This window comes from Flavobacterium mesophilum (assembly GCF_039581405.1).
GTDB lineage: Bacteria > Bacteroidota > Bacteroidia > Flavobacteriales > Flavobacteriaceae > Flavobacterium.
This window is the reverse complement of the sequence record NZ_JBCPXZ010000003.1, coordinates 865,069-922,739: the sequence shown is the minus strand read 5'-3', so window position 1 is coordinate 922,739 and position 57,671 is coordinate 865,069. Positions and strand designations below refer to the sequence as shown.

The following is a 57,671-nucleotide window of genomic DNA, read 5'->3' as shown; positions in this document are numbered from 1 at the left end:
CTTTGATTTGCTTCAAAGAAGTTTTGATTCCCTTAATCAAAGACGAACTGAAACCATTGTGTTCCATTTCATTCAAACCAACAATTGTACAACCTTGCGGCGTTGTTACGCGGTCGATTAATTGTTCAGGATGCACTTTTTCATCCAACAACATTTTTGCTGCCCCTTTTACCGTTTGTGCGGCGATTGCCAAAGCGGTATTAGAATCAAATCCGATTTCGATTCCTGCTTGCATCGAAGCACGAATGTATCTTAAAGCATAAGCCGTTCCGCATGCGCCAAGAACAGTCGCTGCGTCCATCAATTTTTCATCGATTACAGGAGCCGTTCCTAAATCTTGAAACAAATCAACAATTGGCATTGCTTTTTCCCTATCTTTTTCTGGGAAAGAAATACAAGTAGCCGATTCTCCAAATTGCGCCGCAATATTTGGCATAATGCGTACAACTGGATATTGATTATTTGTTTTTGTCTGAAGCATCTCCAAAGACAATCCGCTTACTGCCGAAGCAATTGTTTTGTTTTGGATTACGGGTAAAATCTCTGCCAAAACGGTATCAACTTGATACGGTTTTATCGTTAAAATCACAACATCAGCTTCCTGAATGTTATGTTTGTTATCATTAGACACTGTAATTCCGTATTCAGATAAATATTGAATACTGGCAATGTTTCTTCTTGTTACGGTAACTTGGTTATTTTTTGAAAATTTAGCAATTCCCAAGGCAATAGAAACCCCCAGGTTTCCTCCCCCAATAATATGTACATTCATACTGCTTGGTTTTAATTTATTTTTGGCTGATTTACAGCCTATTTTTTCGGCTACAAATTACATAGAATTTAAAGATTTTAAATCACTGTAAGTTGTTAATTTGTGCCAAAAATCTAAAATCCAAGAATCATTTTTGCTACTCCAAAGTAGAGCATAATTCCAAAAACGTCATTTGTTGTTGTGATAAACGGCCCCGTTGCAATTGCGGGATCGATTTTATTTTTATGAAGAAACAAAGGCACAAGAGTTCCTAAAGTAGCCGCAAATAAAATCACGACAATCATAGAAATTGAAATTGCCAATCCAACAGAATATTGCCCGTACATAAGAGAATGATATCCTAAAAGAAGCAAAGAAATGATACTTCCCGAAATCATCGAAACGGTAAGTTCCTTGCTGAAATAACTACGACTGAATTCTTTCAAAGTACCATTAGCCAAACCTTGCACAACAATTGCCGAAGCTTGAACCCCAATATTTCCAGCAGTTGCAGAAAGCAAAGGCACAAAAATGATTAATGTTGAATATTTCTGAAAAGCGCTTTCGTTGTCTTTCAATACAAACGAAGCAACGATTTCAATTACCATTCCAATTAAAAGCCAAGGCAAGCGTGCTTTCGTTAACTCCAAAACACTGTCATTACTTTCAATGTCTTGCGTAATACCGGCAGCTAACTGATAATCTTTATCGGCTTCTTCCTTGATTACGTCTACGATATCGTCAATGGTAATTCTTCCAACTAAACGGCCAAGTTCATCTACAACCGGAATGGCCTCCAAATCGTATTTTTGCATGATACGCGCCACCTCAACATCTTCGGTATCAACATTTACAAAATTTAATTTTCGGATATAAACGTCGCCAATTTGAGTTTTGGTCGAAGAAGTCAATAAATCTTTAAGCGATAATCTTCCTTTTAATCGGTTTTCATCGTCAACCACATAAATAGAATGAACTCTAGAAACATTCTCTGCTTGAATACGCATTTCTTTAACGCAAGTCAAAACATTCCAATTTTCATTGACCTTAACAAGCTCTTTACCCATCAAACCACCCGCTGTGTTTTCATCATAGCGCAATAATTCGACGATATCTTTTGCGTGCTCAACATCGACTAACTCCGAGATAACCTCCGCCTTAATATCTTGCGAAAGCTCAGCGATAATATCGGCAGCATCATTTGTTTCAAGCTCATCAAGCTCTTCTGCAATTTCTTTAGGTGAAAGACGGCTTAAGATATTTTCACGCAGATCTTCTTCTAATTCAAGAAGAATTTCGGCTGTTTTGTCACTATCTAAAACCCTGAAAATATATGTTGCTTCGTCAAAATCTAATTCTTCTAGAATTTCGGCGATATCAGCGTGGTGAAGATCATTAAGTAAAATTTCAAGTTCATTGTCATTTTTCTTAACGATTAGTTCCTCTAATTGGTGGATAAATTCTTTGCTAACTTTGAACTCCATCGGCTTCTATTTTTTGAGTCAAAACAATAAATTCCTCAACGCTAAGCTGTTCGGGACGTTTATCAAAGATAGTGTCTTCTCGCAGATTATCTGATAAATTTAATGTTTTTAAACTGTTACGTAATGTTTTTCGTCTTTGCTGAAAAGCCGTTTTTACAACCGTAAAAAATAACTTTTCACCACACGGAAGGCTATAATCTTCCTTTCGGGTCATTTTCATCACACCCGACTTGACCTTGGGCGGAGGAATAAAAACATTTTCGTTTACAGTAAACAAATACTCAGTATCATAGAAAGCCTGTGACAACACAGACAAGATTCCGTAGGTTTTTGATCCTTTTTTCTCGCAGATTCGCTCCGCAACTTCCTTTTGAAACATTCCAGAAAATTCCGGAATCTGATCTCTAAATTCTAATGTTCTAAAAACAATTTGTGAAGAGATGTTGTATGGGAAGTTACCAATAATGGCGAACTGTTTGTTTTCGTAAACCTGATTTATATTGTATTTCAGGAAGTCTTCTGAAATAATTTTGTCTTTTAACTTTGGGTAATTTGCATCTAAATACGCTACAGATTCGGTATCGATTTCGATTACTCGTGTCGTAATGGGTTTATCAAGCAAGTATTTAGTAAGCACACCCATCCCTGGTCCTATTTCTAAAACCTCATCATATCCTTTTAAGCTCAAAGTATCGGCAATTGCTTTTGCAATACTTTCGTCTTTAAGGAAATGCTGTCCTAAATGTTTTTTGGCTTTTACTTTTTCCATTTTCTTACCTGTTTTGCCACGAGGCTGCAAAAGTATTCTTTTTAAATCAAAGGCACTACGAAAAGCTTTATTTTTTTGCCAAGAAGGCACAAAGACATGACGCTTTATTTTGTTTTGCCACGAATTACGCAAATTTTCAGAAATTTGAAAGCCATTTCAAATACTGAAAATTGTGACTGTGAGTAAAAATTAATGCTCTGAAATAACTTCCAATTCCGTTCTGAATGAAAGCATTTTATCCGCAAATAATTCTAATGCTTCTCTATCAAACTTCGGCTGATCTTCCAGATAATATTTCTCTAGCGTTTCTTTGCTGTCCGTTGTATACTGAACAGAATATGTAATACCACCCATTTCTTCTTCAACCAAAACCTTTACAATTCGTGCCGATGAAAATTTTTGAGTCGCCAGAATTTCTGGAATATGTTTTTCCTGCATCCATTTCAACCATTGGTCGTGAGCGCTTTCGTGTATATTTGTGGTGATGTTGTATATAATCATTTTTTCTAAGGTTCTAAGATGCTAAGCTTCTAAGGTTCTGAGTTTTTTCTTTCGAATCTTAAATCATCATATTGCTAATTCTTTCTCGTTTGGTCCCGATAGCTATTGGGAGGAATTTTCTTTTTGGAATTTAATTCTATAAATTCTTATCTCCTCTTAACTCTCTATATTTTTTTCTCGCATCAACAAAGTAAATACTGTCTTGATGATTGAAAATTACCTTCTCATACAAAGGTTTTGCTTTTTCTGTATCGTGAAGTTCGTCACTGTAAATTTCTGCGGAGAAAAACAATGCTTCATCAACATAAATCCCGTCTCCATGGTGATCTATGATCTGTTGATATTGGCTTAAAGCCGAATTAAAATCTTTCTGGCTTTCGTATATTTTCCCTAAACGCAACATTGTAACCGCTTCAATTTCCTGCCCTTTAAAGGTTTTCAATATATTCTGAAACTGCGTGATGGCTTCTTGCTTTTTATTCTGATAAATTAAAAAATCTCCTTTTGCAAATTGCTTCAATGCGGTTTGCGTAGAATCTGCAACGGTATTGTCGTTTATCAGCAAAAAATATTCAAGAGCGTCATTGGCAATCAATTGTGTGTTTGCTGATTTTAATTCTTTGAACTGTTTTAAAGCCCATTCAAAATCACCTTTATAATAGCTTGTTTTTGCAGCTTTCAAACTTGCTTCATGCGCCATGACATCATTTTTCAAATCCAATTGAATCTGCGAATAATAAATCAGCGCCTGATTGTATTTTTCCTGCAAAAGCAAAATATCAGCCAATTCCATTTTAGCATCTGCTTGCTGATAATCGTTTAAATTAAGTTCCAAAGCACGTTTGACAATCGCAATACCTTCTTCTGCATTTTTTAAATTAAATGCTGCAAAATGCGCCTTAATTAGTTGCAAAGATAAAGTAAAAGGAGTTGTTCCATAAGTTGCTAGCAATTGCTGCAATTCGGCATCGATTGCTGGATAATCCTTGTCTTGCGCTTTATCAATTTTGATTTGCATCAGATAAGCATTTGACTGAATCAATAAATCCTGATCTTTTGTGTTTTGAAGAATAAAATTTAAGATTTCCGAAGCGGTTTCATCATCATCTTCATTCATTGCAAACTGACTCAAATTTACAATACTTGAAAGCGATTCAGGCTCACGTTTGTAAATGGCTTTTTCTTGAATAAAAGCCTTTCCAAATTCTTTCTGCTGTACATAAAACCAGCTCAAGTAATGATTCCAAAACACGTCTTGATCTTTTTGCGTTTTTAAAATCAAAGCTTTTCGCATCGCATCTTTAAAAGCGGTATTATCTGTTTCACCATTCATGAAACGCGATAATTGCGTTTGAATCAAATTTGCATTTTGCGGATTCTTATAGGATTCGGTCAACAAAAGGTCAATCATTTCATCGGTTTTACCCAATTGACCATACAACATTCCAATCTGAAAATTAAAATTATAATTCGGCTGAATCTGCATTGCGGTTTGATATGCTTTCAAGGCATATTCCAACAATACTTTTTTCTCAAACGAATTTCCAATTCCGTAAACATCATTCGGATTTACTTTGATTTTTTCAATTGCTTGATCGTAGTAATTTCGGGCTTTTGAGTCGTTTTTCTGAAGTTGATAATTGTATCCCAATTCCACCAAAAAAACACCTTGTTTGTATCTGCTATATCGATCCAAAATTGCTTTTTCAGCCACAGAAAATTGCTGTAATTGCTGATAGCAGTCAATGGTTCTTAAAAAATATTGGGTATTGGATGGTGCGCTATTCAAAAGCTCTTCATAGCTGACTTTTGCTTTTTCAAAATCGCCTTTATCGTAGTAATATTGAGCCAATTGTTCATTTTGGGCGAATGCAAAACCGGACCACAACAAAACGATATAGATAAAGATGTTTTTCATATTTCAGTTTTTAATGTGGCATTTTAAACAATTAGAAACCTGACGGGTTTTAAAAATCCGTCAGGTTTAACTAAATTACAAAAAATTTAGTTTATAATATCAAATCCACAGTAAGGGCGCAATACTTCTGGAATTACGATTCCTTCTGGAGTTTGGTAATTTTCTAAAATTCCTGCCAAAACTCTAGGCAAAGCCAATGAACTTCCGTTTAATGTGTGAGCCAATTGATTTTTTCCGTCTTTGTCTTTGAAACGCAATTTCAAACGGTTTGCCTGGAAAGTTTCAAAGTTAGAAACAGAACTGATTTCTAACCAACGATCCTGCGCCGTAGAAAATACTTCAAAATCATAAGTCAAAGCTGATGTGAATCCCATATCGCCTCCACAAAGACGTAAAATTCGGTATGGTAATTTTAATTCCTGCAAAATGTTTTTTACGTGCTCAACCATTCCGTCAAGTGCTTCGTATGATTTTTCAGGATGCTCGATGCGCACAATTTCCACTTTGTCAAATTGATGCAAACGATTCAATCCGCGTACATGTGCTCCGTAAGAACCCGCTTCACGACGGAAACATGGTGTATACGCTGTATGCAAAACTGGTAATTCGCTTTCATTCAAAATTACATCGCGGAACAAATTCGTCACTGGAACCTCAGCAGTTGGAATCAAATATAAATCATCAACTGTTGCATGGTACATTTGTCCTTCTTTATCTGGCAATTGTCCTGTTCCGTAACCTGAAGCTTCGTTTACCAAATGCGGCACTTGAACTTCATTATATCCTGCCGCAGTATTTTTATCTAAAAAGTAATTAATTAAAGCACGTTGTAAACGAGCTCCTTTTCCTTTGTAAACAGGAAATCCAGCACCAGTGATTTTTACACCAAGCTCAAAATCAATAATATCATATTTTTTCACCAATTCCCAATGCGGTTGCGCACCTTCATGTAAAACCGGAATATCTCCTTCTTGGAAAACATTCAAATTGTCGTCTGGAGTTTTCCCTTCTGGAACAATATCAGCTGGTAAATTTGGTAACGTATATAATTTATTTGTTAACTCAACAGCAAGTGCTTCGGCTTTTTCTCCAAGTTCTTTGCTTCTTTCTTTTAATGAAACTGTTTTTTCTTTTAAAATCGCCGCTTTAGCTTTTTCACCAGCTTTCATTAATTCACCAATATCTTTGGATAATTTATTAGATTCAGATAAAACATTGTCTAATTCTACTTGCGCAGCACGACGGTTTTCATCTAATTGCACCACCTCTTCAACAACGCTTTTAGCATCGATATTTCGTTTTGCTAAAGCCTTGATTACTTTCTCTTGATTCTCTCTAATAAATGCGATTTGTAACATAGCTTAATTTTTGTAACTATTTTATTTATAACGGAAGCAAATTTAAGGAAATGTTTGTTAACATTAGGACAAACTTTTAGGGTTTGGTTTCTTTTTATTTCCTGAAAATCGAAATCGCTTTAAACTTCTAATGTTTAATTTCTTGAAAATCGAAAAATATACATTTTTAAACTCTTACCCCCTAATTCTATATATTTGTAATTGACCTTATATAATGGCTAAACCTATGAAAAAAACAATACTTTTATTTTTAATTATTTTTTCTTGCGTACTTATAAGCTGTAATCAGCAAACTATTGAAACGTATAACAATACTGTTGTTCATGCGCATGACGAACTATTTTTAATCAATAATAATTTCTATAAGGAAGCTGCAAATTATATTGGAAATCCGAAATCTAAAAAACTGCTAACCAATTTAATTGAAGACACGAAAAGAAAAACAGAAGAAGGAAGAAAATCTGTTGAAGATCTGGTCCCATTTAAAGATCATGGTTTACGAAGAACTATTTTAGAAATGTATGATGCTACTGAAGATGCAATGTATCTTTACGAAGCGAATGCAGCTATGATTACAGCAGACGGCAATAGTGAAAAAGTGGCTAAATTGTTTGAAGAACATATTGTAAAATATAGAGAATTAGATCAACTAATCCGCGAACTTCAAGTTCAGTACGCTTATTATAATAAACTCCAACTGCGATAAAGCAAATTTGAATAATAAAAAAACGGAAACAGCTTTTTAAGGTTGTTTCCGCTTAGCATTAAATTCTTTTTAATTTAGAATCTGAATATTTTATCTCGTGTAAACCGTAATTGCACCACTTGCATCTCTAAGTTTAAGCTCTGTAAATGTTAGGTTTACGATATCCTGCGTTGTAGTTGCTCCGCCAGTAATAGAGATCGTCAAATTGTTATGTGATCTTGAATAAATTCCTGTTGTTGTAGTCAAAGCGCAGGCACTTACGGTTGAATCATAATTTCCATAAGTTGCCGTATTGTCTAATTTAAGTTCTAAATAATCTTTGCTGCAACCACTTGCGTTTTGAGGTGCATCGATTAAAGTTTCAACTCCGCCAACTACAGTTCCTGTTTTACTTAAATCCCATTTTCCTGATAGTGGCACTAATGTTTCTCCTTCATTGTCGTCACTACTGCACGACATCGTAGTTAATCCTATACACAATAATAGCCCGAATAATATACGTTTAGTTTTCATCTTTCTTTTCTTTAAAAATTTATATTGCTAAATTAATTTTAAAGATTTGCAGGTTTGTTACACAAATTGACCAAACGTTTATATAATTTCTAGAAATTCGTAAGTAAATTCATAAAATTATCTAAAGCCTCAAAAGAGTAGAAATCAGCAAAATGAAAAATTATATTAAAAGATAACTTACTAACATAATTCTGATATATTTGTTTTAACAATAATTTATAACGTTTAAGCTTATGAAAAAAATTACTTTCCTTTTCTTATTGTTTGTATCTGTAGTATTTACCGGTTGTGGTGAGCAAACTACTACAAGTTACAACAACCAAATTGTAGAAGCGCACAAAAAGCTTTTTGAAGCAAATGATACCTTTTTGAATAACAGTTTAAATTTTATTGGAAAACCAGAATCAAAAAAAGAATTCCTGAAATTGATTGCTTCAACTAGAAACAAACTTGTTGCCGCACAAAAACCAGTAGATCTATTAGCTCCTATGAATACTGATCATGGTCTTAGAAAAACAATGTTGGACATGTTTGACCTTAGCATTGCCTCAATGGATGGTTTTGAAGCAAACATAGAAGTTTTAACATCTAAAGGCAATGAAGAGAAAGCAGCCACAATGGTGCAAGGCGCTTTTAGCGGATTATTAGACCTTGACGCAGAAATCAAAGCAATTCAAGTAGAATATGCAGATGCAAATAATGCTCAATTAAGGTAAATCTTAATTGGGCATTAGCCTTTTTATACATTTACAATCCTTTATTCTCTGCCAACAATTCTTTTAATTGTTTTGTTTTTAAAAAGGCAGCAAAACGTCCGGAAAGCAACAACATTTCTTTTTCTTCTGGAGTTGTTTTAAGTTTGGTTTCTACATGCGACGCATATTCATAGAGCATTAAAAGTTCGCTTGCGCCAAAATCCTTAAACGTTTCTTTATCTAAACTAGAAAGTTGCAACTCACCATTTTTATCTTTTTTAAAACGATCTTCTCCAAACTTTTCAATTAATTTCGCTTTAAAATCATCATGAAGCTTCAGCCAGCTTGCCGCTTCATCATCTGAATTTTTTAATTGTACGACCAGATCTTCGTAAGCTTGATCTTTTTTCAACGTAAGCAAATAATCCCGTAAAGTCGTGAAACCAATAATCTGATAATTCGAAATTGGGATTTTATATTTATCCAGCGCATTTTCGACATCTTTTTCAAAAGTAATATATCGTGTTTGAACTGTATATAAAGACGCTGTTTCAAGCAATGAAATCAATTTTATTTTCTCATCGTTTATAAAAGGTGCTTTTTTGCCTGGCCCTAAACAATCAATAAACAGGGCTTTTTTATTTTTGTCTTTTACTTTGGTATCACTATGAAGCAGTTCTATCAAGGTTTCGTAACCCATATTATCTGATGCACCGCCATCAATCACACATAAAATTTTATCCTGATTTTTGATTCCGAATTTGGTTTTTGGAAGAACACCCGGAAACGCAGAACTAGCCGTGATAGCATACGTCAGCGGAAAATCGTAACCATCGCTGATTTGATTTCCGTCAAGCGGAAGTGAAGCTTTGTTTGGAGCCAAAGACGAATTGATCTTCAAGCCATGAATGATGTGAGGCATAAACGGTACACGTTCTCCATTGCTATATGCAGTTCCATTGGCCACCATAATTGGAAGTGTTGGACTCAATTTGCTGCCCTTCGGAATAAAAAAATCAGATAAAAGCATTTGCGTTTTAAACTTATTTTCATTCTCAGGATTTGTGCTGTCGTATTGCAAAACTTCCAAATCCAGTCGTTGCGCCATCGAGATTTTTTCACCCTTTTCGTTTCGGCTGTTATTTAAAAGAGAGAAAAGTGTCGCCGATTTGTTTACATCAGACTTAAAAGCATCTGCCTTTGAAAAATAAAATTCATTAAAACTACAATTATCGTATTGCAATTTGTTTTTCAAAATTGTCAGATAATATCCAGCCGAATAACAACCACCTGAAACTGTTGAGAAATAATCGATTTCATTCAGAAAATTTCGACTCGAATCATCTTCCTGAATTTCTTCTAATCCCAACAAAACCCCCATGCTGAAAAACTGCGCACGCGAACCACCTCCAGAAATCCCAACTCCCAAAGCGATATTCGGATTTTGAATTCGCGAATCACGTTCTTGAACCGATTTATAATCCTCTAGCGAAACAGGGGGAATAGAATTGTAATTAATTTCTGAGAAAAGATTGATTTTGTTTTGAGAAAAACCAACCTGCATAAAAAGCAGAAGTAACAGTTGCTGGTATTTAAACATGATTTTCAACTTATTAAATCTAGATCTTTTCGCATTTTATTCTACAACAACACTTTTCGTAGGTGAGGAAGTACAAGATGAGCTTCCGTTTTCAACGGTAACGTCTGCTTTTACTGTATACGTTCCTGCTGCAGTATAGGTATGTGAAGTTGATGTACCCGCAACCGTTTCAGTTGTTCCATCTCCAAAAGTCCATTTGACCGATTTCAAAGTATAAGATCCAGTATATTCAATAGCATAATTGATCTTTTTGGAATTCGAAGCATCGGCAGTATGTGTAAGTTTTATAAAGAAAGATTGTCCCACACAATCAATTCCTTTTTCGATATCATCTTTCCCGCAGGAAAAAAACAATACAAACATTCCAATCATGGCGAAAACTGCAAATTTACTTTTCATAGCTTATAAATTTTTCATGAATATTCAGCATTTATGGCAATTTACACAAATTATGATCAATTTCATATTATCAAATTATTAAAACGACTTCGCTTTTATTCAACATTAAACAATCGCAAAATATATGAAAGTTCATAAACGATAAAAATGAGAGCCAAAATGGTATGAAACACTTTATTATGAATTTTGATTGCGACTAAACAAAGCAAGATATGACTAATAATTCGGACATAATATTCACTTTGATTATACAAAAAGTAGTTGCCTCCTTTTATTGCCGTATCAATCATATCTGCAATAAAACTGATGGCCAACACCGCAAAAAACCAATTTTTCCTTGAATAAAAATAGTCTTCATAACCCGAATAATCTACTAAATCATCAGGATACAAAATCGCACAAAGCAAATAATAGATTAATATGTAGCAGATTATGAAAAAATAATCTGCAAAATACCATTCCTGAATTAATTTCAGATTAAACTCCCACCACCAAAAATGAATCAGAAGCAAAAAAACATAAAACACCCAAAGCGAATGCACAAAATAAATTTTCTTTCGTCCCGGATGTTGAATAAAAATAACTGAGCCTTTGATAAGATGCGTCAAACCCAAACCCAAAATAATTCCGATAACCGATTTGATATGTGTAAGTTCTTCCATAAAACATTCTGATTTTAGAAAGAACTAAAATTAAATCAATTAATTGAAATACAACTACTTGAACTTATAAGTTTTAATCTGTGAACCTTAACCTCTAAATCTAAATTTAAGCTCGCTTGATTTCATGCCCAACAAACTCTTCCAAAACAGCAAACATATCATCAACTGGAAGCGCTTCAAAATCGGGATGTGTTTTTAAGAAATTGGCATTCAGTTCTACCAAATTTTCTTCCAATTCAAAAAATGCATTGTTATTAAAAGAATCACGAATTGGATTTGCACCATCTAATTTTCCTTTCAAAAATTTATCAAGTTTGATGTTGCTCGTAATTCGAACTTTTTTGCTTTGTTCCAAAAACAATTCCAAATGCTTTTCGGCACCAATTAAAGCCAGACCTTCTTCAATCAATTCATTCAAATCTTTATTCCAGCCTGAATTATGCACAAACTGTGCAAAATTTCCCTGAGTATATTGCGACCAGTAATAATCTAAATAATAACTCGTCAATGCATCCTCATGAATAAATTCATCATCAACACCTTCCTCTCGCATTAAATTGATTACCGAAATATTCGAATGAATCACATCCTGCGAATTCTCACTATTATTTGCCGTTTCTGAAACTAGTATTCTGCCAAATTCTTCCATTTCTATATCATTGTTTTGATTTGATTTTGCCACTATTGCTTTCAGACGAAGTTTTTGCGCCTCCTTCTCTTCACGAAGTTTCGCTTTCTTTCGGTTCAGCAATTTGGTGTGCAAAGCCTTATTTTTTGTATTTTTTTCCGGTCCTTTTGCCATGGTCTTTCTTCTTTTATATTTAAATACTCAAGAATCGTTTTGCAAATTTCGGAGAAATATCAATACGTTTCAGAATATTTTTTTGGGCGTTTCCCTTTGGGCCGGGCTATCCGCTTCAAGTCCTCGCACTTCCTTCGTCAGGCTGTGGGCTTTCCACTTCTATCCCTAACGCAACCATTTCGAAAAAACCCCATCTATTTAATTAACAAAGAATTATAAATCATATTAAAAAACCAAAACACCATGAAACAGCTAATTTTATTTTTAAGTATTGCTCTTGCACTAACAAGTTGCAACAACGACGATTCAGATCCATCAAAAGTTGCGTTTAAAACCATTATTCAAGGCGATCATTACGGTGGATCGCCAGGAACAATCCAACAATCCAATTTGGTAATAAAAAATCAAACTGATTGGAATAATTTACAAGCAAAACTGAATTTCATGACACTTGCGGTATACACCTCGCCTGACATGAATGTTGATTTTACGAAACAACAAGTTATTGCGGTTTTTGATCAAGTCCGAAATTCTGGAGGCTATTCAATAGACATTACAAATATTACGCAAAACAACACCGAATTGATTGTTAAGATCGAACAATTAAAAAAAGGAGACTTAACTACAGTGATGTCTCAGCCATTTCATATTGTTAAGATTGCTAAGACCAATAAAACTGTTGTTTTTAAATAAGAAATACTAAATTCTGAAAAGTGAAAAACTCAGTTTCTCGTTAAAATTATTTATACTTTTATAAGATATTTAAAACAAGTAGGTAATTTTCAAAGAGACTAAATGACCCCGACTTTCTTCTCAACCCAAGAACAATTCAGAGCGTGGCTGGAAAAGCATTATCAAAAAGAAACAGAACTTTTGGTTGGTTTCTACAAGGTGAATAGCAAAAAACCATCCATGTCATGGTCAGAATCTGTCGACCAAGCACTTTGTTTTGGTTGGATTGACGGCATTCGAAAATCAATTGACGAAGAAAGTTATACCATCAGATTTACGCCAAGAAAAAAATCGAGTATTTGGAGCGCCATCAACATCAAAAAAATTGAAACGCTCACAAAAGCTGGACTAATGAAAGAAGCCGGACTAAAAGCTTTTGAACACAGATCAGAAGAAAGATCCAAGGTTTATTCGCACGAAAGAGAAGCTTATATTCTTGACCCTATTTTAGAAAAGCAATTTCAAGCCCATAAAACAGCTTGGGAATATTTTAATAATCAAGCACCATCGTACAAAAGAGTAATGATTCATTGGATTATGTCTGCCAAACAGGAAAAAACCAGAATTTCCAGACTTGAAAAAGCAATTAATTTCAGCGCAGAGCAAAAACGAATGTTATAACAATCATATTCAGAAATGGAAATTCTACTAAAAGCGACAACTTTTACAATATTCAGTATCTTATTTGCATTACCAATTGTTCTTTTAACTATTTTATATAAACGGAACTTTAAAAACATTCTTTTTTTCTATACCATAATTTCCATAATCACAACTTTTCTGCTGTTTTTAGTTGCTGCTTGGTGGACATATTATTCCAATAAAATATTAATGTCTTATTATGGATATGATTTTCAATCAATGAATTTTGAGGAAGGATTAAAAAATGTTTCACCTCAAAATATAGCAAAAACTAAAACACTGCATCAAAACACTTTAGGGATTGGATGGCCTCTTAAAGCTTTTATAAGCTTTCCATTATACATACCCTATCTTCTGTTTGTTTATCTCACAACTCTTTTATACCGAAAAGTCAAATTAAAAAGCAAATAATTTCATATAGCTAAAAATAAACCTTCTTGTTTAAATAAGAAGAATAAACCGTAATTTTATTCCGTCTAAAAAAGTTTCAGCTAAAAAAAAGAAAAAATATGGAGGGAAGAACAGCATTAGAATATTACGTTTTAGATGTATTTTCAAATAAAAGCTATCAAGGAAATCCGCTTTCTGTAGTTTTTACAAAGGGCAATCTAAAACTAGAAACCTATCAGGATATTTCTAAAGAATTTCGCTATTCTGAAACCTCTTTCGTTTATTATTCTCCACGAGACAAAGCACTCGTAGTTCGCTCGTTTACGCCAACCGGAATCGAAATCGACGGAGCAGGACATAATTTATTAGGCGCAGTCTGTGGTGCACTATTAAAAGGAATGCCAATTTTTGACGAACAAAACGAAAGCGAACCTTTTGTGGTGATGAAACATTCGGCAATTCCAGTAACTGTAAGTTTTGATCCCGATACTTTATATCCTGTGGTTCAAATGCATCAAAAATCGGCTGTCATTAAGCAGGAAATTCCAACCTATAAAATAGCAGTAGCACTTGGCTTAAAAATTGAAGATTTAGATGTAAGCGCTTTTGTTCCAACAGTAGTAAAAACCGAAGTAGCACATACCATGGTGCCTATAAAAAACAGTTATTTACTCAACAGCTTTGTTCCAGACAACCAACTTTTGATCGAAATCTCAAAAGAATATAATTTTGAAGGATTTTATTGTTTCACCATTGCTGATGAAGGTCAAGAACACATCGTAGAAACAAGATTTTTCAACCCAATAATCGGGATAAACGAAGATCCTGCAACAGGAACCGCAGCGGGGCCTTTAATTGGTTTTTTAACTCAAAAAAAATTCACCAAATCCGACAAGGAATATAAAATTCTTCAAGGGGTAAGGCTAAAACAAGCTTCCATGATTGAAGTGATGAATCGTGAAGAAGATATTTTGGTAGGAGGTTCTTCGATAATTACCATGAAAGGAGAACTTTATATTTAAAAGAATAGTATATTCGTACAAAATATAGTTTTTAAACCCCTAATCATCCAAAACCAAAACCTTAAAAAATGAATAGATTAATTATTATCGCAAGACTTGCTATTGCGATACTGCCGTTTTATGTTGTGAATATTGTGCTCCACATGATTTTCCCTCATATTCCTCGTTTGGTAACGATTCCATTAAATATAATTCTAGTAGTTGCTGCCATCTATTTTATTATTTCAGGCAGAAAACAATATATTATTGACAACGAAGGTGATGATGAAGGAATGCCAGCGTATCTGGAAAAATCAAGTTACTTTTTTATTGTTGTAGGAGCATTTATTGCTTTTTTTCTTGGTTCTGCAGATTACAGAACAACACTTTACGTTGACAACGGAAGAGCCGTTCCTGTAGAAATTAAAATATCTTCTGATCAAACAGAAACCGTACCTGCAAATGGTTTTATCGAAACCTCAGCTCCTGTAGGCGTAAATGAAATTTTAATAGATGGAACGAAAAAAATCATCGATATAAAAGAAAAAGGAGAATGGGTTTATAATATCGACAATATCAACTCGTATATCGAAGCTCCTGTACATTACTTAAATCAAGATATTCGATACAAAAATGGTAGCGAACCAGAAAAACCTGCTGATACAGTCAAAACAACCAACATTATTCACAAAGAATTCTTTAAACTTGAAAGCACTTATTTTTGTGAAGCACCAGAATCAATAACGGTTGATGAAAAAACACAAAGCGGAAAAGTTCAGACTAGAACAGTTTTGTACCGATTACCAAAAGAAATGTCACAAGTGAAATAAAATCATAAAAAAAGCTGCATTTTAATTGCAGCTTTTTTTATATCCTATATTTTAATTCTTGATCTCTTGCTTAATTGGTTTAAGTGGTTCTGGTTGAGGCGGAATTCTCTTCTTCAAAAATAAAATCTGCCCTAAATGACTTGACTGATGTTCCATGACGTGAAACCAGCAATACTGATTACTTATATCGTATTTCATTTGAATTGTTGCAAACCATTCATCATCTCTTTTCTTTAATTCCGAAATGGTCTTTGCTCTTACTTCATTATAAATATCAAGATAATATTGGATATCGTGCCCTTTAAATTCATCTCGCGCACCTTGATCGAGATTCAAAGCGGTCTCCCATTTTTTCTTTTCTTCTTCGTTAAATTCTCTATTTTCAAAAGTAAAAACCTGATAGTATTTTTCAGCTGCAGCCAAATGCATTACAAGTGCCCCAATTCGGTTGGCTTTTTCATCATGCAAGTAATCAATTTCGTATTGATCCATGTTTTTAACTGCATATTCAACACGATCTTTAAGGTCTTCAAGCATCGAAATCATATCAGCAATTTTTGGTGAAGCACCTGGAACATTTCCTATTTTTCCAGTTTCTTTTATTATGATACCTTTTCCTTCAAGTAGTAATGAACGTTTACCATCTACACTTGATTTATCTGAAGAAATGGTATATTCCTTAACCTTAACATTTTTTTGTTTGGGTGTACCTAAACTCCATTTTGGAATATCCGTATTAGTCGCAGGCGTTTCAAAACTTGAATTTAAAATGGTTACTGGTTCAAAAACACCTTTTGCATTTTCGATAAATAATTGAAAATTATCAAAGTAAAACTTTCCGTTAAGCGACGAAAGCCCTCCAAAAACTAATGTCTGACTGTTCTCATCAATTGTTCCCTCAACGGTGTACGATTGCCATTCTTTCGATTTTATTGGTCTATCGTTCATGTTATCAAAAAAACCATCTTCATCATTTTTATTGTAAACTCTTACATAAAGTCCAGACCAGGCTTTTGGTTCGTCTGATTCTACTTTTGCCGAAGCAGTAACTCGAAATTTTTTCTTTATCGGAGTTTGAATATCTATTGTTTGGCGAAAAACCATCCAATCGTTAGAAATTATTCTTTGTGTTTGAGCTTTTGCCGACATTAAACTTAAAAACAGGAACAGTATTATAAATCTTTTCATTTTTTATGTTTTAACATTTTTTTGTAAATATATACTGTTTTTTAAGATTAGAAAACAATTATTTATTCGAAAATTCTTTCAAATAGAAGAAATAAAAAAAGCCGCAATAAATGCAGCTTTTACTATAACAGAAATAGAATTTCTTAGTTCGTTTTCATTGGTGGCAAATCAAATGCTTTTGAATCGTGCTCAAAATTATTTCTGTGCGCACCATCGCAAAATGGTTTGTTTGCAGAATGTCCGCAACGGCAAAGACCTAATGCAGATCTTCCTTGTAAACCATAAAGTGTTCCTTCTGGATCCATGATTTCAAAATCGCCTTCAATTTTGATTGATCCATTTTTATTGATGATTAATTTAGTCTTGCTCATAAATTTGTTTTTTTTCGGCTGCAAAGATTGCGAAATATATTCTCATTTATAAGCTTGAAACGTAGTTTAAACTGGTTCTATTTTATCAGTTTTTCCACTGCTATTGTCAGACTGAGCGAAGTCGAAGTCCGCAAAGATTGTCAAAGATTTTTTATTAGAATTGAAATAATCTCGCAAAGTCGCAGAGTCACAAAGTTTAATTTTAAGACAAAGGCAGGCGTACTGTTTGTCATTTCGACGGAGGAGAAATCCCCGAAAGAAGCTCGACAAAGATTGGCGCTTTTAGGAGCGGAGTTACTCGTGGAGATTTCTCCTCCGTCGAAATGACAAACTAGAACAAAAATCTTCCCGCCTTAACGCCTTAGTGGCAAAAAAACTAAAGCTTCTTATAAACAAAGTTTTTAAATTTCACACTTCCCTTCCCAATAGAACAAAGACCAATTCTCAATCCTAAAAATCCACTCAAAACATTGTGATTATATCCTGAAACTTCTACAGAATTTTCGATTTTCTTCCAATCTTTCCCATCAAGGCTATAGAACATATCAACCGTATTTTTGATGTTTTTTAGTTTCAGAAAAACTTTTCTTGAATGTATACTTTTTTCTGTTGGAAATTGCCATCCTCTTAAATTGGCCAAAATATCGTTTTGATTCGCCAAAATTCCCGAATAATATTTTTTGTCATAAAAAAGCACCAAACCTCCTGTTGCATCACCTTCAATTTCCATTTCTACTTCAGCAGAATAAGAATGCCCACCTGGAACGATAACAAGCGGAGAACTGTTTCCTACTCCATCACCTTTTCCTTCAATTGTTAATGTGTTGTTCGCTACTTTAAATCTTGAAGCTTCTACTCCGCTATAAAATTTCCATTGTGATTTAAGAGCCGAACCGCCAAAATTGTCACTCAAAGAAAATTCAGGAAGCGTTTTTCCTTCTGGTTTTGCAATGGGTTTATCGGTTTCGATTGTATCTGGAATTTTGTACCAGCCGTCTTTAGTCCATTCAACAGGTTGCAATAAAGTCTGGCGTCCTAAATTGTAGTAATCCTTTTCATAACCATGAAAAATCATCCACCATTTTCCGTTTATATCTTCAAAAACGGTGCTATGTCCTTTTGACCACCAAGTTTCAGCACTGCTATTGGTTCTCACAATTGGATTATAAGGCGAGTTTTCCCAAGGTCCAAAAAGCGATTTCGATCTTGCCGAAATGACCATATGACTTGTCGCTGGGCCCGCAGTGCCACCTTCGGCAACAGTCAAATAATAATATTCTCCACGTTTGAACAATTTTGGCCCTTCCATGCAAAAACACTCAATGCTCCATTCACGGGGAATTTTCCAACCATCATAAACATGTGTTAATTCGCTTGTAACCGAAAGTCCGTCTTTTGATAAAGCAACGTAACCACCATTGCTGAAATACAAATAGCGATTTCCTTTATCATCGGTAATATGTCCTGGATCAATATTTCCTATTTTCAAATCTACAGGTTCGCTCCAAGGACCATCTATAGAATCGGCTGTTACAACAAAATTGGTATTGTTAGCAGGAAAATAGATGTAATATTTGTTGTTGTACTTTATCAAATCGGGCGCCCAAACTGCTCCAACATATTTATGAAGTGCATTGGTTACCGGTTCCCAATTCATTAAATCGGTCGAATGCCAGATTAAAAGCCCAGGATAATAATCGAAAGAAGAATGAACAACGTAGTAATCTTTTCCGTCTCTCAAAATACTCGGATCAGGATAATCGCCCGCAAATATTGGATTGGAATATTGGTTTTGTTTTAGACTTTCTACAGATTGCGATTGAGAATAACCGCAAAACGAAAGCAGTACAAAAAAAACTAGATATATCTTTTTCATGTTTTGATATTTTTTTCAAATATAGTCAAAAAGACCATAAGGTTTTTATTGAGGAAAATTTTGTTGACTATTGTTAAAGTACTATTTGTCATTTCGACGAACTCGAAGGAAAAACTTTACGACTTTGCGAGATTAATTTTCACTTCTATAAAAAAGATCTTTGCGAATCTTTTCGCTTTTTCGTTGTGAATCTCTGCGAAATTACCAGCGAATCTCTGCGTAATAACGAAATCTCGATTCTATTGCTTATTTTTGCACTCAATAAAATTGAGTTATGATACAGAATCCAAAGAGATATACAATTACGGCGGCATTGCCTTACACCAACGGACCAATCCATATTGGACATTTGGCGGGGGTTTACGTGCCTGCAGATATCTATTCGAGATACTTGCGTTTGCAAGGAAAAGACGTTGCGTTTATTTGTGGAAGCGATGAACACGGCGTTGCAATTTCTATGAAAGCCAAAAAAGAAGGAATTACACCACAAGAAGTTATTGATAAATATGATGGAATCATTCGCAAATCGTTTTCAGATTTCGGAATTTCATTCAACAATTATTCTAGAACTTCGGCAAAAATTCATCATGATACAGCTTCGGAATTCTTCAGAACAATGTATGATAAAGGAGATTTTATTGAAGAAGTTACAGAACAATTGTATGATGCAAAAGCGAATCAGTTTTTAGCAGACCGTTTTGTTGTAGGAACTTGTCCAAAATGTGGTAATGAAGGAGCTTATGGAGATCAATGTGAAAACTGCGGATCTACTTTGAATGCTACAGATTTGATCAATCCAAAATCGACAATTACCGGAGAAACGCCAGTTTTAAAATCAACCAAACACTGGTTTTTACCTTTGGATCGTTATGATTCCTTTTTACGTGAATGGATTTTAGAAGGTCACAAAAATGACTGGAAAGCAAACGTTTACGGACAAGTAAAATCATGGATTGATGCTGGGTTAGAACCTCGTGCTGTAACACGTGACCTTGATTGGGGAATTGATGTTCCTGTTGAAGGTGCGGAAGGCAAAAAATTATACGTTTGGTTTGATGCGCCTATTGGTTACATTTCTTCTACAAAAGAATGGGCAGCGCGTGAAGGAAAAGACTGGGAACCGTATTGGAAAGATGAAGAAACGAAATTGGTTCACTTTATCGGAAAAGACAATATTGTTTTCCATTGTATCATTTTCCCAGCGATGTTAAAAGCAGAAGGAAGCTATATTTTACCAGACAACGTTCCAGCAAATGAGTTCTTGAATTTAGAAGGGAATAAACTTTCGACTTCTAAAAACTGGGCAGTTTGGTTGCACGAATATTTAGAAGATTTCCCAGAAAAGCAGGATGTTTTGCGTTATGCATTGACATCAAACGCGCCTGAAACAAAAGATAACGATTTTACTTGGAAAGATTTCCAAGCTAGAAATAACAATGAATTAGTTGCCATTTTCGGAAACTTTGTAAATCGTGTGGTGGTGTTAACCAACAAATATTATGATGGTGTTATTCCGGCGCCAAACGAATTTACAGAAATTGACGACGCGACTTTAGCCGAATTAAAAGCATATCCAGCTGTGATTTCAAGTTCAGTTGAGCGTTACAGATTCCGTGAAGCTTTAGGTGAATTGATGAATGTTGCCCGTTTAGGAAATAAATATTTAGCAGACGAAGAGCCTTGGAAAGTGATGAAAGATAATCCAGAGCGTGTAAAAACTCAAATGTATGTAGCGTTGCAAATCGCCGCAGCTTTAAGTGTTTTAGCTGAACCGTTTTTACCGTTTACCGCAGCTAAGTTGTCAAGAATTCTTAAAAATGAAGGAAACTTGAAATGGGCTGACGTTGCTGAAAATTCAGAATTAATTGCATCTGGACACAAAATTGGTGAAGCAGAATTGCTATTCGCTAAAATCGAAGACGAAGAAATACAAAAACAAATAGATAAGCTAGAAGCAACAAAAACAGCAAATCTGGCTGAAAACAAACAAGCAGAGCCTCAAAAAGATTTAATTCAATATGAGGATTTCGCGAAAATGGATATTCGTATCGGAACTATTTTAGAAGCTGAAAAAATGCCAAAAGCGAAAAAGCTTTTAGTGCTAAAAGTAGATACAGGAATCGATGTTCGTACCATTGTTTCGGGAATTGCTGAAAGTTTTTCTCCAGAAGAAGTTATAGGAAGAAGAGTTTCGGTTTTAGTAAACTTAGCGCCAAAAGATTTACGTGGTGTTGACAGTCAAGGAATGATCTTGATGACAACCAATGCAGAAGGAAAATTAGTTTTCGTAAATCCAGATGCTGATGCGCCAAATGGAGCGACTGTAAGTTAAGATATAAATTATGCCAGCCTGAATCAATCCATTCAGGCTATTAATAATCTTAGTTACTGTCTTATTTTTTAATTGTTTGATTCTATATTTTTATGACTACTACAGAAAACATTGAACCTCAAAAAGATCTGATTCAATTTGATGATTTTGCAAAAATGGATATTCGTATCGGAACTATTCTTGAAGCTGAAAAAATGCCAAAAGCAGACAAACTTTTGATTCTTAAAGTTGATACAGAAATTGACGTTCGTACAATTGTTTCAGGAATTGCGGAGAGTTTTTCTCCAGAAGAAATCATTGGAAAACGAGTTTCTGTTTTGGCAAATTTAGCGCCAAGAGCGTTGCGTGGTGTTGAAAGCCAAGGAATGATCTTAATGACAACCAATGCGGAAGGAAAATTAGTTTTCGTAAATCCAGATGCGGATGCGCCGAATGGAGCAACAGTAAACTAAATTTGTAAACCAAACAAAACTGCGTGAATCGATTAATTTTTAATTGATTCGCGCTTTTTTTTGTAAACATTTCGCAAGTCTTCAAAAAATCTGATATTCGCCAAAAATAAACTAATCAAACTACTTCAATGACAAAAAAAATACTATCAATTTTATTATTCTTAAATATTTATATTTCATTCTCTCAAGAAATAGTAAACGAATTTGATTTAAAATTAGAACGAAAAAGAGATTTTTTTCAAGTAACAAACGAACCTAAAAAAGAAGTCGTTCTATTTCTTTATGATAAAGAAAAAGTAACATCTGTACGATTCAATAATAAATTCAACATTAATGACTCTCTAACAGCACAGAGACCAGAAAAATCATATGCTGAAATTTTAGGCTACAGCCAGAAAGAAAATAATTATTCTATTTTTTGGGGTTCTAAAGACCGAAAAAAAATCATTTCACAGTTCTTTAATTTCGATACCAAACAAAGCGGAACGACGGCTTTTGATTTAGACCTCAAGAAAGAAAAAATTGTTAAAGAACTCACTATAAACAACCTTTTTTACTTAATTACAATTGTCAAAAATAGTAGCATTTTAAACTTTTATATTTTTGATTCTAATGGAAATCTAAATACAAAAAAAATTGATCTTTCAACTTTAGATTTTCATAATTCACTTGGTACAAAAGTGCTTTTATATACAGCTTTAACTGAAGAGTTTTCTAATTTTTATGTGCAAAACATTAGCAATGATAATGCACCCTCATTGGCTCTAAGCTCAAAACCTTTTAAAATTTACACATACAGAAACAACGAAATCATTCTTACAATAGACAATAATGCCTATTTTACAGATCTTTTAAAAATTAATCTTACTGATTTTAGTTTTGTTTCAAGAGTTATAGATCAACCATCTATTAGACGTGGCGAGTATGAATCTCTTGAATTTAAATCAAATTCGTTCCTGATTGAGGATAAAATTCTTCAAATAAAAACAAACCCTCAAGTTCTATTTTTTACAGTTAGTGATCTAGATGGCAATAAAATTAATGAGTATAAAGCATTACGAGATGAAGAGATTCCATTTAAAAATTCTGACGTATTTCAGGAAATAGGTAGTTTAAAAAACAAAAAAGTACTTGAAAAACCAAAGCAGTTTATACGCAAAATAAATAACTCAAATCCAAGTATATCGTGCTACAATAAAAATGGTTTATATTATACTGTCATTGGAAGTTCACAAGATATTTCACATGCTGGTGCGCCAATGGCTGGTGGTTTTGGAGGTGGTTTTGGAGCACCTACTGTTACTTTTGGAAGTAACTACACCATCGAAAATTTAATTTCATACAGAGATAAAAATGTTGTATACGTTAATTGTTTATTTGATTCAAATTTTAATCATCTAAATGATAAAATCGAAACTTCTGCGTTTGAAAAAGCAAGAACATTTCTGGAAGAAAGCGAAGATCTTAAAGAAACGCCGTCAATATTTGGAACTGAACTTTATAAGGACTTAATTCTTTTTAAATTTGATGCTTCTTTATATCTCGGAAATTATAATAAAGAGAATAAGAAATATCAGATTTTCAAGTTTAGTGAATAATATCACAAACAATAAAAACAAATAATTAAATAAAAATGAAACTCACAAAACCAAGATTAGCCCTAATCTGCGGTATACTTTGCATTTCGATTTTTCCGATATTGGTAAAATTGCGTTTAACTCCAGGATTAATTTCGGCTTTTTACCGAATGTTTTTTGCTGTGACTTTGCTTTTGCCTTATGTTATATTTAGCAAAAATTTCAAGCTTCCAAGTCTAAAATTTACTCTTTTGGCAGCACTTTGTGGTATTTTATTTGCCTCAGATGTTGCGGTTTGGAATATTGCCATTCAGGATTCAAGCGCAACGCAAGCTTCGCTTTTGACGAATCTATCTCCGGTTTGGGTTGGCGTTGGTTCATTTTTATTCTTAAAATCAAAACCGGCAACAAATTTCTGGATAGGTACATTAGTCGCTTTATTGGGGATGGTTACTTTGGTTGGCTTTGAGTTTTTTATCGATTTAAACTTCGATCAGGCATTTCTTTTCGCAGTTTTGTCTGGAATCTTATATTCGATTTATCTTTTGGTTAGCAAAAATGTACTTTCTACTGTTGATGTGCTTTCGTTTATGACCATCAGCTTAATGGCTTCAAGTATTTATTTGGGAATTCTTTGTTATTCATTAAATCAACCTTTTAGAGGATTTTCAAATGCTGGCTGGTTTGTTTTGATTTTGCAAGCCGTAATTTGTCAATTGTGCGCTTGGCTTTCGATAAGTTATGCAACACAACATATGCGTGCAACCAGAGTTTCATTGAGTTTATTGAGTCAAGCCGTAATTACCTCTATTTTGGCTTGGTTGTTTTTGGAAGAAAAAATAACTTTACAAATGGTTTTCGGTGGCATCATTCTGTTATTCGGAATCCGAATTACTTTTTACGATAAAACTATTTCTTTGAAAAGGTTATTTTCTAAGAGCTAATTAAGGTTTCTCGCTCCCGATAGCTATCGGGATGGCAGATTTGGCAGATTATTTTTAGAAAATTCTCCAAATCATTTTAATCTGTGACGAAAACTTGAAACAAAGAAAACCTGAAACTTAAAACAAAAAACACCATGTTACATAAAACTAAAATACCAAACTTAAAAGTAATCGCATTTGATGCCGATGATACTTTGTTTGTAAACGAACCTTACTTTCAAGAAACCGAACATAAATTTTGTGCCTTGATGGAAGACTATCTTTCACATCAAGGCATTTCGCAAGAATTATTCAAAATCGAAATTGCCAATCTGCCTCTTTATGGCTACGGAATCAAAGGCTACATTCTTTCAATGATTGAAGCTGCGATGAACATTTCGAACAACACCATTCCAGTTGCTGTAATTGAAAAAATAATTCAATACGGAAAAGAATTGTTAGAAAAACCAATCGAACTTTTAGACGGAATTGAAGAAACGCTTGAAGCCTTAAAAGGCAAATACAAATTGGTTGTTGCCACAAAAGGCGATTTAAAAGATCAGCACAGCAAATTGCATCGTTCTGGCTTGGGTCATTATTTTCATCATATTGAAGTAATGTCAGACAAACAGGAAATCGATTATCAAAAACTTTTAGGCCGTTTAGATATTCAAGCACATGAATTTTTAATGATCGGAAACTCGTTAAAATCAGATGTTCTTCCTGTTTTAGGAATTGGAGGTTATGCCGTTCATATTCCGTTTCACACCACTTGGGAACACGAAAAAATCAATCATACTATCGAACACGAGCATTTTAGTTCATTTGAAACTATTGCCGAAGTTGTTCCGAATTTATTATAATGAAAACACTTTTAGACTTAGAAAATTGGAATAGAAAAGAGCATTTCGCCCATTTCAAACAAATGGAAGAACCTTTTTTTGGCGCCACTGTAGAAATTGATTGTACCAAAGCTTATCAATCGGCTAAAGCGCTGAAAACTTCATTTTTCATCTATTATCTCCATAAAACATTGGTGGCTGTAAATGCTATTGAAAATTTCAAATATAGAATTTCAGACGACAAAATATACATCAATGATCGTATCGATGCATCGGCAACAATCGGACGTGAAGATGGAACTTTTGGATTTTCTTTAATTGAATACAATCCGGATTTTAGAATTTTCGAAAAAAATGCTCTAGCAGAAATTGAACGTATTCAAAACACAACCGGACTCTTCACAAGGGAATTTAATGATGACAATTTGATTCATTTTTCGGCAATTCCGTGGTTGAATTTCACCTCGCTCACGCATGCGCGAAGCTTTACTTTTCCTGACAGCTGCCCTAAAGTTTCTTTTGGAAAAATGATGGTTGCTGAAACTGGAAAAAGAACAATTGCAATGGCAGTGTATGTCCATCATGGTTTAATGGATGGTTTACATATGGGGCAATTTGTAGATTTCTTTCAGGAATTGATGAACTCATAAAAATAAAAAAATGGAATAGTTTTTGTACGTAAAAACGTATGAAGCAAATTTACCTTTTACTTACTGTATTTAGCCATACTGTTTTACTAAGTCAAACCGTATTAACTTCTTACCCCTTAAATTTAGGTTCAAAACCAGAATCTTCAATGGTTTTGACGGCTAAAAACGATGCAACTAATGAAGTCTTTGTCTTTGCAAAAACCGAGAAGGATTTTGAGATTTTAAGATATAATAGTGCTCTGTTTTTAACTAAGCAATTTATCAGTTCTAACACCTATACAGAAAACAGAACTTTAACGGGATATAGTTTCAGCGAAGACGGAAATCCTACTTTATATTGGAGCACATCTGACGGCAATAATATTGTTATTATTAAATATTATTTTGAAAACAACACATCAAAAGCAATTCAATTTATGTTTCCTGCTTCAACACATATTATTAGAGCAGAATATCAAAGCGACAATGCTTTTCATATACTTGGTGAAAGCAAATCAGAAGCAAAATTTACTCTTTTTGTTTTTAAAAATGGATTAGTTGAACAAAAAGAACTTGATTTTAGTCCGTTTATTTTTCAAAATAACAATATGACACGCAAAAGCTTTCGTCAGCTTCTAGCGGAAAACCCTATTGAAAAAATGGAATTGAATGAATATAATTCCATTTATAAAGCAAATTCAAAGATTAAGTTCTATCAAGAAAAAAACCGAATAGTTTTAACGCTTGATCACAACATTAAAAACACACAATTGTTTGATATCGATTTAAATACTCTTGAGATAAAAGAAAAAAACTTTGCCCAGCCGCTTGGTAAAAAAAAACCAAAAACATCAAACTCTTTTTTCTACAACAATAAGTTATATCAAATAAATGCAAATGATGAAGAGTTTCTTTTTGAAATAAAAGATTCTGACTCTGACCAAATTGTTAAAAATTTTGAGGTCGCTAAAAACGACAGCATACATTTTAAAAACTCCCCAATTCAAATTCAAAAAGGCAATAAGAGAACTAAAGAACTAAAAAACACAGCTAAATTTTTAAAAGAATTAGCTGCCGCAAATGCCGTTTTATCTGTCTTTAGCAACAATCAAAATCTTTATATTACTTTAGGAGGCATATTAAAACAAGATTACCAACAACCTCTTGAAGAGTTTTTACCGGAATTTCTTTTTATAAAAGTAAACGAAACTCCTAATTATTACACAACAACAGTATTTTTTGAAAGTATTTTGGACAGCAATTTCAACCCGACGTCCTTGCAACAAGAACCTCTCGCAACAGATAAAATCTACTATTTTATTGACAACAATTCAAAAACCAGAATGCATTCCATTCTTAAATTCAAAGATTATTTCATTTTGGGTTATTATGACCTAAAAACTAAACAATATACACTGCGAAAATTCACAGATGATAACAATGAATCTGAATTTTATCAGAGTGCAAACCGATAAACCATCTAAGCCTATTCTGTTATAAATATAACTTATAGCGGAAGATTATTCTTACAATAAATTGTTTTTTTGGGCAAAATTTAAAATCTCAAATAACAATGAAAAAAATTGTAATTACGCTCGCATTTGCTTTAAGTATTATGCATGTAAGTGCACAAACAGAGACGAAAACTGCAGATAATTTTAACAAATGGTCTGTAGAACTTAATGGTGGTTTAAACAAAGCGCAACGCCCATTTTCATCAAGCAATTATTACAGCCCAAGAATTAGCCCTTTTACTGCTGATTTGGGTGTACGATACATGCTGAATAACAAGTTTGGTTTAAAAGCTGATTTTGGATACAATAGTTTAACAGAGCAAAAAAACAGCTCTCTTCCTTTTGATTCAAAATATTACAGAATTGATCTGCAAGGTGTGGCTAACTTGGGACGCATCATGAATTTTGAAACATGGACAAATACATTTGGTTTATTAGCACATGCAGGTTTTGGTGTTGCTCAATTAGAAAACAAAGACTATCATGTTAGAGACAGAATTGGAAATGCAATTGCTGGATTAACAGGTCAAGTTAGGCTAACGGATAGAATAGCTTTGACAGCCGATGCAAGCACAATTTTAAATGCTTATCAAGATCATACTTTTGATGGTGCAGCCTTGACAGGAAACAGAGGTTTTTCTGGATTGATGTTTAATGGAACTATCGGTGTGCAGGTATATTTAGGCAAAAATGCTAAACATGCAGACTGGGTTGTAGTTTCAGACAACGCTGATATTGCGGCTTTAGAAAATAAAGTAGCAGGACTTGAGCAACAAATCAAAAATGCACCTGAAAAACAAGTAATTGTAGAAAAACCAATTAACAATACTGTAGTTTCAGATAAAGATGTTGTTAAAGACATGATCAATGATAAATATTATAGCGTTTATTTTGATTTCAACAAGTCTACTCCTATTGAAAGCTCAACAGCTGCAATTGATGTTATTTTAGCTTATTTAAGAAAAAATCCATCAGCAGCAATTAATGTTGTTGGACACGCAGACCAAGTAGGTAGTTCTGAATACAACAATAAATTGGCAAATTTGAGAGCAACAAATGTGAAAACCATTTTAGAAAAAGCTGGTATTTCATCTTCAAGATTAAATGTTGTTTCTGAAGGAGCTGATACCTCTATCCAAAAAGACTCTGAAGAAGCTAGAAGATTAGCTAGAAGAGTTACTTTTAGAGTAAAATAATTTCTATTCTATTTCAAATAATTAAGCCTCAAAGAAATTTCTTTGGGGCTTTTTTTATGATTCAAAAAAAAGAAACTGCCTCAAACTTGTATGAATTTTACTTCGCAAAAAATCATTTTATTTCATTAATTTTGAAAATATATCCCACCAAATCCTAATGAAAAAATTACTGCTTTTATGTCTTTTGCTTTCACAATCTATATTGTTAAGCCAAACTATATTAAATTCTGCTGTTCTGAATTTGAATAAACCCACAGAGAATGGCCAGCTTATAAACGCCGAAGATGTAAAAACACATGAAGTTTATGTTTTTGCAACAGATAATAAAACCATCAATATTTTAAAATATAACAAATCAATGTTCCTTGTAAATCAATTCAAGGATACACTTCGTGCTGAACAAAAAAGAGTTTTAATAGGCTACAGCATTGGCGAAGATGGCAATCCGACGCTGTATTGGGGTTCAGATAATCATAAAAACATCCGAATTATAAAATACAATCTAGAAACCAAAACATCAAATCCGCTAAGTTTTGATTTTCCAGCAAATACAGGAAACACTATAACTTCTTTCCAAAAAAACAATACTTTTTACGTGGTTTCCAAAGAAAAAGATCAGGAACATTTGCTGTTATTTGAATTCCGAAATGAAAAATGCGAAATAAAAATGTTCAATTTCGCTCCTTTTTCTTTTAAAAATGAAAAAGGGCAAGGCGTTTCTTTTAGTGCACTTATTCAATATCATTATCCGATTGAAAAAATTGAATCTGATGATTTTTCTTCCTTGGATAAAAGCGAAAATAAAAGCAAAATGTATGTCAATGATGATGGCATTGTCCTCACCTTTGATTACAATACAAAACGTACTCAGGCATTTAATCTAAATTTTCAAACGAATGAAGTAACCGAAAAAATCTTTGATACGCCAGTTACGCAAACCCCATCAACAACAAATTCATTTTATTTGGAAAACAAATTATATCAAATTAGTGCAAACAGTGATCAAATGTTATTTAGCATAAAAGATTTTGATTCAGGAAAAAGCATTAAAAACATTTCTATTTCCAAAAACGACAGCATCACTTTTAAAAATTCGCCAATGTTTTTGCAAATAAATGGTGAGAGGCCTCAAAAGTTAAAAACAACGAGCAAATTTCTAAAACAGTTATCTACAGTAAATTCGGCACTTTCTGCTTTCAAAAGCAAACAATATACTTATGTCACTTTTGGTGGATTTGCAGCTTATCAAACACTTGGCTTAAGCTACAATAACATGGATTTTAATAATGTACAAAATGCCAGCAAAATGGTTTTCTTTGATACAGCTTTAAATTCTGATTTTGAGTTTATAAACAACGATCACTTAGAACCTTTGGCAATTGACAATCTCAATTATTTTTTGAGCACAAGTAAAACTATTTCTTTAGTAAGTATCCTTAAAGTTCCAGATTTTTATATTTTAGGTTATTATGATATTGCTACAAAAAGCTATGTAATGCGCAAGTTCACGGATGGTTTCATGGATCAAAACCCAGGAAATCCTATTATGAATAAAGCGATGTTTACAAAATCTTTGCCTTCAAGCAGAAATTAATTTTAAGGAAAATTAATCCAGATCTCTAATGTTTTAGCTGTTTCCCAAAAACGGAACGGATTATTTTTGTTAATTTTACAAAAAAGACATCATTATGCTATCAAAAAATATTGAAACAGCTTTAAACAAGCAAATTCGCATAGAAGCAGAATCTTCGCAAACTTATCTATCTATGGCTTGTTGGGCTGAAGTACACGGATTAGAGGGAATCGCTCAATTTATGTACACACAGTCAGATGAAGAGCGTGCACACATGCTTAAATTAGTTAAGTATGTAAACGAACGCGGAGGACACGCTCACGTTACCGATCTAAAAGCACCTAAAACTAGCTATTCTACTTTTAAAGAAATGTTTGAGGAGCTTTACAATCATGAACTTTTTGTTTCAAAATCTATCAATGAATTAGTGCATATTACTTTTGAAGAAAAAGATTATGCAACACATAATTTCTTACAATGGTATGTTTCTGAACAAATCGAAGAAGAAGCTACAGCTAAATCTATTTTGGATAAAATCAACTTAATTGGCGACGATAAAGGCGGACTATACTTGTTTGATCGTGATATTCAGCAATTAACAGTTACGAGCTCTATTGCCATCAATCCAAAATAAAAAAAGTTAAAGTTTATTTAGAACATTTAAAAATAACTTTTTTGGTTTATATTTGCTCTGTTTTTAATAATACAGAGGGAAATTTTGAGCAAGAAAGAAAAAGACAAGGACAAGAAAAAGGATAAAAAGAAAAAGAAAAACGCTGTTATCCTTGATAAGATTAAGAAGATTGAAAACTGTAAATCTTCTTGCTGTGAGAAATATAAAAAAAGCGAAAAGAAGCGTTGCTCACGCTGTCCTATGTTTGATCTATTTAAAAAAACGGCTTAACGATATAAACAAAACCCATCAGATTTTTCTGGTGGGTTTTTTAGTTTTAAATTGCAGTCTCTTTTGATTTTAAATTCAATTATGGAAAACATCATCACCATCCCGAAATCAAGTCTTGATTTTTTGGTTCAGCTTAAAGAAAACAACAACAAACCTTGGTTTGAAGCCAATAAAGCACAATATTTAATCGAACTCAATCATATTGAAACTTTTGCAGGCGCTTTGCTTAAAGAATTGTCTAAAACTGATGTTTTAGAAAACACCTCAGGAAAAAAAAGTGTCTATCGCATTTATCGTGATATCCGTTTTTCTAAAGATAAAACTCCTTTTAAACACTATTGGGGAGGAAGCTATACGCGCGCAACTGCGGCACGTCGCGGTGGCTATTATTTTCATTTGGAAAAAGGAAATAGCTTTTTCGCAGGCGGATTCTGGGGACCAAATGCTGCAGATTTAAAAAGAATACGAGCAGAATTTGCCCTAGATCCTGAGACTTTCCAGAAAATATTAAATTCTAAATCTTTTGTGAGCAACTTCGGAACCTTACAAGGCGAACAACTCAAAACAAAGCCAAAAGGTTTCGACGTAGATCATCCCGCTATTGATTTGCTTCGTTTCAAACAATTTTTGGTTATAAAGCGATTTTCAGATGAAGAAGTTTTGAGTTCAAATTTTTTAGAATTGGCTTTAGATGCTTTTAAAAATATGCGTCCATTTTTTGATTATATGAGTGAGGTACTTACAACAGACACCAATGGCGTATCAATTCTTTAATAACTATTTTTAAAAATAACAAACCCGACAGGTTTTGAAAACCTGTCGGGTTTAACATCTAAACAAAATACTATTATTTGCTTAACAACAAAATATCGTTTACAACGACTTCAGTAATATATCTTTTCTCGCCGTTTTTATCATCATAACTTCTGTGCGTTAGTTTTCCTTCAACAGCGACTTCTTTTCCTTTTACTACATATTTTTCAATAATTTCGGCGACTTTTCCCCATGCCGTTACACGATGCCACTCCGTTTGCTGTACTCTTTCACCTTTCTCATTCTTGTAATAATCATTTGTTGCAATAGTTAAATGCGCAAGTTTTTTACCCGTTTCTAATGTTTTAATCTCTGGTTCGTTTCCCACATTTCCAATCAATTGTACTCTGTTTTTCATTTCATTCATGGCGTATAGTATTTTAAATTTTTTATAAATGAATCTGTTTCTCAAATTCAACAATGCAAAAGTGAGCTGACTTTCAAAAATTATTCGGTTGCAAACTATTTACTTTCGATTGTAACTAATTGTAACCGTTTGTAAATGGAAATATTTTTGTATATTTGAGAGTAATCTCTGACTTTAATACGGATGCACTTACAAAATAAAAGAAAGTCTATCATACGATTTTTGGCAATTATAAGTTTGCTGATTTTCTTTATGCCTTTTTTTCAAACGTGTTCAGATAAAAACATCAGAGAATCCAGATTTATAAAAAGCTATTCGGTCGCTAAAACAGAAACGGAAAAAGAAATCGCTTTCCAAAAAGCGAAGGAAAATTTTTCAATAAGCGGTTATGAGCTAGCAATGTCGTTCGAACCTGTTTTTTCAGGCTTTACGATCATTATGCTTCTAAATATAACAATTGCAGTTTGTGTTTTTCGCAGACATTACAACCTGCTTTTATTAAGTTTTATAAACGTATTTACGATTATATTTTCTTTAGTGGCTCTCGGATTAACATTACCAGGATTGTCACAAATAAGATACGGTATGATTCTTTGCTTAGTCAATAGCATATTTCTTTTTTATTTTATTTATAGGGAAGGAGAAATAAAATACCACACCTAACATTTAACATAACAATCAATTAGCTTTTGTGCTTCGACTTTTGGTCGTGCTCAAATTCAAAACGAGTTTAAAATATATGCAGGCAAAAATCAAAAAAGTTGAGCTTCGTAATTTGGAAATCGAAGATTACAAACAGTTAAAAAACTCGATGATTCAATCTTATCCCGAAATGGCAAACTCCTATTGGGAATCTAAAGAGATTGAAAAATTGCTAGGAATTTTTCCAGAAGGACAATTGGTAATTTTAGTTGATGGCAAGGTTGTAGGATCAGCTTTATCGATTATTGTCGATGAAAAACTTGTGGACAAAAAACACAACTACAGCCAGATTCTCGGCGATTACACCTTTTCAACTCACAATTATGACGGCGATATTTTATACGGAATCGATGTTTTCATCCACCCAAATTATCGTGGTCTCCGATTGGGACGCCGTTTGTATGACGCGCGCAAGGAGCTTTGCGAACAATTGAATCTGAAAGCTATTGTATTTGCTGGAAGAATTCCGAATTATGCGCAACATTCTAAAAAATTAACTCCAAAAAATTATATCGAAAAAGTAAAACACAAAGAACTTTATGACCCAGTGCTTTCTTTTCAGTTAAGCAATGATTTTCACGTTTTACGAATTATCAAAAATTATCTAGAAGGTGACGAAGAATCTAAAGAATTTGCTGTTTTACTGGAGTGGAATAATATTTATTATGAAGAAAATCCAAAACTGATCAATCTTGAAAAAAGCGTGATTCGTCTTGGCTTGATTCAATGGCAAATGCGTCAACTGAATAATCTGGAAGAATTTTTTGAGCAAGCTGAGTTTTTTATTGATGTCGTTTCGGGTTACGGAAGCGATTTTGCTTTGTTTCCAGAACTTTTCATTGCGCCATTAATGGCCGATTATAATCATTTATCAGAAGCAGAAGCCATTCGAGAACTTGCACGATATTCAGAACCTGTCAGAAAGCGTTTTCAGGAACTTTCGATTTCATACAACATAAACATAATAACAGGAAGTATGCCGTACATGGAAAACGGAAATTTATATAATGTCGGTTTTTTATGCAAAAGAGATGGAACTTCAGAAATGTATACCAAAATTCATATCACTCCGAATGAGGTGGTACATTGGGGAATGAAAGGCGGATCAGAATTCAAAACTTTTGATACTGATTGTGGTAAAATTGGAATTTTGATTTGCTACGATGTTGAGTTCCCAGAACTCTCAAGACTTTTGGCCGATGAAGGAATGAACATCCTTTTTGTTCCGTTTTTGACCGACACTCAAAATGGTTATACTCGTGTAAAACATTGTTCACAAGCGCGTGCCATCGAAAATGAATGTTATGTTGCCATTGCCGGTTGCGTTGGAAATCTTCCGAAAGTCAATAATATGGATATTCAATATGCGCAGGCATCTGTTTTCACACCATCAGATTTTGCTTTTCCAAGTAACGGAATCAAAGCCGAAGCTACACCGAATACTGAAATGACATTGATTGTCGATGTCGATTTAAATTTATTAAAAGAGCTTCACGAACACGGAAGCGTCCATACTCTAAAAGACAGAAGAACAGATTTATATGAAATAAAAAAATTGAATACATGAAAACATGCCTCGAATGCTCCGAAAAAATTGTTGGAAGAGAAGACAAAAAATTCTGTTCTGATAGCTGCCGAAATGCCTACAACAACAAAATAAACAAAGACAGCACAAATTTTATGCGTAATGTCAACAACAAATTACGCAAAAATTACCGTATTTTGGCTGAGTTAAATACAGACGGAAAATCTAAAGCAACGAGGGAAAAAATGATAAATAAAGGTTTTGATTTTGATTTCTTTACCAATATCTTGCAGACCAAAACAGGGAACACCTACTATTTCCTGTATGACCAAGGATACCGTTCCTTAGACAACGATTATTTTATGCTAGTTAAAAAAGAAATATAGACAATTCATCATGAAAAAAAACCCCACCTCAATTCTTGGATTTCTTTGTGTATTAGGCATTTTGGGCATAATTTATGCCACGATGATGCCACAATATATCTCTCGGGAAGAAGAAGCGCTCGCAGAATTCTCGACGGAAAGAGCCTTGAATCAGGTAGAAATTATTGCACAAAAACCGCATTATGTAGGGTCGACTAATCATGAACTTGTTGCTAATTATTTAATACTCGAACTCAACCGAATAGGACTAGAAACTTCAATCCAAGAAGGTTTTACACTTAACGACAGAGGGCTTTTAGTAAAATCAAAAAATATTTTAGCCCGCATAAAAGGTTCCAATAACTCCAAAGCACTTTTATTGCTTTCACACTATGACAGTGCGCCACATTCTTTTTCAAAAGGCGCAAGTGATGATGCCTCCGGAGTTGCCACCATTTTAGAAGGTATTCGTGCTTTTTTATACGCAAAACAACCGCACAAAAACGACATTATAATTCTGTTTTCTGATGCTGAAGAATTAGGATTAAATGGAGCTGCACTTTTTGTCAACAAACATCCTTGGGCAAAAGATGTTGGTCTAGTACTTAATTTCGAAGCTAGAGGTTCTTCTGGTCCGAGTTATATGCTGATGGAAACCAACCAAGGAAACAAGGCGCTTGTAAAAGAATTTGCAAATGCAAAAGCGGCTTATCCCGTTTCAAATTCATTGATGTACAGCATTTACAAAATGCTTCCAAATGATACCGATTTGACTGTTTTTAGAGAGCAAGGCAAAATTCAAGGTTTCAACTTTGCTTTTATTGACGGGCATTACAATTACCACACCCAACAAGATGACGTACAGCATTTAAACAAAACAACTCTTGCACATCAAGGTTCCTATTTGATGCCTTTGTTGAAATATTTCTCAAATGCCGATTTGAATGCAACAGATTCTACAGAAGATGATGTTTACTTCAATATTCCGTTTTCATTCATCAGCTATCCATTTTCTTGGGTAATGCCAATGACATTCATTGCTCTTGGATTATTGATTCTTTTTATTTTCATCGGAAAAGCTAAACATATTGTCAATTTCAGAGAGATCTTCAAAGGTTTTGTACCGCTTATCGGCGCTGTTTTGATTGCCGGCTTAGTGACTTTCTTGGGATGGAAAATTGTTTTAGAAGTTTATCCTCAATATTCTGATTTATTAAACGGATTCACTTATAATGGCCATGCTTATATTGGTGCATTTGTAACTTTAAGTATTGCAATTTGTTTCGCATTCTATCATCATTTTTCTGAGACAAAAGCAACAATGAATCATTTTGTTTCGGCTTTGCTCCTATGGATAATTATAAATGGATTTATTGCCAATAGCTTAGTTGGAGCCGGTTTCTTGATTGTTCCAGTTTACTTTGGCGTAATTTTATTCGGAATTTATGTTCTTACAGGGCATAATAGTTTGGGAATGAATTTACTTTTCTCTATTCCGGCTTTAGTTATCGTTGCGCCATTTATTGTAATGTTTCCAGTAGGTTTAGGATTGAAAATTCTTTTTGGAAGTGCTATTCTAACGGTTCTTGCTTTCGGATTATTGCTTCCAATTTTTGGTGCATTCATCAAAAAAGGCGTTTGGACAATGTTGTTCTTTGCCATTTCAATAGGTTTTTTCATCTACGCAGGGTATCATTCTGGATATGAACCTGGAAAAGCAAAATCAAATAGTTTGCTTTATGTTTATAATGCCAATAACAATTCTGCCGTTTGGACTACTTACGACTTAAATTTAGACGATTGGACCAAATCATATTTAGGCGAAAAAAACCAAAAAGCAGTAGGATTAAATAGCCTTCCGCTTGCAAGCAAATACAATTCTGGATTTACTTATAGCTCAATTGCCCCTGTTGTTGATGTTCCAAAACCAACAATTTCATTCATGAAAGACAGCGTTGTGGGCAATAACAGATATATAAAAATCAAAATCACACCTAATAGAAAAGTAAACCGATACGACATTTTTGCAAACCCAAAAATGACATTTTTCAACTTTAAAGCCAATGGCGTTTCGGCTTCAAACCAAAAAGGAAATCGCTTGGAACGTGACGGCATGAAAGTTCTATGCTATTATGTTGTAGGCAACGAGCCATTAACAATGGAGTTCTATATCAATAAATCCTCAATTTTCGACATGGATTTAATCGAAAGTTCATTTGATTTGATGACGAATCCTTTACTTAAGGTTAAACCAAGAAGCGATTGGATGATGCCAACTCCTTTTGTGTTGAATGATGCCGTTTTGATTCAGCAAAAAATAAAAAGATATGTGGCGCCAGTTCCACAAGTACCTGTCGCTCCTGTTACAGATAGTTTAACGGTAGCAAAAGACAGTATAAAACCTATTGTTCAACCACAATAACAAAATTAGATGGCAACAAATATTTCTACAATCATTTTGAATGCCCCAGTCGAAAAAGTTTGGAACGCATTAACACAACCAGAATTAGTCAAACAATGGCAATACGGAAGTGATTTGCTTACAGATTGGAAAACGGGAAGCGAAATCAGATTTAGAAATGAATGGGAAGGCCAAATTTTTGAACAATGGGGAACAGTTTTAGAAGTTGTTCCAAATCAGAAAATTAAATATTCTTTGTTTTTTCCAAGACCAGGGTTAGAAGATAAACCGGAGAATTATTTCATAATGAATTATGTTTTGACTGAAGAAAATCGGAAAACAAAACTCGAAATAATCCAAGAAGATAATCGTCCGGGCGCTGTCCAAGAAGAACCGCAAGGTGAGGATAATCCAATTCTTCAAGGTTTGAAAGCTTTAATTGAGTCTTAAAATTAGGTTCAAAGTGACAAAGGTACAAAGTGACAAAGGTTTCTCTACTTATCGAAAAAACTAAAGCACTATTTTCATAGTGCTTTTTTAATCTTTGCACCTTTGTCACTTTGTACCTTTGCCTAAATAATCAACAAGCGCATTCGATTTTTAAACCTTGCTTCTCACCTTTTGTGCCTTCGGTTGCATAGCCGTCGATTTTCCACCATTCCAATCCGCCAATTAGCTCTTTTACTTTAAAACCTAATTTCGTCATATTCAAAGCTCCCTTTGTTGAAGCGTTGCATCCAATTCCCGTGCAATATGTCACATACAAAATATCTTTGTCTAAATGCTGTGTGGTTTCTAAATTCATTTCGCGATGCGGAATGTTAATCGCATTCGGAATATGTTCTTCATCATAACCAAAAGCTCTTCTAGCATCGATTACGATTATTTTTTCGCCGTTATTTAACGCTTCAAATAAATCTGATGGATCCATTTCAAAAGCTAATTTGTTTTCATAATGTTTAATTTGTGCTTCCATGTTGTTTCGATTTTAATGTTTTACTTTTCCAAAATTAGCCGAACACCAAACACCAGAAAAACGAAAAGAATTCATCAAGAGCATTACTTTTTTTCATACAAAAGCCACTCTAAAATTTTGTTACTTTGTAGAAATACCTCTCAAAATGGAAATACGCCACTTAAAATTGATAAAAGCAATCGTCGAAGAAGGAAGCATCACCAAAGCGATTGACAAACTTCATTTGACACAATCGGCTTTGAGTCATCAGCTCAAAGAAGCCGAATATCAATTGGGAACCGCTATTTTTTTAAGAACGAATAAAAAACTGGTATTGACAAAAGCGGGCGAAAAAATCTACGAACTTGCCAATGAAATCCTAAACAAATTGGCTGAAACCGAAACTCAAATCAAACAAATGGTTTTTGGCGAACATGGCGAAATCAGAATCAGTACCGAATGTTTTTCGAGTTACCATTGGTTGCCATCAGTTTTAAAGCAATTCCATCTTTTATATCCGAATGTTGAATTGAAAATTGTAGCCGAAGCCACTCATATTCCGCTGCAAAAATTGCTGGAAAACACCATTGATATTGCCATTGTAAGCGATCAGATAAAAGACGTCAACATCAAATATCAAGAACTTTTTCAGGATGAAATGGTTATGGTTGTTTCGGAGAATCATGTTTGGGCCGATAAAAAATATGTTCTAGCCGAAGATTTCATTAACGAACATTTGATTATTCATTCGCTTCCGTTGGAAACCGTAACTATTCATCAATTTCTTTTGGCTCCAGCCAAAGTAAGCCCAAAGAAAATAACACCAATGCCCTTAACTGAAGCTTCTCTCGAAATGGTAAAAGCCGATATGGGAGTAATGTCGATGGCAAAATGGGCTTTTACTCCCTATTCAAAGACAACTTCTTTACGAGCAGTTAAAGTTGGAAAAAATGGTTTGAAAAGGAAACATTTCATCGCTACTCGTGCAAATGAAAATTATCCTGATTATTTTCATCATTTTATCAGCTTTTTACAAAACGAAATTAACTTACAATGGAATATTCAATAAGAAACTGTGAAATCACAGATTTGCCCAAACTACTAATTTTACTTCAAAAACATGCCGAATTTGAAAAAGCTGAATTTTCTCCCGAAGGAAAAGAAGAAGGCTTAAAAAACGCTTTATTTGGCCAAAATCCGAAGTTATTCTGCTTGGTTGTAGCTTCAAAAGAAACTATTGTTGGTTACACCTCTTATACTTTTGATTTTTCAACCTGGAACGCACAAAACTTTCTTTACATGGATTGTCTGTTTTTGGAAGAAGAAACAAGAGGTTTTGGAATTGGCGAAATCTTAATCGAGAAATTAAAAGAAATCGGAAAACAAAACAATTGCGTTAATATTCAGTGGCAAACGCCAGAATTCAATACAAGAGCGATTAAATTTTATAACAGAATGGGTGCAACAGGAAAAGACAAAGTACGATTTACTTTAACTTTGTGAAAAATTTAATCTCGCGAAGTCTTTTTATTTCACGCAGATTTTAAAAAGATTTAAGCAGATATACGCAGATAATTATTTCAAATAAGTTCTGTAAAAATCTGCCAAGTCTGCGTGAAACAAAACCTTTGAACCTCTGACCCTTTGTTCCTTTGACCCTCAAAAATAAAAAAATGACAAAAATAAGCATACTTGGCTGTGGCTGGCTCGGATTTCCTTTAGCAAAAACATTAATTACAAAAGGCAATTCAATAAACGGCTCAACAACTTCAGAAAATAAACTTTCAATTTTAAAAGATGCTGGAATAAATCCGTTTTTAGTGACGCTTGAAAGTGAAGGAATTTCTGAAAACATCGCTGATTTTTTAGCCGAAAGCGAAATTCTTATTATTGATATTCCACCAAAATTAAGAACAGCTGATTCTAATGCTGAGAAAAAAGCTTTTGTAGAAAAAATCAAAAACTTAATTCCGTTTATAGAAAAATCATTGGTTAAGAAAGTACTTTTTGTGAGTTCCACATCGGTTTATGGTGATGATAACGATTTGATTACAGAAGAAACCATCCCAAATCCGGAAACAGAAAGTGGCAAACAATTAGTTTTAGCCGAAAATCTTCTTCGAGAAAATCAAAACTTTGAAACCACAATTCTCCGTTTCGGTGGATTGATTGGCGAAGATCGCCATCCAGTAAAACATTTAGCTGGAAAAGAAAATCTAGAAAACCCAGATGCTCCAATCAATTTAATTCATTTAAATGATTGCATCGGAGTAATTGAAGAAATCATAAATAAGTCCAAATGGAATGCCATTTTTAACGCCGTTGCACCATTTCATCCAACAAGAGAGGCGTTTTATTCCCAAAAGGCGATTAAAATGAATTTACCAGAACCCAAATTCAGTTCTGTAAAATCAAATATCAAAAAGGTGATTTCGAGTGAAAAAATTGAAACTATTTTAAGATACAAGTTTAAACTCGACGAATATTAAACCATATAAATCATATAAGAAATTTAAGTTTAGACGTTTTGATTAAATGAACTTATATAACTTATATGGTTCAAAAAAATTCGCGAACTTTGTTTTTAAACCCAAAATTATGGAAATCGTTTACATCAATTCACCTCTCGGAATCACCAAAATTATTGGAGATGAAAATGGTATTTCGGTAATTTCTGTTTCTGATGTTGGCACAAATGAAGTTTCAGAAATCATTCCTGAAGTTTTACAAGATGCCGTTTTACAGTTAAACGAATATTTTGAAGGCAAAAGAACCGATTTTGATCTCAAACTAAATCCGCAAGGAACCGAATTTCAGCAGAAAGTTTGGAAAGCTCTATTGGAAATTCCGTACGGAAAAACCGTTAGTTATATGGATCAGACCAAAAAATTGGGGGATGTAAAAGCAATTCGTGCTGTAGCATCTGCAAATGGTAAAAATCCGCTTTGGATTGTGGTTCCGTGTCACCGTGTTATTGGCACAAACGGATCTTTAACCGGATACGCTGGCGGACTTTCTCGCAAAAAATGGCTTTTAGAACATGAATCGCCATCTCAACAACAGAGCCTGTTTTAATCGAAATTTATCAGTTTACTTAAAAAAATTATGGCAAAAGTAGTTTTGGAAGGTTGGCGAGAAGGCATAAAAGCAGTCTCATTTGTAAAGCTACAAAATGAAATATTAGGAATTGGTTTAAAAGAAAGTAAAGCTAATTTTGATAATCTGTTGGACGATATTCAAATAACTCTCGAAATTGATAATGAAAATTTAGCTCAATATTTTTTGAAAGAAGCTGACAAAATTGGGGTCATTTGTCGATTTATAAAATAAAACCCAATAATAGTAAGAATTTTACGCATATTTGTAAAACATAAATTTAAAAATCTAATATCTAAGAACTCTAAAATATGATTGAAAAAATAAACCTCAATAACATTTTATTTCTGGATATAGAAACCGTTCCTGAAGAAGAGAACTTCAATTCGCTTGACGCGGAAATGCAGTCACTTTGGGATTTAAAAACGCAATATCAGCGAAAAGATGAATTTTCTCCAGAAGAATTTTATGAACGCGCCGGAATTTGGGCTGAATTTGGAAAGATAATATGCATTTCGGTTGGTTTTTTTACCATCAAAGGAGATATTCGAAATTTTAGAGTGACTTCATTTTTTGGTGAAGAAAAGAAAATCTTAAAAGATTTTTCGAACTTGATCAACAATCATTTTAATCAGCCACAGCATTTAATGTGCGGCCATAATTCAAAAGAATTCGATATTCCGTTTATTGCTCGAAGAATGATCATCAATCAAATGCCAATTCCTGAAAAGCTGAATTTATTCGGAAAAAAACCTTGGGAGATTCCGCATTTAGACACTTTGGAATTATGGAAATTTGGCGATTATAAACATTTCACTTCTTTAAAACTGCTCACCAAGATTTTAGGAGTACCATCGCCAAAAGGCGATATTGATGGAAGCCAAGTTGCTCATGTTTTTTATGTAGAAAAAGATATAGACCGAATCATTACGTATTGCGAAAAAGATACGATTGCTGTCGCTCAGATTTTCTTGCGCTTGCGAAGAGAAGATTTGTTAATTGATGAGGAAATTATTCATGTATAATTTTGAGATGCTAAGGTGCTAAGGTTCTGAGATACTAAGTTTTTTAGCCTTAATTTTTAAATGAACTTATATCACTTATATGGTTTAAAATGACACACGAGGAAATTTCACATTACCGTTTGGTTTCGCAAAAGCTTTATAAAACAAGTTCTTGTTCTCCACAAGAAATTGTGAAGCATTTTGGTGCTATGCAGGCTCAGGATTATGCAATGGCAAAATGGGCAATTGGTTCACGTTGTAATTCCTCAGAAAAAGAGATTGAAGAAGCTATAAATTCAGGCAAAATTATCCGAACCCATATTTTGCGTCCGACTTGGCATTTTGTTTCGCCTGATGATATTTATTGGATGTTGGATCTATCGGCTCCACAAGTGAAAAGATTTACAATTTCTGCCGCTAAGAAATATGGTTTTGATGAAAAGAAATTAAATGATGCAAATTCCTTCATCGAAAAACTATTGGCAGGAAATAATCATTTGACACGCGACGAAATTATGCAGGAACTCGGCATTAAGAGAAGTTCAAGTGCCGATTTCTTAAGCGCTGCTATCATGATGAATGCTGAATTGGATGGTTTGGTTTGCAATGGAAAAATGAAAGGCAAACAAATTACGTATGCCTTGCTCGAAGAAAGAGTTTCTAAACCAAATTCTAAACTACCCAAAGAAGAAGCTTTAGCAAAACTCGCTTTGCGTTATTTTGAAAGTCACGGTCCAGCAACAGTTCTAGATTTTTCGTGGTGGTCGGGTTTTGCGCCAACAATTTGCCAAAAAGCAATTAATGCAATAGAGTTGCAATTAAACAGAACAACCATTGATAATCAGCAATATTGGTTTAAAAAAGATTTAAAAGATCAGAATAACTTCCGCGAAAGCGTGCATTTTCTACCAGCTTTTGATGAGATACTAATTTCGTATAAAACTCGTGAAGCCTCTTTTCAAACAGACCATCAAACAAAAGTTTTTACCAATAATGGCATCTTCAAACCCATAATTTTAGAAAACGGAAAAGTGATTGGAATTTGGAAAAGAACCATCAAAAAAGATCACGCGAAAATCGAAACGGAATTTTTTAAAGACTTTGAAACAGATAAAAAACAGGTTTTATTTGAAGGAATTAAATCTTTTGAAACCTATTTGGAAACCAAAGTTGTTATCGAATAGGTCAATTTTCAATTATATAATTGCTTTTAATACCAAGAATAAATGGTTTCACGTATAATCTTTATGCTTATTATTGCTAAATAATTACATTTACAAAAAAATACAATTATGGTTTTAAGCAGATTTTGGTTAGCGATTTTCATTTCTTCGATTCTTTTTATTGCAGTTAGCTTGTTCACTGCCAATACTTATACGATTGATTCTGTATTGAATGGAAAAAAAGATGACCCAATTTTGGTTTCTGAAAAATACATTGAAGAACTTCCTGCTTTCATCAAAGACAGCATTTCAAAAGCTAAAGATCAAACCATGATTATCAATCGTGACACGCTAAATGCTGACACGACATACGTTTACAAAAACAAAACTGTAAAAATCTACAGCGGTCTTCAAAAATCTGACGGCTTATTGCCAACTTGTAAAACCACTTTAGTTGATTTGATTCTGCCACTTATCGCATATTTAGCTTTTTTCTGCGGTATAATGGAACTCCTAATCATTTCTGGCGCTTCTGGAAAATTAGCTAAAGTTTTGAGTCCAGTTTTTGTGAAAGTATTTCCAAGTATTCCTAAAAATCACGCATCGATATCCTACATGACGTTAAACTTTGCTGCCAATTTTTTGGGATTAGATTCGGCCGCAACGCCTTTTGGACTAAAAGCAATGGAAAGTTTGCAAGAAATAAATCCCGAAAAAGACAAAGCGAGTGATGCACAAATTATGTTTATGTGTCTACACGCATCAGGCTTAACTTTGATCGCAACTTCGATTATTGGATATCGCGCTGCGGCAAATGCTACAAATCCAGCCGATGTAATTCTTCCTTGTGTTATTACTTCGTTTATTGGAACAATTGCAGCTTTCTTGATTGTAGGAATCAAACAAAAAATCAATTTTAAAAGTGCTTCGCTTCTAATCGGTTTAATTACCATGATTGCGGCAATTGTTGGTTTATTGATGTATGTAAATCATTTGGATTTAATTGGAAAAAATTACTTTACTTCTAATCTTTCAGGATTAATATTACTTACAATCGTTGTCTTTACGTTGATTTTCTCTTTCATGCACGAAAAGAAATTCTCAGATGCCAATACCACTGTTTTCGACACTTTTGTAGTTGGAGCAAATAATGGAGTTAAAACGGGAGTTACAATTTTCCCTTATGTCCTAGGAATGTTGGTTGCAATTTCATTATTCCGAAACAGTGGATTATTCGAAATTATTAGCGACGGAATTGCTTTTGTATTTTCAAATCTTGGCGTAAGCAAAGAAATCACAAACGCATTGCCTGTTGCTATGCTTCGTCCATTTAGCTCTGCAGGTTCAAGAGGATTTTTGATTGACTCAATGAACACTTTTGGCGCCGATTCTTTAACCGCAAGATTGAGCAGTATTTTTCAATGTAGTGCCGAGAGTACTTTTTATGTTATCGCGGTTTATTTTGGATCTGTAAACATCAAAAACACGCGTTATGCATTGGGAACAATGCTTTTAGTTGATTTGATTTGCGTGATTACAGCGATTTTTGTGGCGACCTGGTTTTTTTAGGATTGCAATGTAAGGTATATATCTGAAAATCTAATTTAAACACTTTATGAAGCTAGCCCCTTTCTTTTTTGCATTGCTCTTGACTGGATGTCAAAAAACAAAACCTACAAATACACCTTCAATTACAAAAAACGACAAATCGGTAGAAACATTGGCCGTTTCAAATGATGAAAAGATCATCAAAACAGATACAATTTCCATTGATGCAAAGGAAGTTGGGTCTTCAGATTATATTTTAGCAAATTTGGTGGATCAGCAATTAGACAAAGACAGTATTGCAACAGCAACTTTTAGACTTGATTTTTATCAGAATAAATCCAAAACCGCAACATCAAAAATTGTGATAAAAGGTTTTCAAAAAGGTTCTGAATGGATGGCTTCGTATGGATTAACGTCAGACAATTCTAAAAACTCTCCCTTTATACAAATCGCAGTTGGCTATCCTGCCTGTGGTTATGCCCAAGAAAATTATTTGTATTACTTAAAAAACAAAGAATTACAACAGATTCACCAATGGGTTTCAATGACTGACAGTGGATGGGGAAGTTGGGTTGAAATTCTAAACTCTTCAACTGAGCCTGACACAAAAACCTTTAACTTTTATTGCAAAACGGTTTCTTTCGAACCCGACGACAATGGCCCTGAAGATTCGGGAATCTTAAAATATTCCGACTCTACTTCATTTTCATTAGAGGGAAATCACTGGAAAAAGAAACTATTATCAGTAAAAGACAAAAGTTATTTTGAAAAAAAGATGACTTTTGATGAGTATCAAAATCAATAAGAAACTCTTTAAAGCGGCCTAATTCAAATTCTTTCTTAGGTAAATAATTTCTAACTTTGTAAAAAAACAAAACAATGATTGATTTTATATACCAAGATCCTTATCCAATCTTAAAGGATGAGACACAATACCGCAAAATCACTTCTGATTTTGTAAAAGTTGAAAAATTTGGAGAACGCGAAATTTTGACTGTTGATCCAAAAGGATTAGAATTATTAGCTGAAGAAGCACTTACAGATGTTTCGTTCATGTTGAGAACGACACATTTACAAAAATTAAGAAACATTCTTGACGATCCAGAAGCGACAGACAATGATCGTTTTGTAGCTTATAATTTATTGCAAAATGCATCTGTTGCGGCCGAAGGTCAATTGCCAAGTTGCCAAGACACAGGAACTGCAATTGTAATGGCTAAAAAAGGTGAAAGCATTTTCACAGGAGTTGATGATGCAGAATGGTTGAGCAAAGGAATTTTCAACACTTACCAAAAACGTAATCTACGTTATTCTCAGATTGTTCCGATTTCGATGTTTGAAGAGAAAAACTCAGGTTCAAATCTTCCAGCACAAATTGATATTTATGCTAAAAAAGGAGCTTCTTACGAGTTCTTGTTTATGGCAAAAGGTGGAGGATCTGCGAATAAAACGTATTTATACCAGCAAACAAAATCATTACTGAATGACAAATCTTTGGACGCATTTATCCGTGCAAAAATCAAAGATTTAGGAACTTCGGCTTGTCCTCCTTACCACTTGGCTTTAGTTATTGGTGGAACTTCTGCGGAAGCGAACTTAAGCGCTGTTAAAAAAGCATCTGCAGGTTATTATGATCATCTTCCAACTTCAGGAAATATGGCTGGTCAGGCGTTTCGTGATTTAGAATGGGAAGAACGCGTTCAAAAAATCTGTCAAGAAAGCGAAATTGGAGCTCAGTTTGGCGGAAAATATTTCACGCATGATGTTCGTGTTATTCGTTTGCCTCGTCACGCGGCTTCTTGTCCAGTTGGATTAGGAGTTTCATGTTCGGCAGATAGAAATATCAAAGGAAAAATTACTAAAGACGGAATCTTTGTTGAGCAATTAGAAGTAAATCCGAAGCAATTTTTACCAGAAACTGCTCCACATTTAGAAGCTCCGGTTGAAGTTGATTTAGATCAGCCTATGGCGGATATTTTGGCTAAATTGTCTCAATACCCAATCAAAACGCGTTTGAAATTAAACGGAACTGTTATTGTTGCCAGAGATATTGCGCACGCAAAAATCAAAGAATTACTAGACGCCGGAAAACCAATGCCGGAATATTTCAAAAATCACCCAGTTTACTATGCTGGTCCAGCAAAAACACCAGAAGGAATGCCTTCAGGAAGTTTTGGTCCAACAACTGCCGGACGTATGGACGTTTATGTGGATGAATTCCAAAAGAATGGCGGAAGCATGGTAATGTTAGCAAAAGGAAACCGTACCAAACAAGTTACGGATGCCTGCAATAAATACGGTGGCTTTTACTTGGGTTCTATTGGAGGTCCTGCTGCGATTTTGGCACAAGACAATATCTTGAAAGTTGAAGTTGTTGATTTTGAAGAATTAGGAATGGAAGCTGTTCGTAAAATCACTGTAAAAGATTTCCCGGCATTTATTATTACAGACGACAAAGGAAATGATTTCTTTGAAAATTTATAGTTTTTTAGGGGCTAAGGTACTGAGTTGCTAAGGTTCTAAGATAAATAAAAACCGTCCAGAGGGACGGTTTTATTTTTTATATACTTTGTCTTTAGTTTTTATGATTAAGCGCTTAATGCATTTTTCTCGAAAGCGATAAAATGGGAAACTTCGCCTTTAAAATTATAAACGGGAAAACCGCTGATATGGCAACTATAAACCTTTCCATTTTTTTTATAGTTTTCGATTGTTTTCTCAAAGGAAGTTTTAAGCTGAATCGCTTCTCTGATTTCTCGTAAAGCAGTTGGGCAAGTTTCTGGGCCCTGAAACATTTTAGGTGTATTCCCTAAAACTTCAGCTTCGGTATAACCCGTCATTCTTTTGATTTTACTGGAAGCAAAAACGATTTTTAAATTCAAATCGGTAATTACAATTACTTCGTTTTTAATGCGTTCTTCGATTTTCAAGCCTTTTTCATTCCATGAAAATTGGGCAGAAATTTGATGTACTTTTTTCAAATCAGAAGCCATGGCTTTCAATTCGTTTATATATTCATAATGAAAATCCCATGCCAAAATGGGAACTGAATATCGATAAGAAGGATCTTCAAGGTCAGCGTTTTTCATTTGGAGTAATTTAAATGAGACATCTTTTCTCTCAAAGGTAAAGCGAAAACTCCAGTTTCTATTACGGGAAACCGTATTTTTTCATATTATAACAAATCAAAAAGAAAATTTTAACTGAACAACAACAGCCTTCTTTTCCTCTGTATTTAAGTTACTTAGCGAAATTCCGAGCAATCTCACAGAATCTTTCATTCGTTCTTGGTAAAGCAATTCCTCGACAACTTCTAAAATCAAACTTTTATCAGAAATAAAATACGGAAGCGTCTTACTCCGAGTTTGTTGCGTAAAATCACTATACTTAATTTTCAGCGTAACGGTTTTACCCGAAATCTTGTGCTTTTTCAAGCGCTTTTCAAGCGATCCTGCAATTTTTTCAAGCTGTTCAAGCATGAATATCTCAGACGATAAATTAATATCGAAAGTATGTTCTGCTGCAACTGATTTTGTTATTCTATGCGGTTTTACTTCGCTATTGTGTATGCCACGCACCACTTTATAATAAAAAGCACCAGATTTTCCGAAATGCTTTTCCAAGAATTCTTCGGTTTTGCTTTTTAAATCGGCTCCTGTAAAAATTCCGAGCTGATACATTTTTTCGGTCGTCACTTTTCCGACACCATAAAACTTTCGGATTGGCAATTCTTCTAAAAAAGCTAAAATTTCATCTGGATTAACCGTTTTTTGGCCATTTGGCTTATTGACATCACTCGCAATTTTAGCCACAAATTTATTGACAGAAATTCCTGCAGATGCTGTAAGTCCGACTTCATTCAGGATTCGGAGGCGAATTTCTTGCGCCAATAAACTCGCACTTGGATTTCCTTTTTTATTATTTGTTACGTCCAGATAGGCTTCGTCAAGCGAAAGCGGTTCCACCAGATCAGTGTATTCATGAAAAATTTTATGAATTTTGGAAGATATTTCTCTGTAGCGATCAAATCTCGGACGAACAAAAATAATTTCAGGACAGTATTTTTTAGCCAAGACTCCGCTGATTGCACTTCGAACACCAAATTTTCTAGCCTCATAACTCGCTGCCGAAACTACCCCTCTATTCTCTGAACCACCAACTGCAACAGGTTTTCCGCGTAAAGCAGGATTATCCATTTGCTCTACAGAAGCATAAAAAGCATCCATGTCAATATGGATAATTTTTCGATATGTAGGCGTTTCAGACATGCTACAAATTTAAATAGGAAAGCCTGAAAATAGATACTAAAAAATCATAAAAAAAGCTGCAGTAACAAACTGCAGCTTATCACCTTTTTCAGTAAAACTTTTAAAATTCTACTCTAAAACCAATTTGGTTTGTACTAGCAACTAACGTCGTTTTTGGCGCTGGCTTATAATTAGAAGCCAAACCAGCATTGTATTTTTCAAGTGCTGCTTTGATTTTTTTTGGATATCCAATTTTTATTGGAATAGACGCGACAAGCATAGCACCTCCAATAATCGCTGCTGTCATATTTGACTTTTCAGATGGATTTGGATTATAACCTCCTGACGAAGAATTAATGTCTGTATTTGATGCGATAATCAGATTCGTAGCAACAAGTCCAAGGCCACCATAAAAAAGAACATTTCCCCATGTTTTTTTATTTCTTCCAGAATTATAAAGCGCCAAAGCTTCGGCATTTTCATTCATCAGTGCTCGAACTAAATCTGTTCTTACTTTTTCGCCTTCAGCATTGTAAACGGTACCACCACTTCCATAAGTAAGTTTTCCTTGAGCAAAACCTGCAAGCGTAAGCATTAAAAATAAAATAGTTAAATTTCTTTTCATAAATTGATTTTTGATTTTGGGTTATGTTAGTTGTTATTTGCTGAAAAAATTATCAGGTTCGCAAAGATTAACAACTAAATGATTCCAAACAAATCATTTTCTCTATTTTTGTACTCCTTACTCGAAATTTTTAAAAAATGCGAACATTTGTTATAGGCGACATACACGGAGGATTACGCGCACTTGAGCAAGTGTTGAGTAAAGCCAAAGTTACTACTGAAGATACTCTTATTTTTTTAGGCGATTATGTAGACGGCTGGAGCCAATCTGCCGAGGTAATCGATTTTTTAATTGATCTTAAAAGCAAACAGAAATGCATTTGCATCAGAGGAAATCATGATCAATTGGCCTTGGATTGGCTTGAAAACAGACATGAAGATTTTGATGAAGAAATGTGGTACAAACATGGCGGAAAAGCAACTGTTGAAGGATATTCTAAACTTTCAGAAGAAAAAAAGAAAACCCATATTGCCTTTTTAGAATCGTTAAAAGATTATTATCTGGATGATGAAAACCGTCTTTTTGTTCACGCCGGATTTACCAATTTGAATGGTGTAGTCTGGGAATATTTTCCAAAATTATTTTATTGGGACAGAACACTTTGGGAATCGGCACTAGCTTTGAACCCCGAATTAAAACCTGATGATTTATATTATCCAAAACGTTTTACCGTCTATAAAGAAATTTATATTGGACATACGCCTGTAACACGAATTGGCCAAACCGTTCCAATAAACAAAGCTTGTGTTTGGAATGTTGATACCGGCGCCGCGTTCAAAGGTCCATTGACCATCTTAAACGTGGACACCAAGGAATTCTGGCAAAGCGAACCATTAAACGAATTATATCCTGAGGAAAAAGGTAGGAATTAAAATATTAAATATACATTTGCACCGCAAAATAATTAATATTTAAGTTTTATGAAAAAAGTTATTACACTCTTGTTTTTAGTGTCATTCGGATTTGTTAATGCGCAACAAGCTTTTAAGGGCAAAGGCGATATCAAAGTAAATGTTGGTGCTAATCTACAAGATGGTGGTTCTGGAATTCAAGGTTCTGTTGATTTTGGTTTAGGAGAAAATTTCTCTTTTGGTTTTGTTTCAAATTATTTACTTGGCGTAAACAATTTCAACGGTATTTATGGTGATCACCCAACGCCATACAATGATTACAAACCAGAGTTCAAAGATCGTTTTGATGCAAAAGCAAGAATTAATGCTAACTTAAGCAGTGTTATTGGAATAGAGCAATTAGATGTTTACCCAGGTTTAAGTTTAGGTTTGAAAAATTTTGGAGGACACATTGGAGGACGCTATTTCTTCACTGAAGGATTTGGTGTTTTTACAGAAATCGGTTTCCCAATTGCAAAATACAGTGCAAATAATGATGTTTTTGATCATTTGAATAATCAAGCTACTTTTAGTTTAGGAGCTTCTTTCAACCTATAATAAATTTTAGGGACTGAGATGCTAAGGCACTAAGGTTCTAAGTTTAAAAATAAAAAACCGCCTCAATAGGCGGTTTTTCTTTTTTACTATTTCTTTTAATCACTGTGTACCTTTGGGCCTTTGTGACTTTGTCGCTCAATTAAATAACCATTTCAGGAATTTCGCCTTCAATTATCAAATCAGCTTCAGTTGAAGCGATGATGTGCTCGACCGAAACACCTGGCGCGCGTTCTAAGAGCTTAAAACCTTTTTCAGTTACTTCGAGAACCGCAAGCTCAGTTACGACCTTTTTAACGCATCCTACGCCTGTTAATGGCAAAGTACATCTTTTCAAAATTTTTGACTCTCCAGCTTTGTTTACGTGCATCATTGCCACGATGATATTTTCGGCGGAAGCCACCAAATCCATTGCGCCTCCCATTCCTTTTACCATTTTGCCTGGAATTTTCCAATTGGCAATATCTCCATTTTCAGAAACTTCCATTGCGCCCAAAATAGTTAAATCAACTTTTTGACTGCGAATCATTCCGAAACTGAAAGCCGAATCAAAGAAACTTGCTCCCGGAAGTGTCGTGATGGTTTGTTTTCCCGCATTGATAATATCGGCATCTTCTTCTCCTTCAAAAGGAAAAGGTCCCATGCCGAGAACTCCATTTTCACTTTGGAATTCAACCGCTATATCTTCTCGAACATAATTCGCAACTAAAGTCGGAATACCGATTCCAAGATTTACGAAATAACGATCTTTTACTTCTTTTGCAATTCGCTTTGCTATATCTTCTTTTGTCAACATATTTTTTAATGTGTCATTTTTTTTAATGTGCCAATTAGTCAATTTGATAATTTAGATAATTGTTTTAAAATTATCTAATTGCCCCATTTTCTAATTATCTAATTCCTTGCACGCAGGGTGCGTTGCTCAATTCTTTTCTCAAATTTTTCACCTTGAAAAATACGTTGTACCATAATTCCTGGTATATGAATTTGATTTGGATCTAAAGTTCCAACCGGAACCAGTTCTTCAACCTCAGCAATTGTTATTTTTCCCGCTCCGGCCATGCATGCATTGAAGTTTCTCGCAGTTCCTTTAAAAATTAGATTTCCAGCTTCATCGCCTTTCCATGCTTTTACAATTGCAAATTCGGCTTTGAACGCTTCTTCCATTATGTGCATTTTTCCATTGAATTCGCGGGCCTCTTTCCCTTCGGCAACTTCAGTTCCATAACCTGCTGGTGTAAAAAAGGCTGGAATTCCGGCTTGAGCTGCACGACATCTTTCTGCTAAAGTTCCTTGTGGCGTCAACTCCACTTCTAGTTCTCCAGAAAGCATTTGACGCTCGAATTCTGCATTCTCTCCCACATAAGATGAAATCATTTTTTTGATTTGCTTCTTTTGCAAAAGCAATCCTAAACCAAAATCATCTACACCTGCATTATTTGAAATGCAAGTCAAATTTGAGATTGACGTATTAACTAATGCCGCAATTGTATTTTCAGGAATTCCACATAATCCGAAACCGCCAAACATAATTGTCATACCGCTTTCGATTCCTTGGATTGCCTCCTGAACATTATTTACTTTTTTTGTTATCATAACAAAGTATCTTTATTACTGTATATTTTTGATAAAAATAAGATTTTTAGATTGAATTATATCGATTTCGTAAAAAATAAAAATTTAGCATAAAAAAAATATCCTTTTGTCCACTTCCAAGTTTAAGAAGATTCCAAAAGGATACTTTTATTTTTAGGTCGAATAAAAATTACAATTCAAATTCGTCTGTATTTTGTTCTGTTTCTGTAGTATCTTTTACAACTGCAGGTCTTTGGTAACAATCTACTTTAATAGAAAGATTAGCCGGACGTTCAAATTCTGATTTAGAAACTTGAAGTGCTTCATCAGCATAACATTTCTTCATAAAATAAGCCCAAACTGGCAATGCTGCAGTAGCTCCTTGTCCGTAAGTCAAACTTTTGAAACGAGCTGAACGATCTTCGCAACCAACCCAAACTCCTGTTACTAAGTTCGGAACCATACCCATAAACCAACCATCTGATTGGTTTTGTGTTGTTCCTGTTTTACCTGCAATCGGATTTTTGAACATATATGGATATCCTGTCCAACGATTATCTCCGCTTCCTCCACCTTGCGTTCGTAAACGCGCACCAGAACCGGTTTCGGTAACACCTTCTAATAATTTGATTACTGCAAAAGCAATATCTTTATTTAAAACATCATGAGATTCCGGAATTGGCTCATAAATAACCTCTCCACTTTTATTCTCAATACGGCTTAAAAACTGTGGTTTTACATAAACTCCTTGATTTGCGAATGTACTGTAAGCCGCAACCATATCTTCAACCGTAATATCAACCGCTCCAAGCGCAATTGAAGGCTGAACTGGAATTTCAGTTTTTACTCCTAATTTCTTTGTCAATTCAACAACTGCTTCTGGCCCTGTTCTGTCGATCAATTTAGCCGAAACTGTGTTGATTGAGTTTGCCAAACCTTGTTTTAAAGTCACCATTCCACGGTATCTGTTGTCAGAGTTTCTTGGTTCCCAATCTTCTGTTACATGGTGACGTCCTTTGTGAATCATAAAAGGACCATCTAAAATTGAATCACAAGGAGACATGTTTAATTGCTCAATTGCAGTCGCATAAACAAATGGTTTGAAAGTAGAACCCACTTGTCTCGCTCCTTGGCCTACGTGATCGTATTGGAAATATTTGTAATTGATTCCTCCCACCCAAGCTTTAATGTTACCAGTTTGTGGCTCCATTGCCATTAAACCTGATTGCAAAAAGTGTTTGTAGTAACGAATAGAATCAAGCGGTGTCATTACTGTATCGCGTTCACCTTTCCAAGTAAATACGCGCATTTTTGTTTTTACTTTGAAAGATGCAATGATATCATCTTCGCTTTTTTCCATGTCTTTCATAATTGCCCAACGATCAGAGTTTTTCATCGCCTGCATCATGATTCTATCAGTTTCTGCTTGAGTGATATTTACGAACGGCGCATTTTTATTGGTTTTCATTTCAATAAAAAACTGCTGTTGCAAGTTTTTCATGTGTTCAGAAACCGCTTCTTCTGCATAAAGTTGCATTCTTGAATCGATAGTCGTATAAATTTTCAAACCATCTTTGTAGATATCATAATCTGAACCGTCTGGCTTTTTGTTTTCAGTTACCCATTTTTTCATGTAATCACGAAGGTATTCTCTGAAATAAGTTGCCATACCTTCACGGTGGCTTTCCAATTTGAATTTTAGCGTAATTGGCAAAGCTTGTAATCTTAACTTTTCAGCAGTTGTGATCATTTTTGCTTTTTCCATCTGCGAAAGCACCACATTACGACGGTTTTTCACACCTTGCGGATTACGAACTGGATTATATAAACCTGAGTTTTTGAACATTCCTACTAAAATAGCCGATTCATCCATTGTCAAATCTTTTGGATCTTTCGAAAAATAAGTCTGCGCTGCAGAACTCACTCCAACCGAATAATTTCCGAAATCGTAGACATTGCAATACATTGCTATAATTTCATTTTTGGTATATTGTCTTTCCAAACGAATAGCAATAATCCATTCTTTTATTTTCTGAACAATCCTGAAAGGAAGAAATTTAGACCCTTCACCATGAAACAATTGTTTTGCAAGCTGTTGTGTCAAGGTACTCGCTCCTCCATTTGTTCCCAAAGTGAAAATTGCTCTTAAAGTTCCGCGACCGTCAATTCCTGAGTGTTCGTAAAAACGTGCATCTTCAGTAGCAACTAAAGCTTCCACAAGACTTTTTGGTAAATCTGAATATTTAAGCTGTGATCTGTTGGTTTTGAAATATTTACCAATTACTACTCCATCTGAAGAAATAATTTCGGTAGCTAAATTCGAATCGGGATTTTCAAGATCTTCAAAAGAAGGCATTGAGCCGAATAATCCCCAAGAGGCAAATAAAAAGAAAGCCAAAATACCCAGTAAAGTATAGGCAAAAATTCGCCAGAATTTCTTTTTATAGTAATTAATATCTTTAACGCTATTTGATTGGTTGTTTTTTTTGGCTGCCATAACTATTTCTAATCTTTTTGTTCTATTCTAAAACCTACGTCTGTAATACCTTCTAAAGCTTCAACACCAGGAATTTTGCCTGATTCTCTTACAGCTTGTTTAATGTGAACTTTATATTTTCCTTTAAATTTTACATCTTCTTTGTAATACAGCTTACTTTCTTTGATGTCTGTAAAGCCATTTCCTAATAAAGTTCCGTCTGGATTTGCCATTTGATATTCTAACGTATCGACTTTGGTAAAACCACTTGGTGTTTCAAGAGCAACAATCAAGAACAAATTATTGAAAGGGTAATTGTTGTTGTCTCTCAAATTTACAAATAAATTGTATTTTTTGGTAGAATCTAAAACTGGCAAATCAAAAGTCACCACACTGTCTTTATGCCAGGCACTTCCAACTGATTTGTATTCATCAAATACCCTTTTCTTATCACAAGAGAAAAGAAGTATTGCAGCCAACAAAAGAATTCCGCTATTTTTTATTCTCATTTTTAGTAATAATTATTGGTTTTCTAGGCTCAGCAGATTTGTTATCATTCTGTTTATTATCGTTTTGCTTGTTTTTATTCGAATGATTTTGCTTGTTGTGAGGCTTGTTCGATTTATTCGGATTTCCGCCACCTTGCTTATTATTATTGTTGTTGTTTGCTTGCTGTGGCTTATTTTGTGCTGGCGCCGCAACAGTTGCATTTTCTGCATTTTGCTTGCGTTTGCGATTTGGTTTTTTCTTTCTTTTTGGTTGGTCAAAACGAGTTAAGCTCTCTTGACCCATTGCATTATTAAAGTCTTTTTCAGGCTCTGAAGTCACTTCGATTGCAAAATCCTCTAACGAAGAAACTTTGTTTTTCTGTTTATTTTCGGCAATAATTTCTTTTACCTGATCAATTTTTAAAACATGCCAATTTGCAAAGTTGTTTGTATATGCAAACCACATTAATCCCTTAAAAATATCTTGTTTTTGGCAAACAGCATCACCCTTTTCTGTGATTAGTTTGGTATCGTAATCTGGAAAATCTTTTAAAGCATCCATGTAAGTGTCTAACTCATAGTTCAGACAGCATTTTAATTTACCACACTGTCCTGCTAATTTCTGTGGATTCAATGATAATTGCTGATAACGAGCTGCTGAAGTATTAACACTTCTAAAATCAGTCAACCAAGTAGAACAGCAAAGCTCACGTCCGCAAGAACCGACTCCACCTAAACGAGCCGCTTCCTGACGGAAACCAACTTGTTTCATTTCTACTCTAGTACTGAATTCTTTTGCAAAATCTTTAATCAACATTCTAAAATCGACACGGTCATTTGCTGTGTAATAAAATGTCGCCTTCGATCCGTCGCCTTGAAATTCAATATCAGAAATTTTCATTTCCAATTTATGCTGAATCGCCAATTCACGTGCGCGAACTTTCATTGGTTCTTCACGATCACGCGCCACAGACCAAATATCAATATCTTTTTGCGATGCTTTTCTGTAAATTTTTGGAACCTCATTACTTTCATAATTCACTCCTTTTTTCTTCATTTGAATTTTAACCAATTCTCCTGTAAGAGTCACAATTCCAATATCATGTCCTGGTGAAGCAACAGTTGCTACAATATCGCCAATACTTAAAGTTAGTTTTTCTGAATTTCTAAAAAATTCCTTACGTCCGTTTTTAAAACGAACCTCAACACAATCAAAAATAGCCTCTCCATTAGACGGGCTCATGTTTGAAAGCCAGTCAAAAACCGTCAATTTATTGCAGCTATCGGTGCCGCAAGTCCCATTATTTTTACAACCCTTTGGTGCGCCACCATCTGAGGTTGAACAACTTGTACATGCCATAATTATATATGTAGTGTTGCAAAAGCAACTTAAGTTCATAAACGTTTAATCGGTAAAGATAGTATTTTTTTTATTTTGCTCTATATGGATTAAAACTAATGGTTTGTTAAATAAAAAAAGAAATTTTCTATCTCAAAATAATTCCAAAAGGAAACTAAATTTTGTTAAGTTTACTTGTACAAAAAAACCTAACAAACCCAAAAAACGAAACTTAACCAATAATGAGCACTGAAATTTTACTAGAAGACAAAAAAAAAGAAGCAAACTATTTTAAAAATTTTAATTTTTTAAAGTTCAAAAAGATTCTATTGCCTTTGGCTATTATTATCTTACTTCTTGTCATCAAACAATTTATCATAAACAATTTCAATATTACAAAATCAGGA

The 57,671-nt window shown here is 34.2% G+C and carries 59 protein-coding genes and 1 pseudogene (2 of these 60 only partly in view); 36 read left to right on the top strand and 24 right to left on the bottom strand.

Annotated features, from left to right (window positions below):
• The 6 genes from proC to serS all read right to left on the bottom strand — a co-directional run.
• Positions 1–772 carry the 5' portion of a pyrroline-5-carboxylate reductase gene (gene proC, locus AAYQ19_RS12945; RefSeq protein ID WP_343536774.1) on the bottom strand. The gene continues 14 nt to the left of window position 1, outside the view, so the window shows 772 of its 786 coding nt (coding positions 1–772); its start codon is at positions 770–772; its stop codon lies beyond the left edge, outside the window.
• 113 nt (positions 773–885) lie between these two features.
• A complete protein-coding gene (gene mgtE / locus AAYQ19_RS12940; protein WP_343536772.1) occupies positions 886–2,235 on the bottom strand; it encodes a magnesium transporter in 1,350 nt (449 codons plus the stop codon).
• Positions 2,219–3,004, bottom strand: coding sequence for a 16S rRNA (adenine(1518)-N(6)/adenine(1519)-N(6))-dimethyltransferase RsmA (gene rsmA, locus AAYQ19_RS12935; protein ID WP_132987813.1), 786 nt, complete (start codon positions 3,002–3,004; stop codon positions 2,219–2,221). The genes mgtE and rsmA overlap by 17 nt, the downstream gene beginning before the upstream one ends.
• Positions 3,005–3,193: 189 nt before the next feature.
• Positions 3,194–3,505 carry a DUF4286 family protein gene (locus AAYQ19_RS12930; RefSeq protein ID WP_132987814.1) on the bottom strand — a complete coding sequence of 104 codons (312 nt, stop codon included), beginning with the start codon at positions 3,503–3,505 and terminating at the stop codon, positions 3,194–3,196.
• 136 nt (positions 3,506–3,641) lie between these two features.
• Positions 3,642–5,423 (bottom strand): tetratricopeptide repeat protein, encoded by a 1,782-nt coding sequence (locus AAYQ19_RS12925; protein WP_343536771.1) that lies wholly within the window; start codon positions 5,421–5,423, stop codon positions 3,642–3,644.
• 86 nt (positions 5,424–5,509) lie between these two features.
• Complete coding sequence (gene serS / locus AAYQ19_RS12920; protein WP_343536770.1) at positions 5,510–6,781, bottom strand: serine--tRNA ligase; 1,272 nt, start codon at positions 6,779–6,781, stop codon at positions 5,510–5,512.
• A 226-nt stretch (positions 6,782–7,007) separates the two neighbouring features.
• Here serS and AAYQ19_RS12915 point away from each other — a divergent pair, with 226 nt between their 5' ends.
• A complete protein-coding gene (locus AAYQ19_RS12915) occupies positions 7,008–7,487 on the top strand; it encodes a hypothetical protein (RefSeq protein ID WP_343536768.1) in 480 nt (159 codons plus the stop codon).
• A 90-nt stretch (positions 7,488–7,577) separates the two neighbouring features.
• On the opposite strand, the gene AAYQ19_RS12910 is transcribed toward AAYQ19_RS12915, so the two are convergent.
• Positions 7,578–8,000 (bottom strand): lipocalin-like domain-containing protein, encoded by a 423-nt coding sequence (locus tag AAYQ19_RS12910; RefSeq protein ID WP_343536767.1) that lies wholly within the window; start codon positions 7,998–8,000, stop codon positions 7,578–7,580.
• Positions 8,001–8,233: 233 nt separating this feature from the next.
• Between AAYQ19_RS12910 and AAYQ19_RS12905 the strand changes: the two genes are divergently transcribed.
• A complete protein-coding gene (locus AAYQ19_RS12905; RefSeq protein ID WP_343536766.1) occupies positions 8,234–8,716 on the top strand; it encodes a hypothetical protein in 483 nt (160 codons plus the stop codon).
• A gap of 31 nt (positions 8,717–8,747) precedes the next feature.
• On the opposite strand, the gene AAYQ19_RS12900 is transcribed toward AAYQ19_RS12905, so the two are convergent.
• The 4 genes from AAYQ19_RS12900 to AAYQ19_RS12885 all read right to left on the bottom strand — a co-directional run bounded on the left by AAYQ19_RS12900 (position 8,748) and on the right by AAYQ19_RS12885 (position 12,158).
• Entirely contained in the window at positions 8,748–10,295 is a 1,548-nt protein-coding gene (locus tag AAYQ19_RS12900; protein WP_343536765.1) for a patatin-like phospholipase family protein, read from the bottom strand.
• A 36-nt stretch (positions 10,296–10,331) separates the two neighbouring features.
• Positions 10,332–10,694 (bottom strand): PKD domain-containing protein, encoded by a 363-nt coding sequence (locus AAYQ19_RS12895; RefSeq protein ID WP_343536764.1) that lies wholly within the window; start codon positions 10,692–10,694, stop codon positions 10,332–10,334.
• Positions 10,695–10,789: 95 nt separating this feature from the next.
• Entirely contained in the window at positions 10,790–11,356 is a 567-nt protein-coding gene (locus AAYQ19_RS12890; RefSeq protein ID WP_343536763.1) for a hypothetical protein, read from the bottom strand.
• Positions 11,357–11,462: 106 nt separating this feature from the next.
• The gene (locus AAYQ19_RS12885) at positions 11,463–12,158 is read right to left on the bottom strand and encodes a DMP19 family protein (protein WP_343536824.1); all 696 of its coding nucleotides are present in this window, start codon (positions 12,156–12,158) and stop codon (positions 11,463–11,465) included.
• Positions 12,159–12,401: 243 nt separating this feature from the next.
• Between AAYQ19_RS12885 and AAYQ19_RS12880 the strand changes: the two genes are divergently transcribed.
• The 5 genes from AAYQ19_RS12880 (at position 12,402) to AAYQ19_RS12860 (ending at position 15,753) form a co-directional block, all read left to right on the top strand.
• Positions 12,402–12,851 carry a protease complex subunit PrcB family protein gene (locus tag AAYQ19_RS12880; RefSeq protein WP_343536762.1) on the top strand — a complete coding sequence of 150 codons (450 nt, stop codon included), beginning with the start codon at positions 12,402–12,404 and terminating at the stop codon, positions 12,849–12,851.
• Between the two features lie 102 nt (positions 12,852–12,953).
• Positions 12,954–13,511, top strand: coding sequence for a YdeI/OmpD-associated family protein (locus tag AAYQ19_RS12875; RefSeq protein WP_343536761.1), 558 nt, complete (start codon positions 12,954–12,956; stop codon positions 13,509–13,511).
• A 15-nt stretch (positions 13,512–13,526) separates the two neighbouring features.
• Positions 13,527–13,943 (top strand): hypothetical protein, encoded by a 417-nt coding sequence (locus AAYQ19_RS12870; protein WP_343536760.1) that lies wholly within the window; start codon positions 13,527–13,529, stop codon positions 13,941–13,943.
• Positions 13,944–14,041: 98 nt separating this feature from the next.
• Positions 14,042–14,944: a PhzF family protein gene (locus tag AAYQ19_RS12865; RefSeq protein WP_343536759.1), complete on the top strand. Its 903-nt coding sequence runs from the start codon at positions 14,042–14,044 to the stop codon at positions 14,942–14,944.
• A 68-nt stretch (positions 14,945–15,012) separates the two neighbouring features.
• On the top strand, positions 15,013–15,753 hold the full coding sequence (locus AAYQ19_RS12860; protein ID WP_343536758.1) for a TMEM165/GDT1 family protein: 741 nt from the start codon (positions 15,013–15,015) through the stop codon (positions 15,751–15,753).
• Positions 15,754–15,804: 51 nt separating this feature from the next.
• On the opposite strand, the gene AAYQ19_RS12855 is transcribed toward AAYQ19_RS12860, so the two are convergent.
• The 3 genes from AAYQ19_RS12855 to AAYQ19_RS12845 form a co-directional block, all read right to left on the bottom strand.
• Positions 15,805–16,941, bottom strand: coding sequence for a DinB family protein (locus tag AAYQ19_RS12855; protein WP_343536757.1), 1,137 nt, complete (start codon positions 16,939–16,941; stop codon positions 15,805–15,807).
• A gap of 143 nt (positions 16,942–17,084) precedes the next feature.
• Entirely contained in the window at positions 17,085–17,312 is a 228-nt protein-coding gene (locus tag AAYQ19_RS12850) for a CDGSH iron-sulfur domain-containing protein (RefSeq protein WP_290963233.1), read from the bottom strand.
• A gap of 376 nt (positions 17,313–17,688) precedes the next feature.
• Positions 17,689–19,188 (bottom strand): family 43 glycosylhydrolase, encoded by a 1,500-nt coding sequence (locus tag AAYQ19_RS12845; RefSeq protein WP_343536756.1) that lies wholly within the window; start codon positions 19,186–19,188, stop codon positions 17,689–17,691.
• Positions 19,189–19,462: 274 nt separating this feature from the next.
• On the opposite strand from AAYQ19_RS12845, the gene metG (AAYQ19_RS12840) reads away from it, so the two are divergent.
• The 12 genes and pseudogenes from metG (AAYQ19_RS12840) (at position 19,463) to AAYQ19_RS12785 (ending at position 31,904) form a co-directional block, all read left to right on the top strand.
• On the top strand, positions 19,463–21,520 hold the full coding sequence (gene metG, locus AAYQ19_RS12840) for a methionine--tRNA ligase (protein WP_343536754.1): 2,058 nt from the start codon (positions 19,463–19,465) through the stop codon (positions 21,518–21,520).
• A 110-nt stretch (positions 21,521–21,630) separates the two neighbouring features.
• Positions 21,631–21,972: pseudogene (metG, locus tag AAYQ19_RS12835) on the top strand (methionine--tRNA ligase subunit beta); the annotation flags it as partial.
• A 128-nt stretch (positions 21,973–22,100) separates the two neighbouring features.
• Entirely contained in the window at positions 22,101–23,570 is a 1,470-nt protein-coding gene (locus tag AAYQ19_RS12830) for a hypothetical protein (RefSeq protein WP_343536753.1), read from the top strand.
• A gap of 35 nt (positions 23,571–23,605) precedes the next feature.
• Positions 23,606–24,493 (top strand): DMT family transporter, encoded by an 888-nt coding sequence (locus AAYQ19_RS12825; protein ID WP_343536752.1) that lies wholly within the window; start codon positions 23,606–23,608, stop codon positions 24,491–24,493.
• Between the two features lie 134 nt (positions 24,494–24,627).
• Positions 24,628–25,335, top strand: a complete 708-nt coding sequence (locus AAYQ19_RS12820) for an HAD family hydrolase (RefSeq protein ID WP_026727447.1) — start codon at positions 24,628–24,630, stop codon at positions 25,333–25,335.
• Complete coding sequence (locus AAYQ19_RS12815; RefSeq protein ID WP_343536751.1) at positions 25,335–25,964, top strand: CatA-like O-acetyltransferase; 630 nt, start codon at positions 25,335–25,337, stop codon at positions 25,962–25,964. Before AAYQ19_RS12820 ends, AAYQ19_RS12815 begins: the two co-directional genes overlap by 1 nt.
• A gap of 38 nt (positions 25,965–26,002) precedes the next feature.
• Positions 26,003–27,418, top strand: a complete 1,416-nt coding sequence (locus AAYQ19_RS12810) for a hypothetical protein (RefSeq protein WP_343536750.1) — start codon at positions 26,003–26,005, stop codon at positions 27,416–27,418.
• Between the two features lie 98 nt (positions 27,419–27,516).
• Entirely contained in the window at positions 27,517–28,653 is a 1,137-nt protein-coding gene (locus AAYQ19_RS12805; RefSeq protein ID WP_343536749.1) for an OmpA family protein, read from the top strand.
• A 157-nt stretch (positions 28,654–28,810) separates the two neighbouring features.
• Complete coding sequence (locus AAYQ19_RS12800) at positions 28,811–30,247, top strand: hypothetical protein (RefSeq protein ID WP_343536747.1); 1,437 nt, start codon at positions 28,811–28,813, stop codon at positions 30,245–30,247.
• Between the two features lie 94 nt (positions 30,248–30,341).
• Complete coding sequence (locus AAYQ19_RS12795) at positions 30,342–30,860, top strand: ferritin (protein WP_026727442.1); 519 nt, start codon at positions 30,342–30,344, stop codon at positions 30,858–30,860.
• Positions 30,861–30,944: 84 nt separating this feature from the next.
• On the top strand, positions 30,945–31,130 hold the full coding sequence (locus AAYQ19_RS12790; protein ID WP_026727441.1) for a hypothetical protein: 186 nt from the start codon (positions 30,945–30,947) through the stop codon (positions 31,128–31,130).
• 81 nt (positions 31,131–31,211) lie between these two features.
• Positions 31,212–31,904 (top strand): DUF2461 domain-containing protein, encoded by a 693-nt coding sequence (locus AAYQ19_RS12785; RefSeq protein ID WP_343536745.1) that lies wholly within the window; start codon positions 31,212–31,214, stop codon positions 31,902–31,904.
• A 73-nt stretch (positions 31,905–31,977) separates the two neighbouring features.
• Here AAYQ19_RS12785 and AAYQ19_RS12780 read toward each other — a convergent pair whose 3' ends face one another.
• Positions 31,978–32,301, bottom strand: a complete 324-nt coding sequence (locus AAYQ19_RS12780; protein WP_445709695.1) for a single-stranded DNA-binding protein — start codon at positions 32,299–32,301, stop codon at positions 31,978–31,980.
• 748 nt (positions 32,302–33,049) lie between these two features.
• Between AAYQ19_RS12780 and AAYQ19_RS12775 the strand changes: the two genes are divergently transcribed.
• The 4 genes from AAYQ19_RS12775 to AAYQ19_RS12760 are packed head-to-tail and all read left to right on the top strand — an operon-like array spanning position 33,050 to position 37,753.
• A complete protein-coding gene (locus AAYQ19_RS12775) occupies positions 33,050–34,579 on the top strand; it encodes a GNAT family N-acetyltransferase (RefSeq protein WP_343536742.1) in 1,530 nt (509 codons plus the stop codon).
• Positions 34,576–34,923, top strand: a complete 348-nt coding sequence (locus AAYQ19_RS12770; protein ID WP_132987834.1) for a hypothetical protein — start codon at positions 34,576–34,578, stop codon at positions 34,921–34,923. Before AAYQ19_RS12775 ends, AAYQ19_RS12770 begins: the two co-directional genes overlap by 4 nt.
• Before the next feature lie 10 nt (positions 34,924–34,933).
• Positions 34,934–37,324 carry a M28 family peptidase gene (locus AAYQ19_RS12765; RefSeq protein ID WP_343536741.1) on the top strand — a complete coding sequence of 797 codons (2,391 nt, stop codon included), beginning with the start codon at positions 34,934–34,936 and terminating at the stop codon, positions 37,322–37,324.
• Positions 37,325–37,333: 9 nt separating this feature from the next.
• Positions 37,334–37,753, top strand: coding sequence for an SRPBCC family protein (locus AAYQ19_RS12760; protein WP_343536739.1), 420 nt, complete (start codon positions 37,334–37,336; stop codon positions 37,751–37,753).
• Between the two features lie 130 nt (positions 37,754–37,883).
• Here AAYQ19_RS12760 and AAYQ19_RS12755 read toward each other — a convergent pair whose 3' ends face one another.
• Positions 37,884–38,279: a rhodanese-like domain-containing protein gene (locus AAYQ19_RS12755; RefSeq protein ID WP_320569224.1), complete on the bottom strand. Its 396-nt coding sequence runs from the start codon at positions 38,277–38,279 to the stop codon at positions 37,884–37,886.
• A 145-nt stretch (positions 38,280–38,424) separates the two neighbouring features.
• Here AAYQ19_RS12755 and AAYQ19_RS12750 point away from each other — a divergent pair, with 145 nt between their 5' ends.
• From AAYQ19_RS12750 to AAYQ19_RS12705, 10 genes are all read left to right on the top strand, one after another.
• Entirely contained in the window at positions 38,425–39,327 is a 903-nt protein-coding gene (locus tag AAYQ19_RS12750; protein ID WP_343536737.1) for a LysR family transcriptional regulator, read from the top strand.
• Positions 39,312–39,761: a GNAT family N-acetyltransferase gene (locus AAYQ19_RS12745; protein WP_343536736.1), complete on the top strand. Its 450-nt coding sequence runs from the start codon at positions 39,312–39,314 to the stop codon at positions 39,759–39,761. The genes AAYQ19_RS12750 and AAYQ19_RS12745 overlap by 16 nt, the downstream gene beginning before the upstream one ends.
• A gap of 170 nt (positions 39,762–39,931) precedes the next feature.
• Entirely contained in the window at positions 39,932–40,747 is an 816-nt protein-coding gene (locus AAYQ19_RS12740) for a Rossmann-fold NAD(P)-binding domain-containing protein (RefSeq protein ID WP_343536735.1), read from the top strand.
• Between the two features lie 109 nt (positions 40,748–40,856).
• Positions 40,857–41,333, top strand: a complete 477-nt coding sequence (locus AAYQ19_RS12735; protein WP_343536734.1) for a methylated-DNA--[protein]-cysteine S-methyltransferase — start codon at positions 40,857–40,859, stop codon at positions 41,331–41,333.
• Positions 41,334–41,363: 30 nt separating this feature from the next.
• Positions 41,364–41,588, top strand: coding sequence for a hypothetical protein (locus tag AAYQ19_RS12730; RefSeq protein ID WP_343536733.1), 225 nt, complete (start codon positions 41,364–41,366; stop codon positions 41,586–41,588).
• Between the two features lie 77 nt (positions 41,589–41,665).
• Positions 41,666–42,379: a 3'-5' exonuclease gene (locus tag AAYQ19_RS12725; protein WP_343536732.1), complete on the top strand. Its 714-nt coding sequence runs from the start codon at positions 41,666–41,668 to the stop codon at positions 42,377–42,379.
• Positions 42,380–42,468: 89 nt separating this feature from the next.
• Complete coding sequence (locus AAYQ19_RS12720) at positions 42,469–43,542, top strand: winged helix DNA-binding domain-containing protein (protein WP_343536731.1); 1,074 nt, start codon at positions 42,469–42,471, stop codon at positions 43,540–43,542.
• A 108-nt stretch (positions 43,543–43,650) separates the two neighbouring features.
• Complete coding sequence (locus AAYQ19_RS12715; protein WP_343536730.1) at positions 43,651–45,090, top strand: spore maturation protein; 1,440 nt, start codon at positions 43,651–43,653, stop codon at positions 45,088–45,090.
• Positions 45,091–45,136: 46 nt separating this feature from the next.
• The gene (locus AAYQ19_RS12710) at positions 45,137–45,874 is read left to right on the top strand and encodes a hypothetical protein (RefSeq protein ID WP_343536729.1); all 738 of its coding nucleotides are present in this window, start codon (positions 45,137–45,139) and stop codon (positions 45,872–45,874) included.
• A 74-nt stretch (positions 45,875–45,948) separates the two neighbouring features.
• Positions 45,949–47,553, top strand: a complete 1,605-nt coding sequence (locus tag AAYQ19_RS12705) for a fumarate hydratase (protein WP_035108271.1) — start codon at positions 45,949–45,951, stop codon at positions 47,551–47,553.
• A 104-nt stretch (positions 47,554–47,657) separates the two neighbouring features.
• Here AAYQ19_RS12705 and AAYQ19_RS12700 read toward each other — a convergent pair whose 3' ends face one another.
• The 3 genes from AAYQ19_RS12700 to AAYQ19_RS12690 form a co-directional block, all read right to left on the bottom strand.
• The gene (locus AAYQ19_RS12700; protein ID WP_343536726.1) at positions 47,658–48,158 is read right to left on the bottom strand and encodes a PAS domain-containing protein; all 501 of its coding nucleotides are present in this window, start codon (positions 48,156–48,158) and stop codon (positions 47,658–47,660) included.
• A gap of 96 nt (positions 48,159–48,254) precedes the next feature.
• Positions 48,255–49,337 (bottom strand): DNA polymerase IV, encoded by a 1,083-nt coding sequence (dinB, locus tag AAYQ19_RS12695; protein WP_343536725.1) that lies wholly within the window; start codon positions 49,335–49,337, stop codon positions 48,255–48,257.
• Between the two features lie 100 nt (positions 49,338–49,437).
• Positions 49,438–49,941, bottom strand: a complete 504-nt coding sequence (locus AAYQ19_RS12690; RefSeq protein ID WP_343536724.1) for a hypothetical protein — start codon at positions 49,939–49,941, stop codon at positions 49,438–49,440.
• Between the two features lie 137 nt (positions 49,942–50,078).
• On the opposite strand from AAYQ19_RS12690, the gene AAYQ19_RS12685 reads away from it, so the two are divergent.
• Positions 50,079–50,813 carry a metallophosphoesterase family protein gene (locus tag AAYQ19_RS12685; RefSeq protein ID WP_343536723.1) on the top strand — a complete coding sequence of 245 codons (735 nt, stop codon included), beginning with the start codon at positions 50,079–50,081 and terminating at the stop codon, positions 50,811–50,813.
• A gap of 48 nt (positions 50,814–50,861) precedes the next feature.
• Positions 50,862–51,389 (top strand): DUF6646 family protein, encoded by a 528-nt coding sequence (locus AAYQ19_RS12680; RefSeq protein WP_343536722.1) that lies wholly within the window; start codon positions 50,862–50,864, stop codon positions 51,387–51,389.
• 139 nt (positions 51,390–51,528) lie between these two features.
• On the opposite strand, the gene AAYQ19_RS12675 is transcribed toward AAYQ19_RS12680, so the two are convergent.
• The 5 genes from AAYQ19_RS12675 to AAYQ19_RS12655 all read right to left on the bottom strand — a co-directional run bounded on the left by AAYQ19_RS12675 (position 51,529) and on the right by AAYQ19_RS12655 (position 57,285).
• Positions 51,529–52,182 (bottom strand): CoA transferase subunit B, encoded by a 654-nt coding sequence (locus AAYQ19_RS12675; protein ID WP_343536721.1) that lies wholly within the window; start codon positions 52,180–52,182, stop codon positions 51,529–51,531.
• A 98-nt stretch (positions 52,183–52,280) separates the two neighbouring features.
• Complete coding sequence (locus AAYQ19_RS12670) at positions 52,281–52,982, bottom strand: CoA transferase subunit A (protein WP_343536720.1); 702 nt, start codon at positions 52,980–52,982, stop codon at positions 52,281–52,283.
• Between the two features lie 169 nt (positions 52,983–53,151).
• A complete protein-coding gene (locus AAYQ19_RS12665) occupies positions 53,152–55,458 on the bottom strand; it encodes a penicillin-binding protein 1A (RefSeq protein WP_343536719.1) in 2,307 nt (768 codons plus the stop codon).
• Positions 55,459–55,466: 8 nt separating this feature from the next.
• Entirely contained in the window at positions 55,467–55,946 is a 480-nt protein-coding gene (locus AAYQ19_RS12660; RefSeq protein ID WP_343536717.1) for a gliding motility lipoprotein GldH, read from the bottom strand.
• Positions 55,930–57,285 (bottom strand): PSP1 domain-containing protein, encoded by a 1,356-nt coding sequence (locus AAYQ19_RS12655; protein ID WP_343536716.1) that lies wholly within the window; start codon positions 57,283–57,285, stop codon positions 55,930–55,932. The genes AAYQ19_RS12660 and AAYQ19_RS12655 overlap by 17 nt, the downstream gene beginning before the upstream one ends.
• Before the next feature lie 221 nt (positions 57,286–57,506).
• Between AAYQ19_RS12655 and AAYQ19_RS12650 the strand changes: the two genes are divergently transcribed.
• Positions 57,507–57,671, top strand: partial view of a hypothetical protein gene (locus AAYQ19_RS12650; protein WP_343536715.1) — the beginning only. It continues 1,263 nt past the right edge of the window; only the first 165 of its 1,428 coding nucleotides appear in the window; its start codon is at positions 57,507–57,509; its stop codon lies off the right edge, out of view.

Coding starts and splice junctions, on each gene's coding strand:
- mgtE (WP_343536772.1), bottom strand. CDS start 2,235: ATGGAGTTCAAAGTTAGCAAAGAATTTATCCACCAATTAGAGGAACTA.
- rsmA (WP_132987813.1), bottom strand. CDS start 3,004: ATGGAAAAAGTAAAAGCCAAAAAACATTTAGGACAGCATTTCCTTAAA.
- AAYQ19_RS12930 (WP_132987814.1), bottom strand. CDS start 3,505: ATGATTATATACAACATCACCACAAATATACACGAAAGCGCTCACGAC.
- AAYQ19_RS12925 (WP_343536771.1), bottom strand. CDS start 5,423: ATGAAAAACATCTTTATCTATATCGTTTTGTTGTGGTCCGGTTTTGCA.
- serS (WP_343536770.1), bottom strand. CDS start 6,781: ATGTTACAAATCGCATTTATTAGAGAGAATCAAGAGAAAGTAATCAAG.
- AAYQ19_RS12915 (WP_343536768.1), top strand. CDS start 7,008: ATGAAAAAAACAATACTTTTATTTTTAATTATTTTTTCTTGCGTACTT.
- AAYQ19_RS12910 (WP_343536767.1), bottom strand. CDS start 8,000: ATGAAAACTAAACGTATATTATTCGGGCTATTATTGTGTATAGGATTA.
- AAYQ19_RS12905 (WP_343536766.1), top strand. CDS start 8,234: ATGAAAAAAATTACTTTCCTTTTCTTATTGTTTGTATCTGTAGTATTT.
- AAYQ19_RS12900 (WP_343536765.1), bottom strand. CDS start 10,295: ATGTTTAAATACCAGCAACTGTTACTTCTGCTTTTTATGCAGGTTGGT.
- AAYQ19_RS12895 (WP_343536764.1), bottom strand. CDS start 10,694: ATGAAAAGTAAATTTGCAGTTTTCGCCATGATTGGAATGTTTGTATTG.
- AAYQ19_RS12890 (WP_343536763.1), bottom strand. CDS start 11,356: ATGGAAGAACTTACACATATCAAATCGGTTATCGGAATTATTTTGGGT.
- AAYQ19_RS12885 (WP_343536824.1), bottom strand. CDS start 12,158: ATGGCAAAAGGACCGGAAAAAAATACAAAAAATAAGGCTTTGCACACC.
- AAYQ19_RS12880 (WP_343536762.1), top strand. CDS start 12,402: ATGAAACAGCTAATTTTATTTTTAAGTATTGCTCTTGCACTAACAAGT.
- AAYQ19_RS12875 (WP_343536761.1), top strand. CDS start 12,954: ATGACCCCGACTTTCTTCTCAACCCAAGAACAATTCAGAGCGTGGCTG.
- AAYQ19_RS12870 (WP_343536760.1), top strand. CDS start 13,527: ATGGAAATTCTACTAAAAGCGACAACTTTTACAATATTCAGTATCTTA.
- AAYQ19_RS12865 (WP_343536759.1), top strand. CDS start 14,042: ATGGAGGGAAGAACAGCATTAGAATATTACGTTTTAGATGTATTTTCA.
- AAYQ19_RS12860 (WP_343536758.1), top strand. CDS start 15,013: ATGAATAGATTAATTATTATCGCAAGACTTGCTATTGCGATACTGCCG.
- AAYQ19_RS12855 (WP_343536757.1), bottom strand. CDS start 16,941: ATGAAAAGATTTATAATACTGTTCCTGTTTTTAAGTTTAATGTCGGCA.
- AAYQ19_RS12850 (WP_290963233.1), bottom strand. CDS start 17,312: ATGAGCAAGACTAAATTAATCATCAATAAAAATGGATCAATCAAAATT.
- AAYQ19_RS12845 (WP_343536756.1), bottom strand. CDS start 19,188: ATGAAAAAGATATATCTAGTTTTTTTTGTACTGCTTTCGTTTTGCGGT.
- metG (WP_343536754.1), top strand. CDS start 19,463: ATGATACAGAATCCAAAGAGATATACAATTACGGCGGCATTGCCTTAC.
- AAYQ19_RS12830 (WP_343536753.1), top strand. CDS start 22,101: ATGACAAAAAAAATACTATCAATTTTATTATTCTTAAATATTTATATT.
- AAYQ19_RS12825 (WP_343536752.1), top strand. CDS start 23,606: ATGAAACTCACAAAACCAAGATTAGCCCTAATCTGCGGTATACTTTGC.
- AAYQ19_RS12820 (WP_026727447.1), top strand. CDS start 24,628: ATGTTACATAAAACTAAAATACCAAACTTAAAAGTAATCGCATTTGAT.
- AAYQ19_RS12815 (WP_343536751.1), top strand. CDS start 25,335: ATGAAAACACTTTTAGACTTAGAAAATTGGAATAGAAAAGAGCATTTC.
- AAYQ19_RS12810 (WP_343536750.1), top strand. CDS start 26,003: ATGAAGCAAATTTACCTTTTACTTACTGTATTTAGCCATACTGTTTTA.
- AAYQ19_RS12805 (WP_343536749.1), top strand. CDS start 27,517: ATGAAAAAAATTGTAATTACGCTCGCATTTGCTTTAAGTATTATGCAT.
- AAYQ19_RS12800 (WP_343536747.1), top strand. CDS start 28,811: ATGAAAAAATTACTGCTTTTATGTCTTTTGCTTTCACAATCTATATTG.
- AAYQ19_RS12795 (WP_026727442.1), top strand. CDS start 30,342: ATGCTATCAAAAAATATTGAAACAGCTTTAAACAAGCAAATTCGCATA.
- AAYQ19_RS12785 (WP_343536745.1), top strand. CDS start 31,212: ATGGAAAACATCATCACCATCCCGAAATCAAGTCTTGATTTTTTGGTT.
- AAYQ19_RS12780 (WP_445709695.1), bottom strand. CDS start 32,301: ATGAAAAACAGAGTACAATTGATTGGAAATGTGGGAAACGAACCAGAG.
- AAYQ19_RS12775 (WP_343536742.1), top strand. CDS start 33,050: ATGCAGGCAAAAATCAAAAAAGTTGAGCTTCGTAATTTGGAAATCGAA.
- AAYQ19_RS12770 (WP_132987834.1), top strand. CDS start 34,576: ATGAAAACATGCCTCGAATGCTCCGAAAAAATTGTTGGAAGAGAAGAC.
- AAYQ19_RS12765 (WP_343536741.1), top strand. CDS start 34,934: ATGAAAAAAAACCCCACCTCAATTCTTGGATTTCTTTGTGTATTAGGC.
- AAYQ19_RS12760 (WP_343536739.1), top strand. CDS start 37,334: ATGGCAACAAATATTTCTACAATCATTTTGAATGCCCCAGTCGAAAAA.
- AAYQ19_RS12755 (WP_320569224.1), bottom strand. CDS start 38,279: ATGGAAGCACAAATTAAACATTATGAAAACAAATTAGCTTTTGAAATG.
- AAYQ19_RS12750 (WP_343536737.1), top strand. CDS start 38,425: ATGGAAATACGCCACTTAAAATTGATAAAAGCAATCGTCGAAGAAGGA.
- AAYQ19_RS12745 (WP_343536736.1), top strand. CDS start 39,312: ATGGAATATTCAATAAGAAACTGTGAAATCACAGATTTGCCCAAACTA.
- AAYQ19_RS12740 (WP_343536735.1), top strand. CDS start 39,932: ATGACAAAAATAAGCATACTTGGCTGTGGCTGGCTCGGATTTCCTTTA.
- AAYQ19_RS12735 (WP_343536734.1), top strand. CDS start 40,857: ATGGAAATCGTTTACATCAATTCACCTCTCGGAATCACCAAAATTATT.
- AAYQ19_RS12730 (WP_343536733.1), top strand. CDS start 41,364: ATGGCAAAAGTAGTTTTGGAAGGTTGGCGAGAAGGCATAAAAGCAGTC.
- AAYQ19_RS12725 (WP_343536732.1), top strand. CDS start 41,666: ATGATTGAAAAAATAAACCTCAATAACATTTTATTTCTGGATATAGAA.
- AAYQ19_RS12720 (WP_343536731.1), top strand. CDS start 42,469: ATGACACACGAGGAAATTTCACATTACCGTTTGGTTTCGCAAAAGCTT.
- AAYQ19_RS12715 (WP_343536730.1), top strand. CDS start 43,651: ATGGTTTTAAGCAGATTTTGGTTAGCGATTTTCATTTCTTCGATTCTT.
- AAYQ19_RS12710 (WP_343536729.1), top strand. CDS start 45,137: ATGAAGCTAGCCCCTTTCTTTTTTGCATTGCTCTTGACTGGATGTCAA.
- AAYQ19_RS12705 (WP_035108271.1), top strand. CDS start 45,949: ATGATTGATTTTATATACCAAGATCCTTATCCAATCTTAAAGGATGAG.
- AAYQ19_RS12700 (WP_343536726.1), bottom strand. CDS start 48,158: ATGAAAAACGCTGACCTTGAAGATCCTTCTTATCGATATTCAGTTCCC.
- dinB (WP_343536725.1), bottom strand. CDS start 49,337: ATGTCTGAAACGCCTACATATCGAAAAATTATCCATATTGACATGGAT.
- AAYQ19_RS12690 (WP_343536724.1), bottom strand. CDS start 49,941: ATGAAAAGAAATTTAACTATTTTATTTTTAATGCTTACGCTTGCAGGT.
- AAYQ19_RS12685 (WP_343536723.1), top strand. CDS start 50,079: ATGCGAACATTTGTTATAGGCGACATACACGGAGGATTACGCGCACTT.
- AAYQ19_RS12680 (WP_343536722.1), top strand. CDS start 50,862: ATGAAAAAAGTTATTACACTCTTGTTTTTAGTGTCATTCGGATTTGTT.
- AAYQ19_RS12675 (WP_343536721.1), bottom strand. CDS start 52,182: ATGTTGACAAAAGAAGATATAGCAAAGCGAATTGCAAAAGAAGTAAAA.
- AAYQ19_RS12670 (WP_343536720.1), bottom strand. CDS start 52,982: ATGATAACAAAAAAAGTAAATAATGTTCAGGAGGCAATCCAAGGAATC.
- AAYQ19_RS12665 (WP_343536719.1), bottom strand. CDS start 55,458: ATGGCAGCCAAAAAAAACAACCAATCAAATAGCGTTAAAGATATTAAT.
- AAYQ19_RS12660 (WP_343536717.1), bottom strand. CDS start 55,946: ATGAGAATAAAAAATAGCGGAATTCTTTTGTTGGCTGCAATACTTCTT.
- AAYQ19_RS12655 (WP_343536716.1), bottom strand. CDS start 57,285: ATGGCATGTACAAGTTGTTCAACCTCAGATGGTGGCGCACCAAAGGGT.